Below are 57,671 nucleotides of genomic sequence, written 5' to 3'. Positions count from 1 at the left end.
TCGAAGACGTCCATGATCCAGCCCGAGAGAGGGTTGCCGAAGATGCCCGCCACGGGGATGGCCGACATGAACAGCGCGATCACCCGGGCCCGCCGCGCGGACGGGAACCAGTACGTGCAGTAGAGGATCACGCCCGGGTAGAACCCGGCCTCGGCGGCGCCGAGCAGGAACCGGAGCACGTAGAACGTCGCCTCGTTGTTGACGAAGACGAACAGCGCCGAGACCACGCCCCAGCTGATCATGATCCGGGCGATCCAGGTGCGGGCGCCGACCTTTTGCAGCATCAGGTTCGAGGGGACTTCGAACAGGAAGTAGCCGATGAAGAACAGGCCGGCGCCGAGGCCGTACGCAGCCTCGCTGAAGCCGAGGTCCTCGGACATCTGCAGCTTGGCGAAGCCGACGTTGACCCGGTCCAGGTACGAGACGACGTAGCAGAGAATCAGGAAGGGGACGATGCGCCGGATGACCTTGCGGAACACGGCGTTCTCGCGGGTCAGTTCGGGGCTTTCGGCCGTGGGGACGGTCGTAGGCATGAGGGGCACTTCCTTGTGCGGCTCAGGGGATTTCGAGCGGATGGGGACGGGACGGGGTGTTACCAGGAGGCGCCGAAGGCGGTCCTCAGTTCGTCGATGGCGTCGTCGGGGAGCGGCTCCGGCCTGCGGCCGGTCGTCAGCCAGAGGCGTGCGGTCTCCTCCAGTTCCTCCAGTACGGCCAGTGCGGACGCGGCGTCCGGGCCCCAGACGACGGGGCCGAGCCGGTCGAGGAGCACGGCCCGGATCGGAGTCCCGTTCGCCGCACGGGAGTTGATGCGGTCCGTGACCAGGCCGGCGACGCGCGGGTCGCCGGGACGGTGGTACGGGACGAGCGGGACGTGGCCCACCTTCATCACGTAGTACGGGGTGAGGGGCGGGAGCACGTCGTCCTGCTGCCACACGCCGGCCAGCGTCAGCGCGACCAGGTGCGTGGAGTGGGTGTGGATGACGAACCGGGCCGTGGGGTCGGCCGCGTAGATGCGCCGGTGCAGCGTGAGCGTCTTGCTGGCGCGGTCGCCCGCGATCTGCTCCCCGGCAGCGTCGACCTGCGCGAGCCGGTCGGCCTCGAGGAAGCCGAGGGCCGCGTCGGTCGGCGTGATCAGGTGGCCGTGGCCGTCGTCGAGCTTCGCGCTGATGTTGCCGGCGCTGGCGTGGACGTAGCCGCGGCCGAACAGGCTGGTGCCGACGCGGACGATCTCGGCGCGGGCGGCAGCCGCCTTGAGGTCCTGTGTCTTGAGGCCCTGAGTCACTTGGACTCCTCGTTCAGGAGGGCGAAGGCCGCGGTGAAGAAGTCCGGGCCGCCGAAGTTGCCCGACTTGAGGGTGATGTGGAGGGTGTCGCCGCCGGGCAGCGGCGCCGCGCACCACGGCACACCCGGGTCGATCTGCCCGCCGATGCGCAGGCCCGTGAGGCCGAGCGCCTGCACGACAGCGCCGGAGGTCTCGCCGCCCGCGACCACGAGTTGCCGTACGCCGCGCTGGATGAGTCCCTGGGCGACGCGGGCGAGCGTCTGCTCGACCAGCTCACCCGCCTCGGCGGCGCCGAGCTGACCCTGGACGGAGCGGACCGCGTCCGGCGACTCGGTCGAGTAGACGAGCACGGGCCCGTCGGCGAGGTGCTTGTCGGCGAAGGAGAGCGCCTCGGCGGCGATGTCCTCGCCGGCGGCGATCCGAAGGGGGTCGACGCTGAACGCGGGGCGGCCGGTGCTGAGGAACTCCCGTACCTGACCGTGCGTGGCGGCGGACACCGAACCGGCGACGACGGCCTGCCGGCCGGAGGCAGGGGGCAGCTGGGCGGCGGCCGGGGACGGTTCGAACCCCCAGTTCGCGGGCAGCCCGATGGCCAGGCCCGAACCGGCGGTCACCAGCGGCAGCTCCTTGACCGCCGCACCGAGCCGCAGGAGATCGTCATTGGACACGGCGTCGACGATCGCGGCGCCGACCCCGTCCGCCCGCAGTCGCGTGATCCGGGCCCGGACGGCGTCAGCGCCTTCCGCCACCACCTTGTGGTCGATGAGGCCGACCGGCCGGGTCGTCTGCGCGTCGAGCACGGACACCAGGTTGGAGTCGGTCATCGGCGTGAGCGGGTGGTGGCGCATGCCGGACTCGCCGAGCAGGACGTCGCCGACGAAGAGGTGGCCCTTGAAGACGGTGCGCCCGTTGTCGGGGAACGCGGGCGTCGCGACGGTGAAGTCGGTGCCGAGGGCCTCCATCAGGGCCTCGGTGACCTGGCCGATGTTGCCGGCCGGCGTCGAGTCGAAGGTGGAGCAGTACTTGAAGTAGATCTGCTCGGCGCCCGCGGCGCGCAGCCACTCAAGGGCGCGAAGGGACGCCTCGACGGCCTCGGCCGCCGGGACCGTACGCGACTTGAGGGCGATGACCACCGCGTCCGCGTCGAGCGTGGGATCAGTCGTGGGGTCGGCGCCTTCGGCCGGTACGTCGATCAGCTGGAGTACGCGCATGCCCGCGCGCACCAGGTTGTTGGCCAGGTCGGTGGCGCCGGTGAAGTCGTCGGCGATGCACCCGAGGCGGACGCTCACGTCAGTCCTCCTTCTTGGGCTGGTGGGTTGGCTGGGGCCGGTCCGCGGGCTGCGGCAGGTCGATGCCGGGGAAGATCTTGATGACCGCGCTGTCGTCCTCGCCGCCGAGCCCGGAGGCGGACGCCTGCAGGAACATCTGGTGGGCGGTGGCGGACAGCGGCAGCGGGAACTTCTGCGGCCGGGCCGAATCCAGTACGAGCCCCAGGTCCTTGACGAAGATGTCGACGGCGGACAGCGGCGTGTAGTCGCCCGCCAGCACATGTGCCATACGGTTTTCGAACATCCATGAGTTGCCGGCGCTGTGCGTGATGACCTCGTAGAGCGCCTCGGCCGGAACGCCGGCCTTGATCCCCAGAGCCATCGCCTCGGCTGCCGCGGCGATGTGCACGCCCGCGAGCAGCTGATTCACGATCTTGACCTTAGAGCCGAGACCGGCGTGGTCGCCGAGACGGTACACGGTGGAGCTCATGGCTTCGAGTGCCGGGTCGGCGACGGCGTACGCCGCGGCGCAGCCCGACGTCATCATCGTCAGCTCACCGGCTGCCGCGCGGACGGCCCCGCCGGAGATGGGCGCGTCCAGGTAGAGCACGCCGGACACGCCCAGGCGGCGCTCCAGATCGGCCGACCAGTCCGGGTCGACGGTGGAGCACATCACGTAGACGGATCCGGGGCGCAGCCGCTCGGCCGCCGCTCCGTCGCCGAAGAGGACCGACTCGACCTGCGCCGCGTTGACCACGACGCCGATCAGGACATCCACCTCGGCCGCCAGCTCGGCGGGTGAGGCGAACGCCGTCCCGCCGTCCCGGGCGAATTCGGCGGCCACCTCCGGCCGCAGGTCGTGGACCCCCACGTGGTGTCCGGCGGTGCGCAGGCTGCGGGCCATGCCCAGGCCCATGGCCCCGAGCCCCACCACGCCCACGCGCGGCCGTACGGGCCGCTGCTCGTCGTTCATGTCCGCCCTCGTCATCGTTGACTCGTCGACTCGTACGTGTCGTTGTGCTGCTGCAGTCACAAGCAGCGATCGGGTCATATGATGACCTGCGGACATCGAGGAGTACAGAGTGACGCCGGTCACATCCCAAGTGCCGTGCCTGCCGGTGCCGGGTTTGGCACCGGCAGGGGCGGCGTGGGCGGCGGACGGTGCGGCCGCCGCAGGAGGGCCCTGCCGTCAGCGCACCCCCGGTACGAACGCAGCAGTTCGGGCAGTGGGCGTCATGCGCTGCCGCCCAGTCCTGTGGCAGGGACGCGTCGGTGGGGTCAGGCTGGGAGCAAGGGGCCGAGTCGGACATGGGAGGCGCCGTGGGCAACCTGGTCGTCGTGGGGGTGGATGGTTCGCCGTCCGGCCTCGCAGCGGTGGAGGCGGCGGCTCGAGAAGCGCGATGGCGGCGTGCGGGGCTTCGAGTCGTGTATGCCCTCTGGCCGGTGATTACGCCCGGGCCCGTGCCGATGGCCGCGGCGCCCTTCGGCCCACCCGAGGGAGTGTTGCCCGACGAGGTCGAGAGCGCGCTGACCGCGGCGCTGCATCGAGCCGCCAGCGTGGCACCTCAGGTGGAGATCACCCATGACGTGGTGGCCGGCGAGGCGCTGACGGTGCTGGAGGCTCAGTCGCGTGACGCGGATCTGGTGGTCGTCGGATCCCGGGGCAGGGGAGGCTTCGTCGGGATGCTGCTGGGGTCGACCGCGGTCTACCTGACTGCCCACGGCCACTGTCCGGTGATGGTGGTGCGCGGGGAACCGGACGCCGCCGGGCCGATCGTGCTGGGCGTCGACGGGTCGCGGGCCGGCGAGGAAGCGGTCGATTTCGCGTTCGCCGAGGCCGCGCTCAGGGGTGCCGAAATCGTGGCCCTGCACGCGTGGACGCCGGACAACGTGCCCCTGCCGCTGGCTCCGCCGCAGTTGGCGGACGTGCCCCAGGCGGGCGCAGTCGCCGAGAACGAGGAACGTCTGCTGGCCCAGGCACTCGCGGGTCGTCAGGAGAAGTATCCGCAGGTCCCGGTCAAGCACGAACTGGTGCTCGGCGTGACCCACGAGGCGTTGATCGAGGCGAGCAGGACCGCCCAACTCGTGGTCGTCGGGGCCAGGGGGCGGGGTGGCTTCACCGGGCTGCTCCTGGGATCGGTCAGCCAGTCACTGCTGCAACAGGCTCACTGTCCTGTCACCGTCGTCCGCGGCAAGGAGTGACGAGCTCTCCCTGAATCGGCCCACGTCGTCGCCTTCGTCACCAGCGTCGTCACCCGACGCCCGACGCCCTGCGCGCCAAGGTCCACGAGGCGCTCGCCTTCTACAACCAGATCCCGTTCCACGCCCGTGTCATCGAGCTGTCAGGCCACAGTCACGCCGCCGGCCTGGCCGTCGTCGGCGATGAGAAGGACCTCACCGAGACGGTGCGCCGCTACCGCGACGCGGGCGCCACGGACGTCGTCGTCCCCGGCTCCCAACTCGACGGTGACGGGGCCCGGTTGCGCACCTGGGAGGTTCTGGGCGAACTGGCCTGAGAGATGCCTGCACGGCCACGCCACCCGGTCATTATCCTGTGCGGAGGACTCCGGGCAGTTCCGCAGCGTCGAAGCGCTTCGACAGCTTATGGACAGGCGACCGCCGATCCCCATAGGGTCGACTGGTCGAACGGTCACGGGCAAACCGTGCCTGTCGAAGCGCTTCACTTCGGCGTCCCCTCGTCACGGCTCAGGAGAACGACATGGTCACGCTCGCAGAGGTCGCCCGGCACGCCGGAGTCTCCGCCAGCACCGTGAGCTACGTCCTCAGCGGCAAGCGGTCCATTTCCGCGGCCACCCGCGAGCGCGTCGAGTGCAGCGTCCGCAAGCTGGGGTACCACCCGAACGCGGGCGCCCGGGCGCTGGCCAGCAGCAAGTCGAACATCATCGCCCTGATGGTGCCGCTGCGCACCGACATGTACGTGCCGGTGATGATGGAGATCGCGATGGCCGTCGCCACCGCCGCCCGCACTCACGGCTACGACATCCTGTTGCTCACCGGCGAGGAGGGCGCCGAGGCGGTGCGCCGCATAGAAGGCAGCGCGCTCGCCGACGCCATGATCGTGATGGACGTCGAGCTGGACGACGAGAGGCTGCCGCTGCTGCGTGCCGCGAACCGGCCCGCCGTCCTCATCGGTCTGCCGTCCGACACCGCCGGACTGAATTGTGTGGACCTCGACTTCGCCGCCGCCGGGGCAGTGTGCGCCGAGCACCTCGCCGGCCTCGGGCACCGTGAGATCGCCGTCATCGGCGAGGCCGCCGCCGTGTACGAGCGGCACACCGGATTCGCCGAGCGGACCCTGACGGGCCTGCGGGAGCGCAGCGCCGAGCTGGGCCTGCGGCTGCTCCACCGCCCCTGCGAAGGCAGCTACGCCTCGGTCTCGGCAACGTTGTCGCGAGTCTTCGACGAGCGCCCCGGCACGACCGCGTTCGTCGTGCAGAACGAGGCGGCCACGGACCCGCTGCTCGCCCTGCTTCGCCAGTCGGGCCGCGCCGTCCCCGAGGACGTCTCCGTCGTCGCTGTCTGCCCCGAGCAGGTCGCCGCGCACGCGTCGGTGCCGCTCACCTCGGTCGCGGTGCCCGCGCAGGAGATGGGGCGGCGCGCCGTGGAGCAGGTCATCGCGAAGATCGAGGGGCGCGGCTCGGACGAGGAAGTCGTGCTGCTGGCACCGGAGTTGACGGTGCGCGAGAGCGCGGCCCAGGCGCCCGCCGGAGCCTGAGCCGCGCGTCCCTCTGCGCGCGGGATCAGCTGCTGGAGACCTTGAAGCTGTTGGTGGTGAAGTCCAGACCGCCGGCGGACGACGTGATCTCGTAGCCGAACTGCACGTCACCGATGGTCTCGTCGCCCCACCAGCCCTTGGTGTCCTTGATCCACTTGAGGATCGGCAGGATGTTCACCGTGCCGGACGTCGAGTCCGAGGTGCGAAGGAACGAGTAGACCTCGTTGGCCCCGTTGTTGCCCTTGTAGACGGTCCAGGTGTGCCCGCCCAGGGTGACGTTGCCCTGCGAGGTGCCGAGCGGTCCGACGGCACCGTTGTAGTTGACCCAGAGCATGACCTCGTGGTCGTGGTCGCTGTCCCAGATGTCGTACGACGTGTTGTACGCGCCCGACGACGGCACCGTCACGTTGTAGCTGCTGGTGAGGGAGGACAGCGAACTGATCGACTTGTTCACGACCTTCTTCGCGTTCGGGTAGGACTTGATGCCGCCCGTGTTCGGGTGGTCCGCCCAAACGCCCCAGTTCGACGAGGAGTTGACCCAGATCGTCTGTGCGCCCGCGCCCGAGCCCCAGATGTTGTTGTAGAGGGTGTAGCCGTCCGAGGTGGTGTAGTTGCCCCACTGATCGGAGGAGGACCAGATGGCCGCCTGTGCGGGGGAGGTGGCGAGGGCGAGCAGTGCGCCGCCCGTGAGGACGGAGCCGAGGAGCGTGCGGCGGCGCAGGGAGCGTCTTGCGGTGGGTGCCATGGTGTCCCTTCCATGGTCGGAGGGGCCCGGTGGGCCCCGGTGGTGGGGGGAACTAGCGCGTCCTCATGCTGAGTTCGCGGTCCTCGCCGGCGGTCAGGCGCAGCAGCCCGTCACCGCCGGCCGGGGTCTTGAGATCGATGTGCGCGTCGTGCTCCGGGCGGACGACGGCCGTGCAGCCGCCGTCCGCCCACGTCAGGTCGACGCGGGCGCCGAACCGGGTGCGCAGGCCGCGCACGGCGCCGCGCCGCCAGGCCGGCGGCAGCGCGGGGAACAGCACAAGGCGGTCGGGGGTGGACTGCACGAGCGCCTCGGTGAGCAGCGCCGGCAAGGTGTGCGCGGCGTCGGCGTTGTAGACGTCGCGGTCCGGGTAGTGCGAGCTCATCAGGGAGTGGTGGAAGTAGTCGCCGGTCAGGACCTGGCGCAGCGCCGAGGCCACCCGGAGAGGGTCGCGCAGCCGGGCCGCGATGAGGGCATGGTGCAGATGGCCGTGTGCCGAGTGGTTCTCGGCGCCGCGCAGTTCGAGCGCGCGGTGCGCCGCCTTCGCCAGCTCCGGGGTGTCGTAGGGGGTGATGTCGTGGTGCGGCCAGACCGGGTAGAGGTGGCTGAGGTGCCGGTGATCGTAGGCGTCATCCAGGCCGGGCCAGACCCATTCGGCGAGCGCGCCGTCGGAGTTGACCCGGTAGGCGGGCAGCCGGTCCGCGAGCGCGTTCCAGCGGTCGCCGTCCGGCCCCGGTTGCCAGGCGGCGGCGGTGCGCAGGGCGTGCCGGGCCGCCGCGATGTCCATGGTGGCGTTGAGCGTGCCCCAGCTCGCGTTCGCGGGCCGGTTCTCCGGCGAGTAGGACGGTACGACCACGAGGCGGCCGTCCGGCCCTGTGCGGGTGAGGAAGTCCTCGTAGAACAAGGCGAGTTCGGTGAGGGCGGCAGCCAGCCACGCGGGCCGCACCCCGGTCGTCTCGGCCTGCTCGACGAGCGGGGTGAGCAGCCAGTCGGCGCCCGCCGTCCACAGGTGCATCGGCCACTCCCGCTGGAAGTGGTACGTGTGTCCCGACTCGCCGTCGGTGTGTGCGGGGGCGACGATGCCCCGCGCCCCGAAGATCTCCCGCGCGTTGTCCCGCCAGTCCGCCAACTGCCCCTGAATCAGGGCCCCTTGCGCATCGGACACCTCGGGCAGGTCGCAGGCCGCCGCGGACGCCGTCTGGAGATTGAGGTTGGCGTCCGTGGTGAACGCCCCCGACCAGGCCGTGCCCCACTCGCCGGTCCACAGCCCGGTGAGCCGCGGCGGCAGCGCGCCGGACGCGCTCAGCAGGTGGTAGCGGCCCGCCGCGAACAGCCGCTCAAGCAGGGCCGGGCTGTCGGTCCGTTCGAGCAACTCCGAGCCGGGCAGGCCGCGTTCGGAGCGTGGCGCGTCGAGGGTGAACGTGACCCGTTCATAAGCGGCGCGGTGCAGGGCCTCGTGCCGGGCGAGCAGGGTCTCGTAGGTCTCCTCCAGGTCCGGGCCCGCCAGTGAGGCGAGCGCCCCCGCCTCGGCGCCCGCGTCCAGCTCCCCGGGATGCCGCCGCACCCGAGTGAGCAGCAGCAGCCCGTTCGCGCCCTCGACGCGTAGCCCCGCGGTGCCCACCGAGCGCCGCCCGCCCTGCACCAGCGCGACCGTCACCCCGGTGTACGCCAGATCGCTGTCCGGGTAGCGGCAGCGCAGTGTCAACTGCGCGCCCTGGGGTGTCAGGACGACGCTGCGGCCGACCCCGAGCCTGCCCGGCACACCGGAGAGGCGGGGGTCCAGGGACACATCGCCGTCGAGCCCGGGCCCGGTGACGTACTGCACGACGACGTCGTCGGCCCGCGACACGAACACCCGCCCGCGCCAGCCGCTGCACTGTGCCTCGGCCACCCCCGTCGCGAAGGCGACCGCGCGCCGGTAGCCGCGCCACACCACGCTGTCCCGTACGAACCGCACCTGGAACGCCGGATGGAACGCCTGCACCCAGCGCAACGCACGGCCGTCCGTGAACTGCTCGGCCGCCGTGACGTCGCCGGCCAGCAAACTGTCCTGGATGTGCGGGAGATGGGCGGCGATCGCTGGTGGCCTTGGGCGAGGTCCGCCGTCAGGGCGGACCAGCGTGTGATGGGTGACGACCACCCGGTCGTCGTGCGGGTCACCGAACACAAGAGCGCCGTGGGTGCCGTTGCCGCTGAGGAAGGCGTCCTCCCAGCGCGTGGCCGGCGCCGGTTCCCAGGTGCCGTGCGGATGGTCAGCCGGCACTGTGCCCCCGCGTCGTCGTCCCCAGAGCGAGGACCGCGACACCGAACCGCCCGAGAGTCACCGCGTCGCAGTGCTCGGCTCCCGTCAGCAGGTCCCGAAACGTCGTGTCGTCCGGCAAGGCGACGGTCACGTCGTCCCGTCCATGGTGCAGCAGGAACAGCAGCTCGCCGCGGCGTACGGCCTCCACACCTGCGGGGAGGCCGGACAGCGGAGGCCGTACGCCCGCCTCGGCCGCCACGTCCGCGACCAGCGAGCGCAGCGCCGGGGGTTCGGGGAGCGTCGAGAGGTACAGGGCACGGTCGCGTCGCAGCACGGCCGGCAGCCCGTCGAGGTCGCCGCCGCGGTACACGGCACTGACCTCCGTGCCGGGTTCGGCCGTCAGCTCCTCCGACCACAGGGTGCCGGTGAACTGCCCGCAGTCCACGCTCTCGTCGGGGTCCAGCGGCCACCACTCGTGCACCGTACGGATCCCGAACAGCGCGCGCAGCCGCGCGTCCATGCCGCCGGGCCGCACCCGGTCGTCCGCGTCGGCGACCCCGGTGAAGAACCCGGACACGAGCGTGCCGCCGCCGCGCACATACGCCAGGAGATTCTCGATCGCCGCGTCCGTGAGCAGGTACAGGTGCGGCACGACCACCAACTTGTAGGAGGACAGGTCGTGCTCGGGGTGCGCGAAGTCGGTGGCGAGATGTGCCTCCCACAGGGCACGGTGCCAGGCCCGCACGACCTCCTCGTACGCGACGTGTGCCGACGGCCTGCCGTCCTGGCGGTCGGCCCACCAGGAGTGCCAGTCGTGCAGCACGGCGACATCGGCGGCGATACGAGTACCCGCGACCTGCGATCCCAGCTCCGCCAGTTCCGCGCCGATCTGCTTCACCTCGGCGAACGCGCGGCCCTCCTCGCCCGCGTGGCCGACCATCCCCGAGTGGAACTTCTCGGCGCCCTGCCGGGACTGCCGCCACTGGAAGTAGCAGACGGCGTCGGCGCCGCGCGCCACCGTCTGCAGCGACCAGAGCCGGTTCAGGCCGCGCGGCTTGGGGTGGTTCACGCCGCGCCAGTTGACCGGCCCCGCCGCCTGCTCCATCACCATCCAGGGGCCGCGTGCCTGGCTGCGCGTCATATCGGCGATCATCGCGTTGTACTGACCGCCCAGCGGGTCCCGCGGGTCCGGGTACACGTCGACCGACACCACGTCCTCCCGCTCCGCCCACGCCCACGCGTCCTGGCCGATCCAGAACGGCATGAAGTTGGTGGTGACCGGGACGCGGGCGGGGGAGTGCCGTCGCACGATGTCCCGCTCGGCCGTGTAGCACTCCAGCAGCGCGTCCGAGGTGAAGCGGCGGAAGTCGAGGACCTGCGCCGGATTGTGCAGGTACTGGGCGCGGCGCGGCGGGATCGCGTCCGCCCACGTCCCCACGTGCTGGCTCCAAAAGGCCGTGCCCCAGGCCTCGTTGAGGGCGTCCAGCGTGCCGTACTTCGCGCGCAGCCAGTCGCGGAAGGCGTGCGCCGCCTCGTCGCCGTAGTCGAAGGTGCAGTACTCGTTGTTGATGTGCCACATCCGCAGGGCGGGGTGGTGTCCGTAGCGGATCGCGAGGTCCTCGGTGATCGCGGCGGCATGGCGGCGGTACGTGCTGGAGGAGTGCGCGAACTGCTGGCGTGAGCCCCACCACACGGTCTGCCCGTTCTCGTCGCGCGGCAGGGTCTTTGGGTGCAGCCGCCCCAGCCACGGCGGCGGTGACGCGGTCGGCGTCGCCAGGACGACACCGATGCCGTGCGAGTGCATCAGGTCCATCAGCCGGTCCAGCCAGCCGAACTCCCGTGCCCCCGGCGTCGGTTCGAGCTTTGCCCAGGAGAAGACGCCGAGTGTCACCGAGGTGACGCATGCCTCCTTCATCAGCCGGACATCGTCGGCCCACACCTCCTCGGGCCACTGCTCGGGGTTGTAGTCGCCGCCGTACAGCAGGCGGCCTTCATGTGCGATGGTCACCCCTTCACCGCCCCCGTGAGCATGCCCTTCGGCAGCAGATCGCCACCGCGTTCAAGGACGAACCGCGCACGCTGCGCGGTCGCGGCGCAGCCGGACCCGCCAGGGGACCTTGCCGGCCGCGCGCTAGCAGGAGCGGGGCGGGTGGCCGCCACGGCCCCGGTCAGGGAGGTGCCGGCGATGGCGAGTAAGGCCGGGAAGAGGCCCGCCACCCGTCCGGCGCGGCGTCTGCGGCTCCGTGCTTGTCTCATACGGGTCCCTTTCAGCGGCTGAGGTCGGTGGTCCCGGTCAGCGGTCGGGTTCAGATGGAGAGCTGCTCGTAGCGGAACCAGTCGAAGTGGACGGTGCCGGTCGCGGCGTACATGCCGATGACGCGGCCGGTGAACCCGCCGGCCACCTCGGTCGACAGATAGCGGCCGTCGAGGGCCGCGAGTGCGGTGAACGTGCCGTCCGGCTCCTCGACGCCGAAGGCGAGCGTGTCCGGGCCGGTGCGCGCGTCGCGCGGGCTGTCCGTGGGGGTCACGTCGACGCCGAGCACGAGCGGTCCGTCGGACGTCGCCCGGGGCGCGGAGGCCACCACGGTACGCAGTGGTCCGACACGGGCGATCACCCGTACTTCGGCGGCGTCGGCCTCGATCTCGTAGTGGTGCCCCTCGTCGAGCCGGACCGCAAGGCCGCCGGTGCCGTCCGCGGGGTCGAGGTGGGCGCGGACGCGGCAGGAGAGGTGCTGCTGCCGGTGACCCACGAAGGTGAGGTCGGTGGCGTCGGGGCCGCCCCCGAGGGCATGGAGCGTCAGCCGGCCCGGCCGTTCCTTCGTGGTGCAGTGCCGCGGGGAGCGGTGGCGGAGCGAGATCCAGGAGGGCCGCAGATCGGCGTCGTCGAAGTCGTCCGTGAAGGGTTCGGCCCAGGCGGGCGCGGGTCCGGCCGTCGCCGGCGGGCCGACGACCGGCCAGCCGTCCTCCCAGGTGACCGGCGCGAGGAAGGTCTCGCGGCCGAGCACGTGCCAGCCGGGGGTGCCGCCGCGCGGCCGCACCCCGAGGAACACCATCCACCACGTGCCGTCGGGCGCTTGCACCAGATCGGCGTGCCCGGTGTTCTGGACGGGTTCGTCGGTGCTGCGGTGGGTCAGGACCGGATTGGCCGGGCAGGGTTCGAAGGGGCCGGTGGGCGCGGGGCCGCGGGCCACGGAGACGGCATGCCCGCGCTCGGTGCCGCCCTCGGCGATCAGCAGGTACCAGTAGTCGCCCACGTGGTACAGGTGCGGCGCCTCCGGGGCCTTGGCGCCCGGCGTGCCGGACCACAGAGGGCGCGGCTCGCCGAACGTCTCGCCGGTGTACGGGTCGATGCGGACCTGGGAGATCCCGGCGACCGTGACCCAGCACGCGCCGTCCTCGTCCCAGGCGAGATCCGGGTCGATGCCGGGGACGCCGGGCAGCGGGACCGGGTCCGACCAGGGGCCCGCCGGGTCGGTCGCGGAGACGAGCAGATTGCCGCCGCCCAGGCTCACATTGGTGACGACCAGCCAGAAGCGGCCGTCGTGGTGGCGCAGCGTCGGCGCGTAGATCCCGGCGGAGGAGGGTGTGTCCCAGGGCAGCCGCAACTGGCCGGGCCGGTCGAGGACGTTGCCGATCTGCCGCCAGCGCACCAGGTCGCGACTGTGGAAGAGCGGAACCCCGGGGACGTACTCGAAGCTCGAGCACGCGAGGTAGTAGTCGTCGCCGACGCGGCAGACGCTGGGGTCCGGGTGGAACCCGGGGATGACCGGGTGTGGGTCTGCCATGCTGTCTCTCTCCATCGTGTCGAAGCGCTTCGATTCGCGGGGAGGATATGCACGGGGGTGTTGGCGCGCAAGGGGTTGGACAGGACGTAAAACGGCCCTGAAGTCCCGTCATGCTTACGGGACTTCAGGGCCACGGCATCATCGATGTGCTTCATCTGGCAGACGTCGGGCTTCCGTTCGGACGGAGTGGACCGCGGCGTCCTCCGAGCTGGAGCCGACTGTCAGTACGCGCCGTTCACGTTGTCGATCGAGCCGTACTTGTCGGCCGCGTAGTTGCAGGCGGCGGTGATGTTGGCGACCGGGTCGTAGCTGTTCATCGACGTGCCGGGCACGTGGTACGCGGTGAACGTGGGGTCGATGACCTGCAGGAGCCCCTTGGACGGGGTTCCAGCGACAGCGTTGGAGTCCCAATTGTTGATGGCCAGCGGGTTGCCGGAGGACTCGCGCATGATGTTGCGGTGGATGCCCTCGTAGGAGCCGGGAATGTTGTGCTTGGCCATGATGTCGAGCGACTCCTTGATCCAGCCGTCGAGGTCGTTGGTGTACGACTTCTTGGCCGGGGCAGCGGCGAGCGTGGTCCGCTGCTCGGAGCGGTCGGCCCGCTCGGCGGACGCCCTGGTGGCTGCGGGCTCGGCCGGGCTCTTCTTGCCGAGCGTGAGCTTGACACCGGGGTGGATCAGAGCCGGGTCGTCACCGATCGTGGCCCGGTTGTCCTGGTACAGCTTCTTCCAGCCGCCGCTCAGAGAGTGCTCTCGAGCGATCTTGACGAGGGAGTCGCCCGCGGTGACGACGTACGTCGTGGGGGCCGCGGCGCTCTTTGCGGCCGGGGCGGCCTGCGCCGCGCCGGCGCTGGTCGCGCCGAGCACCGGAAGAACGAGCACAGCCGCGCCCGTGCCTGCGGCGGCTATGCCCCGGGTGAGCGAGATGGACTTGGTGCGGCGGTGCTTTCCCTTTGAGGGCATGACGAGTTCCTCTCCGTCGCCTGCGAGGTGAGCTGTCGGGTTCGGACGGGAGATGTCCGGTCGCACGGCGAATGCGACTTCACCCCGAGCCGTTCCGGAAACCGGATCGGCGGCTTACCTGGGTCCCCCGCTCCTGCCGTGCGTAACCGAGTGGGTGGGAGGGAATCCGGATAGCGGCAGGATTCGGCGTTCCATCCGGATTGACGGTGACATTAGGCGAGAAAGAGCGCACAGAACAAGGCCAGAATTCCGAGAACGGAATGTGAGAGCCCTGTCTCGGCCGACCGGAACCTGCCGCTCTCTTTGATCAAAAAGCCCAACCTTCTTTGTGCAGAAGGGAAGTGGGCTCAGCAGGGCTCGGGGCGCGCGTCCGTCCGTGTGACACGGTTCACTGAATGGGACGCGGGCTGGAATGCCGCTCGATTGCGTGTCAGAGTGCCATATTTCGCGTGAATGACGAGCGATATGTGTGTAGCGTCGCGTACGCGGCTAATGATGCGAAAATATGCTTCTTTTCTCAAAAGCGGACATAATGTCGTGTCCTGTTTGTTACGATATGGGATGTATTGCCATCAATGCTGGCTCGGTCGCGCGGACCGATGGACGCCCCCGCCGCACGGTTCATGGGTGGATGTCGATAGGGATGGAGCCTGAACGTGGCCTTGTGCGGTTCGGCTGCGGGATCGACTGACGTGCGGCCGGGCTCCCTTCATCATCGGAATGCACTTCCCGCCGGCCTGATGGGCTCGCGGGATGCCCGGGGTCGGGACAGGTGAGGGCTCCTATGCCGCACCCGGGATCCTCTGCGACTGCGGTTTTCCGGGCAGGTATCTCTCTGCGTGGGAGGCCTGGTCGATCCCAGGACTCAGTGGTCGACGCAGCGAGAAATGGGAACTTCGCACGCCCCCGCGCCGGGTCGGACTCGAACCGAAGATCGGCCGCGAAGGAGCGCAGGAATAGGGGCAGTTGCTCGGTCGCATGGAACATGACGGCAACGTCGGAGTTGCGGCGCCGGCGCAGACTGAGGAGGAACTCGGCTGGGCGCGCGACTAAAGGCTGTTGAGCAGGGCGCAGTGCGCACTTTCACCATTGATTCGCCAGTCACACGGGCTATTTCAGCCCTTCATCCGAGCGAAGGCGTGCTGGACGCGAGCTCGAACGCGGTCATGGGAGCGGCGCTTTCCTGTTTTCCCGGCAGGAAGCGCCGCGTTGTGGTGAGCCGTGGGACGGGCCGCTTCCTGGGGTCCGAGTGTGCGGTGGGCAGACGGGACGAGGGCGGCTGGTGCCGGGGTGTGCGGGCGTTCATGGCGGGCACGGCATCTGACCGACGCCGGGGCGAGATGGTCCGTCTCCCTGCGGGTGCCGCTACCGGTGTTCCGGGTTTTCGTAGTCGTGGCGGCAGCCGGCGTCCCAGGCGGCGCGCTGGTTGCCGTAAGCGGGGATGCCACCGAGATCTTTCAATGCCCGGGCCAGGTGCAGCAGGTTCCAGGTCATGAACGTGGTGTTGCGGTTGGTGAAGTCGTTTTCGGGGCCGCCGGAGCCCGGGTCTAGGTAGGACGGGCCGGGGCCGGCCTCACCGATCCATCCGGCGTCGGCCTGGGGAGGGATGGTGTAACCCAGGTGTTGCAGGCTGTAGAGGACATTCATCGCGCAGTGTTTGACGCCGTCTTCATTGCCAGTGATCAGGCAGCCTCCGACACGGCCGTAATAGGCGTACTGTCCTGCATCGTTGAGGAGACTGGAACAGGCGTAGAGGCGTTCGATCACCTGCTTCGTCACGGAGCTGTTGTCGCCCAGCCAGATCGGTCCGGCCAGCACGAGGATGTCGGCGGCCATGACCTGACGGTAGAGGTCCGGCCAGGCGTCGGTCTCCCAGCCGTGCTCCGTCATGTCGGGCCACACGCCCGTGGCGATGTCGTGGTCGACGGCCCGGACGACGTCGACGTGGACTCCCTGGGCTTCCATGATTGCGGTGCTGCGGTCGATCAGGCCCTGGGTGTTACTCGTCTCCGGTGAGCGTTTGAGGGTGCAGTTGATCACCAGCGCCCGCAGGTCGTCGTACCGGGCCGGAGGTGTGTCGGTGGCGGGTGACGAAGCGGTCATACGGTCCTCCCAGAGCCCTGTCGCCACGGGGCGTGCGGTGACATGTCCACTTTGCCCGGCGTGGGGCAGGCCGACGGCAGCCGCCACAGCAGAGGCCTCCGAATGGCCCTGGTGGTCTGCGCATGCGGTCGGCCCGAGCAGGCGCTGTGCGGCCTGCTGCTCCCGGTCCCGCTGGTGACCGCGACGGCGGTTCTGGCACTGGGCCCCGCCGGCCCGCCCCCCGGCAGACGGGGAGCGATGGCCCTCGCGGCTGCCTTGTCGCGGCGACGGGGACGGTGATGGGGAGCGGACGGCGTCCGGTGCAGCCGTGGTCGTGGCGGCTGTGGTCGTGGCGTTGCTCGTACTGCGGGGCGCTGGGGTCTGGTGATCGTTGGGCGGCCTTCGCCGGGACCGGTTCTGAGGGGAAGGGCATCATGCGCCCATGGATCATGGGTCAGCGCGGGCGTTCGTCGATTCCTGGGTGACGGCGTGGAACGCGCACGACTTGGACGCTCTGCTGTCGCACTTCGCTGACGACGTGACGTTCCGGTCGCCGGTGGCCGCTCAACTGCTCGGCAATGACGGGGTCATTCGCGGCAAGGACGCGCTGCGCGCCTACTGGGCGGAGGGCCTGCGGCGCATCCCGGACCTGCAGTTCGAGGTGGTCGGATCTTACGTCGGCGTGGACTGCCTGGTCATCAACTACCGTAACCAGAAGGGCGGACTGGTCAACGAGGTGCTGATCTTCGAGGGCCCGCTCGTCGCCGAGGGATACGGAACCTACCTGGGCGAGGACGCCAACCCCGCTGGGGCACGCTGAGCTTGCCACATCGAGCGGAGGTGCCGGCCGGGCGGGTGAGGCCGGTCGCCCTGGCCGGGGCGGGCAGGACGTCGGCGCCGCGCGGACATCCGCGCCGCACGCGCGTCTGCCCGCCGCTCGCGGCGGGAGGGGCGCGCGCTCCCCGGGCTCCCGCCCGAGAGCAAGAAGGCGAGGGACTTTTCTACTCCCTGAGCCGCCGGTGCCGATCGACTTCAACTCCCGGCTGATCGACGTGCGGGGCCCAACTGCCCGGTGGTGGACTGACTGCCACCTCGATGATTGATTCTGCTTGGAGTCGCACGCTTGCGAGCATGTATTGACACCCCTTGGGCGGGGCGCCATAGTCTTCCGCAGGCAATTGGGCTGCAAGTTCTGTCGGACGAAGAACGTGCCCACTGGTGATGCGGCTGTCGCTGCAGTGCCCCTTCGGGGGCAAGCGGCAGCACGCGCGACTGGATCGACCTTGTCAGGTGCACGCCGATTCATGGTCGGTGGTGGCCTTCTGCTCGTCACCCCTCCAGCACTCATGCGAGAAGGCGGTGCCCAGACGTGCACGGCCCCGCTCACCTTCAACACCCCCTTGAGGAGCATCAGATGAAACGAGCGTCGACACGCATTGCGGTAGCAGCCATCGCCGCACTCGTCCCGTTCATCGCGGCACCTGGCGCACAGGCGCAGACCTTCGGCGGGAACGAACTACTGTCGTGGACGGTGAGCGGGGCTCCCAGTGAGGGACTGACGTCCCTCAACTTCCCGATCACCGTGAACACCGGCACCGCCCATGTATCCGGGACCTACTTCGCGATGCAGTACGGGTTCACCGGACAGAGCGACATCGGGTACGCAGGACTGCAGCCTCGGCCGGATGCGAACGGGCACCAGCGCCTGCGCGGGGTGTTCTCCTCCTTCATCAGCGGCACGACAAGTACCCACGCCAACTGTTCGGACGGGGCCGACGGCGGCGCCGGCGTCAGCTGCGGAGTGGACTTCGACGCCGTGTACGGACACACCTTCCGCGTCGAGATCGCCCAGGTCGGCACGGATACCTGGTCGGGCACCGTCGTCGACACCAACAATGGACAGCGGATCCCCGTCGGCACCTACAAGTTGCCCGCCGGCTCCGGCAACCTGAAGGCCTCCCAGGCGGGTTTCATCGAGTACTACAACGTGCCCAGCTGTGACCAGCAGCCGCGGTACGACGTCACGTTCGGCGGACCGTCCTCCGGATCGCTGTCCGGTTCAACCAAGTGGGTCAAGGAATACGGAGAGTGCGCCGGCTACGGCAGCACCCAAGTGGCCACGGTCGGCGCAGGTGTGCACGTGACCCGCGGAAGCGCGGGTTAGCCCGCGAGGGGCGGCCTCCCTGAGCCCGCCCCTCGATCGGGACCCGGCGCAGTCCGGTCACGCTCACCGATGGACCCGCCGGCGCTCGTCGGCGAGCCGGGCCCAGGTCAAGGAGGAGGCCGGGTATTTCGCGGCTGCACCAGCGGGCGCGGTGCCGACGCGCGAGCAGCTCGCGCGGCTCCGGGCCGTCGGGCAGGTGGGGCGGGGGAGGGGGCGGTGAGGGCGATCCAGCGCCCGGCCCTGGAAGCGCGGCACGGATCTCGCGGCCGGTGTTTCGCCCATGGGATCAGCGTCCCGCTCCCCGTGTCCGCAGCGGCGGTCCGACGCCGGCGGGACGAGCCATCGCCGGCCCGATTCCGACGGGCCGGCGATCCCCCGTGCTCGGGTTGGTGGTGTCACCACTCGTCGTGGTCGCCGATCACCCGGAAACTGCCCACGACCGCGTCCTCGACGAAGACGCCTCCGAGGCCGCTCCCGTGGTCTGTCCGGGGAGCGACACCATAAGTCCTGCCGTAGGGGCCGACCGTGGCCACCGGTGAACCGTTGTCGCAGTTGAACCCGCGGTAGACCTCAACGGTCCTGTCGCTGTCGTTGTCGATGCTGAAGCTGGTTGAGCCCAGCCCACTGGCAGCGGGGATGCAGCCCTCCGTGCTGGCGGAGTACGTCCGTTCGTTGAAGTGGATTTTCCCCCACCGCTTGCCGCCGTGACCACGGTCCTCGTGGCCACGGCCCTCGTCCCCCCTGCCCTGAGTGCTGTCAGTACCGGCGGGAGCCTCCGCGGGGGCGGCCTGCTTGACGGGCGGGGCGGCCCGCTTTGCCGGCGGTGCGGCTTGTTTGGCCGGCAGCGCGGCTTGTTTGGCCGGCGGCGCGGCCTGGGTCGATTCGGATTGCGCGGCATAGGTGATGCCGGCGGTGGCAAGGACCGCTGCGCCTACCATGGCGGCGGACACGGCAAAGGTTCGCGTGGGCATGTCAATCCTCCCTGTCTCAGAGACGCCAGCTAAACAGCCGACATTCAACGAACGTAATAATCGGCTCATCAGCTGTCATTTCGGGACAACTCAAGGTGTGACATCAGGCTGCTGATCGAGTGGAATCGCTGCGTTTCGTGCATGTCTCGGAGTTTCTGACGTAGCGCCAGAATTCGGTTTCAGGTGAGACCGCAGTGCGGCCGGGGATGCAGCGGTACGGCCCGGCTGCGGCACATCTGACGGCAGCGGGCCACGCGGGGGCCGGGATGCCGGCCGGACCGGCCGGCCGCGTGATCTGTGGTGAGCCGTGGCCGCGTCTGCATGACCGAAGGGCTGGGGCTCGTGCTCCAGTTCGCCTTCGGCCAGGTGTGGTCACCGCGCATCGGCTCCAGTCGGCCGCCGGGTTGCCGGCCGCAGAGCGGTCGGTCACGTGCGGGGTCGGCTGGTGATGCCGTCCAGGACGGTGATCAGGTTGTGGTTGAAGGTTTCCTCGGCGTTGAGGTGGGCCCCCTCGATGACGAGCCGGGCGACGGTGGGGTACCTGCCGGTTTTCAGCATGCGTGTGAGGTAGGGGCCGAGGCTGGCCTGAAAGGCGGCTTCATCGGTGCCGGTGGAGCGGGTGGTGCGCCGCTCGGTGACCTCTCTGCGGACCGCTCCGATGATGAAGGCGTTGAGGGCGCCCAAAGCCCGCTGGAGATCGTCGATGCCGCGCACGCCGGGGGCCTGGCTCAGCGCCGCCGCGGTCGCTTCGCCCACGGCGAGCGCGTGAGGTCCCAAGTGCGGCCTTCCGCCGAGCAGGTCGGAAAACCACTCGTGATCAAGGGCGGCATCGCGGGTCGCGTGGGCGATGGCCAGTACCGTGGCGCGCCACGCGGACTGCTGGCCTACCTCCGCGATCCGGGCATAGACGACGTCGACCATCAGATCGAGGAGTTCGGACCTGTTGATCACATAGTCGTAGAGCCGCATAGGGCCGACGCCGAGTTCTTTGGCGATCTTGCGAACCGACAGGCCATCGAGGCCGTGCGCGTCGGCAAGCCGGATCGCCGCAGCGGCGATCTTCTCGCGGCTCAACGGCACCGGCGCCGCCCGGGGCTGAGGTTCGGGCCGTTCCCAAACAGGCAACGCTTCGCTACCGTACGGTGTATCCATGAGGACAGTGTACGGTAACGGGGGAGTGGGCATGCGAATTGCGATCGCTGGTGGCGGCCTTGGCGGGCTGACGCTGGCACGGATCCTGCATCAGCACGGCATCGATGCGGTCGTGTACGAGCGCGAGGAAAGCCGGTCCGCGCGGCCGCAGGGCGGCGCGCTCGACCTGCACCCGGAGTCCGGGCAACGGGCCCTGGCCGAGGCGGGTCTCGCCGGCCGGTTCCGGTCGGAGGCGCGGCCCGACGGCGAGGAACATCGCATCGTCGACCCGGCCGGACGGACCCTGGTACACCATGAGCCGCAACCTGGCTCATTCTCCGGACGTCCCGAGATTGACCGGAGCACACTGCGTGATCTTCTGCTCGATTCCCTGCCCGGCGACGCCGTTGTCTGGGGACGCCGGCTTGTCGCGGCAACCCCGCGAGCTGACGGGGGCTGGGAACTGACGTTCCATGGCGGCCACCGAACCGGCTGCGACATCCTCATCGGCGCGGACGGCGCGCGCTCGATCGTCCGGTCGCTGCTGACCGACGTCCCGTTGTCCTATGTGGCCACCCTCGTAGAGCTGAACATCGAAGACGTGAACCGGCGTCGTCCGGATCTCGCCGAGCTGGTCGGCCCCGGGAACCTGTGGTGCGTCGGCGTGAATCAGATCCTGGCAGCGCAACGCCTGGGGGACGGCAGCCTACGTGTCGGGATCTCGCTGCACGCGGAGGATCGACCCATCGACACATACCGCAGTAAGCGCGCTCTGCTGGACATGTTCGGTGGCTGGGACCCACGCCTCACCGCACTCATCGAGGCCGGCGACAGCGCGCCGACGGCGCGCTCGATCGAAACGATGCCCATCGGTACGCGCTGGTCCAGCCGGCCGGGCGTCACCCTCATCGGCGACGCCGCGCACCTCATGCCGCCGGTCGGCGAGGGCGCCAACCAGGCCATGCTCGACGCCGCCGAACTCGCCGGCCAACTCGCCGCCAACCCTGCCGACCCGGACGCGGCGATCCGTACGTACGAGGAGGTGATGTTCACCAGGATTCACCCGATCGCCGAAATGTCCGCACGGGTCCAGGCGATGATGCTGTCCCCAACCGCGGCGGAAGACATCGTCCGCTTCTTCACGGCCCGGCCCGCCGAACCGGCACCCGCAGACTGAGAACGCCTGTGCAGCCGATCGGGGCCGAAACGCGCCAGCCCTGCCTTCTGCAGACACCCGCATCTGTTCACATCGCCGCGTCGTGGAGCGGGATCGTCAGACTGCTTGTTCCCTTGCTGGGGTAGAGGAGTTGGAGCCAGTCCGGCGCGTGTGCCTCGCGACCGGGGCCGTGTGCGCTCGGGCTGCCGCATCAGCTGTCCGCAGTCGGACACGCGCGCGGGAGCCGGCTTCTCCGGGTGCTCGTACCGGTGGAACAGCAGCCTGACGGCCACCTCGAGGGCGTCGTCGCCCGGCAACACCGAGTGCACCGAGCCGAACGCCTGCCACGGCCGCTGCCCGGCGGGGATCCCCGGCGCATTGCTCCCGCGCCGCAGCCGGGGTTCGACCCCGCGGTCCATCGTGGTCAGGGTGCCTTGAAGAGAGCCGGGAAGCGCGGAGCGAGCCAGGGCTTGCGCCCCCCGACCAGGATGCGGCCCTGAGCGAGGGCGCCCCACTGGCCACGGCGCCCGAGCGCCATCAGGAGAAAGGTGACCGGCTCGATGAGGATGGTGCAGTCCGCGCGCCCCGGCAGTCGCTCGCCGACCGATACCGCGCCCCCGGCCACCCGCACGTCGAACCGGCCGCCACCCCACAGGCGGATCGCGTAGCGGACGCTCAGCCCGGCCGTGCCGGACGCGTCGGTCACCCGTGGCATCGCCGTCAGCATGAAGGGCAGCGTCAGCCGCACCCGCTGTCGGTCGATCATGTGCGCATGTCCCAGCGCGCGGGCGAGATCGTATCCGTGTCCCAGCATGTGCGTGAGCAGATACGAGCCCAGCACATCCGGCCCCATCGGACCCAGCGGACTGACCACAGTCCCTTCCGTGGCCTGCTCCTCCAGCGCCCTCAGACATGCGGCGGCCTGCTCCACGATCATCCCGGCCAGCGGCTCGGCCTGCCGCTCACCGAACGCGGCGAGGGCCTGCTCGTTGGCGGTGGCAAGACTCTGCGGTGTGCCGTCTCCGTAACTGCGCGCATGTCCCGCCGCGATGTCCGCCATCAGCTCGTTGGCCAGCGCCAGATGTGCGGCCGCCTCCCCGACGCTCCACCGCGACCCCGGCACCCGAAGCCCCATGTCGGCGCCCGCGCGCAGCAGTGTGGCTATCTCCTCGGCCGTATCTCGTATCGCCGCACCGAGCCCCTCGGGCACCGCGCTCCGCGTGTCCGGCCGCTCCGCTGGTTCCATGCCGTCCCGTCCTCATTTGCGTTCCCGCACCCGGTGTTTCGCCCGCAGACTCTCATGGATCACCCGGCGCACCGACGGCCCCGAGCCCTGTGCGGCCCTTGCCGAGTTGTGGCGGGACCGGCGTCGGGAATTGGGGGAGAGCCTCCAAGGGGACGGTTCGGTGAGCGCTGTGCTGGTACAGGCGTACTTTCTGTTCCTCGAAGGGGACATGGACGACGCGGTGATGGCCCTTGGCGCGGTCACGGGCGCGCGGTCCGGCGTGGCATGGGGCGCTGCACCCTGGTCCAGCGATGCGCGCCTTCTCGGCGCGGTGAGTGCCGAGGCGCGGGACGAGGCGTGGCTGCGGACGTTGGACACGGGCACGACCTGGACACCGACGAGAGGCGTAAGCGGTTCGCGGCCCTGGTTCGATGCCATCGAGGTGGTGTCCGCACGCAGCCCCGTCCCGGAGTCGCCGGACTCCAGGGCCCGGCAGCCCGGTCCTGCGGCCACTACGAGCTGTCCTTCGCCCTGGGCGACCGCGCCGATGCCCCAGCGGCGCGACCCCAGGCTCGACATCCGGTATACCGCCTGCGACGGACGGCGCAGCGAGCGCGTGCCGACCCAGTACGGGCTGGTCGCCCATTCCCTCTGGCGGTACGTGACGGGCACGGATCCCGCGATCGGCGAGGACCGGACGTTCCGGTTGGACCGCATCACCGACGCGCGGGCCCTGCCCGGCTCGTTCGAACCGCCCGCCGATCACGACCCGGCCCGGCGCGTCCTGTCGGGGCTCGCGACGGCTCCGTGCCGCGCCACGAGGTGACCCTGCGCGTCCAGGGAACGGCCGAGCACATCCGCTCGCGACTACCGCCGGCGTCGCGACGGTGGCAGAGCTCCCCCTCCTCGCACCGCGGAGGGGGATCCGGGACCTCGAGCCCTGGATCCGCGTTGAGCTGCACGTGGAGCGGCTCGACAGGTTGCCCGCCGTGCTCGCGCCGCTCGACCGGCCGGTCGTCATCGAACGGCCGCAAAAACCGCGGGGACCCGCCGAGTCGCTCGCCACCCGGCTGGCCGCTTCGGCCCGCCGGAGACCGCCTCGCGTGTGATCGGACTCCCGCGCCCGAGACAGGCTGTCAGAGGCCGGGTCCGTCCCCGCCGCGCATCCCGCGATTCCATGCCCTGGGAGGTGCGGCCTGTGGCCGCTCAGGATGGCCAGTGCTAAAAAGGTCACATGGCGAATCGTTTCGCCGACTTGAGAAGCCTTTCGTTCAAGTCCCTGGTCAGCAGAAGCCCGCGAAGCGTAGCCGGGCAGGTGTTCGTCCTCCAGGTGGCGCTGGTCGTGCTGCTCGTGGTCGCTGGCGTCTTCGCCCTGGTCCTCCAGTCGGACCGGGACACCAACACCGAGGCCAAGCGCCGCTCCGTCGCCGTGGCACAGACGTTCGCGCACTCTCCCGGCGTCGTGGCCGCACTGGAGAGCCCCGACCCGAGCAAGATTCTCCAGCCGCTCACGGAGGCGGCGCGCAAGGCCTCGGGCGTCGACTTCATCGTGGTCCTGGACACCAAAGGCGTCCGCTACACCCACCCCCTGCCGAACCTGATCGGAAAGCAGTTCGTGGGCACCATCGGGCCGTCGCTCGCGGGGAAGGTGTACACGGAGAGTGTGAAGGGCCCACTCGGCCGGGAGGTCCAGGCCACCGTCCCCATCGACAACGCCGACGGCAAGGTCGTGGGGCTCGTCTCAGCGGGGATGAAGGTCAAGAACGTGGCCAGTCAGGTGACCCGGCAACTGCCGATCATCCTGGGCGCCGGCGCCGGGGCGCTCGCGGTGGCCACCGCGGGCACGGCACTGGTGGGCCGACGGCTGCGACGGCAGACCCACAGCCTGGCCCCGGACGAGATGACCCGCATGTACGACCACCACGACACGGTGCTGCACTCCGTGCGCGAAGGGGTGCTGATCGTCGACGGCGGCGGGCGGCTGCTGCTGGCGAACGACGAGGCCAGACGGCTCCTGGAGCTGCCCCCTGATGCCGAGGGACAGCTCGTGTCGGAGCTGTCGAGCCTCGACCCCGAGACGGCGGCGCTGCTCGCCTCCGGGCGCGAGGTCACCGACGAGGTGCACTTCGCCGGAGAACGGCTGCTGGCGGTCAACCAGCGGCACACGGAGCCCGGCGGCGGGCCTGTGGGGACCGTGGTGACGCTGCGCGACTCCACCGAGCTGCGGGCGGTGACCGGCAGGGCGGAGACCGCGCGGGAGCGGCTCAAGCTGCTGTACGACGCGGGGCTGGGCATCGGCACCACCCTGGACGTCCTGCGCACCGCCGACGAGCTGGCGCAGGTCGCCGTCCCGCGTTTCGCCGACTTCGTCACCGTGGACCTGGCCGACGCCGTACTGCACGGTGAGGAACCGGCCCGCACCGCGACAGACATGCGGCGTACGGCCGTGTACGGCATCCGGGACGACCACCCGCTCTACGAGGCGGGCAGGCTGATCGACTTCCTGCCGTCCACCCCCCAGGCCCGCGGCTACGGGAGCGGCCACGCCGAGCTGGTGACCGACCTGTCGACCGCCACGGGCTGGCACGCGCAGGACCCGGAGCGCACCAAGAGGATCATGGACTACGGCATTCACACCCTCATCGCCGCCCCGATCCAGGCCCGCGGCGTCGTGCTGGGCATGGCCAACTTCTGGCGCTCCAAGCAGCACGAGCCCTTCGACGAGGAGGAGGTGTCGCTCGCCGAGGAACTGGTGGCCCGAGCAGCGGTCAGCATCGACAACGCCCGCCGCTACACCCGCGAGCACGCCCTCGCGGTGACCCTCCAGCGCAGCCTGCTGCCGCGAGCCCTGCCGGAACAGAGCGCCCTCGACGTCGGCTACCGCTACCTCCCCGCTCAGTCGGGCGTGGGCGGCGACTGGTTCGACGTGATTCCGCTGTCGGGCAGCCGGGTCGCGCTGGCCGTCGGCGACGTGGTCGGGCACGGCCTGCACGCCGCCGCCACCATGGGCCGGCTGCGGACCGCGGTGCACAACTTCTCCTCGCTCGATCTGCCGCCCGGCGAGTTGCTGAGCCACGTGGACGACCTCGTCGGCCGTATCGACCAGGACGAGTCGGATGCGGAGAGCGCCACGGGCATCGTGGGCGCCACCTGTCTGTATGCGATCTACGATCCGGTGACGCGCAGCTGTGTCGTGGCGCGTGCCGGGCACCTGGCGCCGGCGCTTGTTCTCCCCGACGGCACTGTCACCTTCCTGGATCTGCCGACCGGGCCGCCCCTGGGTCTGGGCGGACTGCCGTTCCAGACCGCCGAGCTGGACCTTCCGGAGGGCGCCCAGCTCGTCCTGTACACCGACGGCCTCATCGAGGACCGCAGGCGCGATCTGGACGTGGGCATGGAGCTGCTGCGTCAAGCGCTGTCGGGTCACCCCGACAGGTCACCCGAGGAGAGCTGCCAGGCAGTGCTCGACGAGCTGCTGCCCGAGCGTCCCAAGGACGACGTCGCCCTGCTGATCGCCCGCACCCGGGGGCTGCCGCGCGACCGGATCGCCGACTGGGACGTGCCGCTGGACCCGGCCGCCGTGGCGGGGATGCGCGACGCGGTGGCCCGCAAGCTCGACGAGTGGGGCCTGTCCGAGCTGGCCTTCAGCGTGGAGCTGGTCCTGAGCGAGCTGATCACCAACGCCATCCGTTACGCCTCCGAGCCGATCCACGTACGGCTGATCCGCGACCGTACGCTGATCGTCGAGGTCGCCGACGGCAGCAGCACCTCTCCGCACCTGCGGTATGCCGCGACGATGGACGAGGGCGGCCGCGGCCTGTTCCTCGTGTCGCAGATCGCCGAGCGCTGGGGCACCCGGTACACGCCCCAGGGCAAGGTGATCTGGGCCGAACAGGCTCTTCCCGAGGTCTCCGAGGAGTCCGGCCCGGCGGCGGCGTTCATGGAGGAAGAGGCGCCCGACCGGGATGGGGATCATGGCGAGGGCGCTCAGGATGGCGGGGCCTAGAGGACGGATGAAGACCTTGCAGTGGGGACCCGGCTTGAGGCCGGGCGGCCCCACTGTTCATGTGCCGGCCGGGGTGAGTGTCCAGGCGTTGTCGGTTCGGGTGAGTCCGATGTGCGCTGAGCAGGTCCTCATCTCTTGTGATCCGTCGAAACCAGCCACCGCCAGCGCGGACGTTCCGTGACGAGGCTCGCAGCAACCAGCAGCGAAACGAGTACTGCTGCCCACACGGGCCATGCCAGCCATGCGGAAATGACGGCCGCGGCAAACTGAAGCAGTACCAGCAGGATCGTGACCGAGCCGGGCACCGGGACGAGCACCTGCGCCTTGTCACCAGGGGTTGAGAAGACAGTGGGAAGGCTGATCAGAATGATCACGGCCAGGACGGCGAGCAGCCATGACTGTCCCCACAGCGCCCATGGGGTGGCGACCCAGGCGATGAGTTCCGTGGAAAAGCGCAGGGCTGACGCGATGCGGTCGTCCGGTCGTTCCACAATTCCCCCCCAAGCAGCGATGACAGCCACCGTAGGACGATGTCATGGCGCTGTGATCGATCGGTACTGATTCGGCGAGCTGGATGCCCGGACCGGCCGACGGAAGCGCTCAGCCACAACGCCCCACACGCCTGCCGGAGAACGCGGCGTACGGCACGGCTCGCGTGAGAGGTCGTTTCTCCCGTTCCTCATCCCGGAATCCGTGGGGGTGGAGCCTCACGGGGTTGTGCCAGGAGGTGGTGTTCTCGCCGGTGAGGCGGCGGCCCATGAGGTCGGTCATGGCCAGAGGCACGGAGAACCGCGCCCGGTTCGCCCCGCGTCCCTACCGGGAACGGCCCCCGGAACGTACAGAAGGCTCGCCCCATGATGCGCACCACAGAGCACCACCGCACGCCGCCGCCGGCCGGCGCGGATCCGCAACGCGGAGTCACCGCCACGGCGTTCGCCGTCCTGCGGCGGCACCGGGGGACTCTGGCGGGTGCGACGGCACGCGTCATCGGCCTGTCAGGCCTGACCGGGCTGCTGACGACGGCCGCCATCTTCGCGTTCTCCTGGCCTGTCTTCACCCGGATGCGGAACCAACGCATCTGGTACCACCACGTCGAGGACCCCTACCTGCACGACCACACCGGTCTGGCCCTGGTCGCCCTCGGCACGCTCCCGCTCTTCCTGCTCCTCCTCGGCACCGGCAGCGCGGCCCTGCAGAGTGTGTGCTCCCGGGCCGTCAAAGCGGGGACTCAAGTGCCCTCGGAGGGAGACGGGTCGCGTGCCGCGCTCGCCACGCGGCTGCGACCGGTGCTCGCCGTGTACATGCTGCGCGGCCTGGTCGTATGGCCCCTGCCGGTGCTCGCTGTCTTCGTGGCACAGAGCCTCACCGGCGGACAACTCGACACCCCGCGGCCCCTGGCACCCGGATCCTGGCCCCACACGCTCGTCGCCAACTCCCCGATGGCGGCCGCGTTCGCCGCCGTGCTGCTGCGCCTCGCCCTCGCTCTCGCTCCGGCCGCCGCGGCCGACGGCCTCGGCCCCCGCGCGGCCCTGCGCCGTTCCTGGTCGCTGACGTGGACGCGCGCCGGAGCGCCCCGCGTCCTCGCCCTCGCACTGCCGCTGGCCGCGCTCACCGCCGGGACGCTCCGGTTGGTGGTGCAGCTCGCCCTGCCACTGCGCCCCCTCGTGCGCAACGTCCTCGAACAGGCCACGGGAAACTTCTTCGCCGCCTACTACGCCGGCATCCTCGCCCCCGTCATCGTCGGCATCCTGGTCACCGCGGCACTGACCCTCCCCCTCACGTGCACAGCCTTCGCGGTCCTCCACGACCGCCTGGGTCGCCCGCGTACCCCCGGCGTGCCGGGAACGGCGGATTCCACCATCTGACGTCTCCAGCCCGCCCGGAACCGGGATGAGCCGGTGCCGCCGATCGCGAGGGTGGCGCTCGGGGTGTTGAGTGCAGCGAAGTCCTCGGTGACCCATGTCGCGGGCACCCCTGTGGCCTTCTCGTAGAACTCGACGAGGCGCGCGATGTCGCCGGGGGATCCCGCGACATGAGGGGGCGTCTCTCATCGGTGAGTCGGGATGTGCCCTCCCGCTACGGGCGGCGGCGCCGTGCTCTGCCTCACCACGAGCCGTGTGGGCACGAGCGTCGTGCCGCGCTCGGTCCCGCTCTGGCGGACCTGCCGCAACACCCCTTCCACGCAGAGGCGTCCCACCTCGGCGAAGTCCTGGTGGACGGTGGTCAGGGGCGGCAGGAACGAGCCGGACTCCGGGATGTCGTCGAAGCCGATGACGGACACGTCGCCCGGCACCTTGCGGCCCCGCTCCTGAAGTGCCCTCAGCAGGCCGAGGGCCATCTGGTCGTTGGCGACGAACACGGCCGTGCAGTCGTCCTGTTCGGCGAGTCGGAGGCCGGCGCGGTAGCCGGAATCCGCCGACCAGTCGCCGCGAACGAGCGGTGGCGTCTCGCGTCCCGCGTCGGTCAGGGCCGCGCGCCAGGCGTCGGTCCTGCGCTGTGCGGCATACGACTCCTCGGGTCCCGCGAGGTGCCACACCGTGCGGTGGCCGAGGCCGAGCAGGTGTTCCACGGCGTCGCGTGATCCGCCCGCCTGGTCGGTGTCGACGACGGTGTAGCGGTCCCCGGCGTCCGAGTCCGCCACGACGACGTTGATGTGCGGCGGCAGAGGCAGGCGGGCCGCGTCGAGGAGGTGGACCTCCATGATGACGATGACGGCGTCGACGGCGAGTTCCCCGAGCCGCGAGAAGGCGCCGCGCACCTCGTCCTGCGTGGGTACGGCGACGGGGAGCAGTGTGACCGCGTACCCCTCCTGCGCCGCCGAGGTGGCGATGGCCTCCAGCGTGCGGATGTTGCCCGTCGTGGAGAGCGTGAACGTGATGACGCCGATGGTGCGGAACTCGCCGCGCTTGAGGGCGCGTGCGGCGCTGTTGGGCCGGTAGCCGAGTTCCTTCATGGCGGCGAGCACCTGCTCCCGGGTCTCCTCGTTCACGCCGGGAAAGCCGTTCGAGACGCGGGACACGGTCTGCGACGAGACTCCGGCGACACGGGCGACGTCCGCCATGGACACGCTCTGCTTCCGGCGGGCAGCCCGGTCCGTCGTCCTTGCCCCGGATTCCGCCACGCCCTGCGGCGAGGTGCTGTCCCCTGCTGCCACCGTCTCCCTCTCCCACCGTGTCGTACGGGCCGACTCTTGACCGTCGCCTTGGGGGCAGTGTAGACATTCCGCCACCCGATGTTTACGTAAACATAACATCCAGAGGGCTTCGTGCCGTCCGTGATGTTTACGCAAACATCTCGACCCTGCGCGGCGCACGGCGCCGGTTTCGCGATGGACGAGCGAGGAACGACATGACGACGCTTCACCCGCCGGCGGCCGCCCGGCGGCGCCCGGCACAGCCGCCGGCGAGGCGGCAACGCCGGACCTGGACCGGCTGGGGCTTCATCGGCCCGTTCGCGGTGGTGTTCGCCCTGGTGTTCCTGGCCCCCCTCGCGTACTCCGTCTACCTCAGTCTCTTCCGGACCCAGCTCATCGGCGGCACTCACTTCGTGGGCCTCGACAATTACCAACAGGCCCTGCACGACGGTCAGTTCTGGGACGGTGTGGCACGCGTCGGCCTGTTCCTGCTCGTCCAGGTGCCGGTCATGCTCGGCATCGCCCTGCTCGTCGCGCTCGCTTTGGACAGCGGGCGCCTCTACGGCAAGGACTTCTTCCGGATATCCGTCTTCCTGCCGTACGCCGTGCCTGCCGTCGTCGCCTCCCTGATGTGGGGGTTCATGTACGGCACCCGCTTCGGCCTCGTCGGCGACATCAACGACGCGCTCGGCATCTCACTGCCCGACCCGCTCTCGTCCGGCCTGATCCTCGCGTCGATCGGCAACATCGTCACCTGGGAGTTCGTCGGCTACAACATGCTGATCTTCTACTCCGCGCTGCGCGTCGTCCCGCACTCCCTCTACGAGGCGGCGGAGATCGACGGTGCGGGCCAGTGGCGCGTCATATCGGCGATCAAGCTGCCGGCGATACGCGGCGCACTCGTCATCGCCACGATCTTCTCGATCATCGGCAGCTTCCAGCTGTTCAACGAGCCCGCGATCCTCCAGAAGCTCGCGCCCAACGACATCACCACCGACTACACCCCGAACTACTACACGTACTCGCTGTCCTTCTCCGGCCAGCAGCACAACTACTCCGCGACTGTCGCCATCGTCATGGGCGCGATCACCATGGCCGTCGCCTACGTCGTCCAGCTGCGCGGTATGCGCAAGGGAGCGTGACCCCCGATGACGGAGCTGACCGGAGCGACCACCACCGCCTCCCGCCCCGCGACGCCACTGAAGACCAGTGCCCCGCGACTGCGCACCACCCGCCACCTCCACACACCAAGGCGCCCCAAGCGCAGTGTCCTGCTGACGGTGCTCACCGCCGTCGTCCTGCTCTACAGCCTCCTCCCACTGGTGTGGCTGCTCATCAGCGCCACCAAGACCCAGAACGGCCTCGCCCGGTCCTTCGGCCTGTGGTTCGACGGGGATTTCGCCCTGTGGGACAACATCAGCCAGACGCTGACGTACCACGACGGCGTCTTCCTCCGCTGGCTCCTCAACACCCTGCTGTACGTGGTGGCGGGCGCGGGGGGTGCCACCCTCCTGGCGGTCCTAGGCGGCTATGCGCTCGCCAAGTTCGCCTTCCCCGGCAAGCGTGCCGTGTTCGCGGTCGTCATCGGTGCCGTCGCCGTGCCGGGCACGGCCCTCGCCGTTCCGACCTTCCTGATGTTCAGCAAGCTGGGTCTGACCGACACCCCGTGGGCGGTCATCATTCCGTCCCTCATCTCGCCGTTCAGTCTCTACCTGATGTGGGTGTTCGCCACCGAGGCGATCCCCACCGAACTCATGGAGGCCGCCCGTATCGACGGTGCGGGCGAGCTGCGCACCTTCTTCCAGGTCGCGCTGCCGCTCCTCGCACCCGGCACGGTCACCGTCCTGCTGTTCACAACGGTCGCCACCTGGAACAACTACTTCCTCCCGCTGATCATGCTGAAGGACCCCGACTGGTACCCGCTCACCCTCGGTCTCGACAGCTGGAACAAGCAGGCGTCCACGGCCGGCGGTGACGCCGTCTTCAACCTGGTCGTCACCGGGTCGCTGCTCACCATCGTGCCGCTGGTCGCGGCCTTCCTCCTGCTCCAGAAGTACTGGCAGTCCGGGCTCGCCGCCGGAAGCGTCAAGGAGTAGCCGCCGTGGGGCAGTTCCCGCGTCACCCCTGAGAAATCCCTCCGTAGGACCACGTAGAAGTGGACACATCGCCATGCCCAAGCACACCCGCCGCCTGCTGCGCGGCACCGGAATTGTCTGCGCCCTCGTCCTCGGCGCGACCGCCTGCGGCGGCTCCGACGACGACAGCTCCAGCGGGAAACATGTCTCCTCGGCCGGCCTCCGGGCGGCCCTGAAGAAGGGCGGCACCGTCACCGTGTGGGCGTGGGAGCCCACCCTGAAGCAGGTCGCCGCCGACTTCGAGAAGAAGTACCCGAAGGTCGACATCAAACTGGTCAACGCCGGCACCAACAACGACCAGTACAAGGCCCTGCAGAACGCCATCTCCGCGAAAAAGGGCGTTCCGGACGTCGCGCAGCTCGAGTACTACGCGCTCAGCCAGTACGCCCTGACCAAGTCCGTCACCGACCTGAAGCCCTACGGCGCCGACAAGCTCGCCGGCTCGTACTCGCCCGGGCCCTGGAACTCCGTGAAGTCCGGGGACGGCATCTACGGCCTGCCGATGGACTCGGGCCCGATGGCGCTCTTCTACAACAAGAAGGTCTTCGACAAGTACAAGATCGCTGTGCCGACGACGTGGGACGAGTACGTCGAAGCTGCCCGCAAGCTCCACAAGGCCGACCCGAAGGCGTACATCACGAGCGACCTGGGTGACGCCGGCCTGACCACCAGCCTTCTGTGGCAGGCCGGTTCGCACCCCTACAAGGTCGACGGCACCAAGGTCGGCATCGACTTCGCCGACGCCGGTGCGAAGAAGTACACCGAGACCTGGCAGAAGCTCATAGACGAGAAGCTCGTCGCGCCCGTCGTCGGCTGGAGCGACGACTGGTACAAGGGCCTCGGCGACGGCACCATCGCCACCCTGCCCACCGGCGCATGGATGCCTGCCAACTTCGCGTCCGGTGTGAAGGGCGCCGCCGGCGACTGGCGCGCCGCCCCGCTGCCCCAGTGGACGAAGGGCGCGAACAGCAGCGCCGAGAACGGCGGCAGCTCGCTCGCCCTGCCTCAGCTCGGCAAGAACAAGGAACTCGCCTACGCCTTCGTCGAGTACGCGAACTCCGGCGCGGGCGTGCAGACCCGCATCAAGAACGGCGCGTTCCCCGCCACGACCAAGGACCTGAACTCTCCGGCGTTCCAGAACACCGAGTTCCCGTACTTCGGCGGCCAGAAGGCCAACCAGGTCTTCGCCGAGTCCGCGAAGAACGTCCCTGCCGACTGGAAGTACCTCCCCTACCAGGTGTACGCCAACTCGATCTTCAACGACACCGTCGGCAAGGCGTACATCTCCGGCACGAAGCTGTCGCAGGGCCTCACAGTGTGGCAGGACGCCTCCGTCAAGTACGGCACGGAACAGGGCTTCACCGTCCAGAAGTAGTACCCGTCCCGCCCGCCGCACCCGCTCCACGGAAGGACCCGCATGACCGCCCCCCGTCCGTCCCGCTTCCCGTACGCACCGGGCAGCGACGGCATCCCCCACCTCGTGTACGGCGCCGACTACAACCCCGAGCAGTGGCCGCGCGAGGTGTGGGAGGAGGACGTCCGGCTGATGCGCGAGGCCGGCGTGAACACCGTCTCCCTGGCGATCTTTTCCTGGGCGCGCCTCCAACCCGCCGAGGACGCCTGGGACTTCGCGTGGCTCGACGAGGTCATGGACCTCCTGCACGCGGGCGGCATCGGTGTCGACCTGGCCACCGCCACCGCGTCCCCGCCGCCATGGCTCACCTCCGCACACCCGGAGATCCTCCCGGTGACCGCGTCCGGTGAGACGGTGTGGCCGGGGGCGCGTCAGCACTGGCGCCCCACCTCGCCCGTCTTCCGCGCCCATGCGCTGCGCCTCGTACGCGAAATGGCGACGCGCTACGCGACCCACCCGGCGCTGGTGGCATGGCATGTCAACAACGAGCTGGGCTGCCACAACATCTACGACTACTCCGACGACGCGGCCCGCGCCTTCCGCATGTGGCTCCGCCGGCGCTACACCACCCTCGATGCCCTCAACCACGCCTGGGGCACGGCCTTCTGGTCGCAGCGCTACAGCGACTGGGAGCAGATCCTGCCTCCACGGCTGGCGGCGTCGCACCCCAACCCCACCCAGCAGCTGGACTTCAAGCGGTTCTCGTCCGACGCGCTCAAGGAGCACTTGTGCGCGGAGCGGGACGTGCTGCGCGGGATCACCCCGGACATCCCGGTCACCAGCAACTTCATGGTGATGGGCGGCACCAAGGGCATGAACTACGGCGACTGGGCGGACGAGGTCGACTTCGTCTCCAACGACCACTACACACAGCCCGGTTCCCAGGACCGCGACGAGCTGTCGTTCTCCGCGAACCTCACCAGTGGTGTCGCCGGACACCGGCCGTGGTTTCTCATGGAGCACTCCACCGGCGCCGTCAACTGGCAACCGGTCAACCTCGCCAAGAAACCAGGGGAGTTGGCGCGCGACTCACTGCTGCACGTCGCGCACGGCGCCGACGCCGTGTGCTTCTTCCAGTGGCGCCAGTCGGCCGCCGGGGCCGAGAAGTACCACTCCGCGATGGTCCCGCACGCCGGTCCCGACAGTGAGGTGTTCCGCGCGGTCACGAGCCTCGGGCGGACGCTGACATCGCTGGCCCCCCTCGCGGGCGCCGCGCGCGAGCCGGCCCGGGTCGGCATCCTCTTCGACTGGGACTCGTGGTGGGCGAGCGAACAGGACTCGCACCCCACCTCCCGTCTTGACTACCGTCAGGAGGCGCTCGACTGGTACTCCGCCCTGCTCGGCCTCGGCATCCGGGCCGACGTCGTCACGCCGAAGGCCGGCCTCGGCACATACGACCTGCTGATCGCGCCTGTCCTGCACGTGGTTCCAGCGACCCTCGCCAAGGAGCTCACACGCTACGTCGAGACCGGCGGCCACCTCGTCACGACGTACTTCTCCGGTGTCGTCGACGAGAACGACCACGTCTGGCTCGGGGGTTACCCGGGCGCCCTGCGCGAACTGCTGGGCATTCGCATCGAAGAGTTCGGCCCGCTGCTGGACGGCGACACCGTCGACCTCGACAACTCCACCACCGGCAGTCTGTGGACCGACCGGATCACCGTCGACGGCCCCGACGTGGAGATCCTCGCCGGCTACCGCACCGGCACGTACGCGCTCCGCCCCGCCGTCACCCGCCGGACGGTGTGCCAGGGCTCGGCGACGTACGTCTCCACCCGCCTCGGGACCGACGGTCTCGCCACGCTGCTGCCCGAACTCCTCGCCGCGGCCGGCGTGGAGAGCGAACTTCCGGAACCTGCCCGAGGACGTGTCGAACTGGCCGTCCGGCACGACGCCGGGAGCCGCTACCTGTTCCTGGTCAACCGGACGGACGAACCCGTGCCGCTGCCCGGCCTCACCGGGGACCTCCTGGCGGGCGGAGCGGAGCGGGACGCCGGGGGAGCGCTGCTGCTCCCACCGAGGGACGTCACGGTGCTGCGCACCCCCACGTGTACGTCGAGCTGAACCGGAGCGGGCGCCGGCACCGAAAGAGGGCAGTGGCAGACGTGTCGGCGCGTCATGAAGGAGCCGGTAGGGCCTGCGGGGAAGATCGGGTCATGGTCGACGCGATGAAAGCAGTTCTCGAGGGCGGTCCTGACGATCTTCCTGAGCGGATCGTCTCCGTCTCCGAGCCCGGGCTCGACATCAAAATCCCCTTGCGCGGGGGTTACGAGCACTTCAAGGTCACAACACGTCAGGAGGAGACCTCCCAGGGCCTGTTGCCCGTGTACGAGTGGTGGGAGCGCACGGAACTGCCTGGGTAGGTTTCCGCTCGCAGCGTGCGGCCCCTGTGTGGAGGGGCCGCAGCCGACAGCGTCAGTTCTGGTTGATGGCGGGCGGGGCGGTGCTGACGCCCCAGGTCGTGGGCTTGCCGGAAAGGTCGATCTTGATCGTGCCGGAGCTGAGCAGATCCTTGTGGGAGAGCCAGCTCTGGTGCAACGTGCCCTTGCCCGTGTTCACGGAGGACACATACTGCAGCTTCGACGCGTCGGCGCCCGGTGCCTCGATGTTGATCTCGCGTCCGTGTTCGGGCCGGATCTCGACCTTTTCGAACATGGGCGCAGTGACGATGTAGTTGGCGGAGCCGGGCTGCGCCTCGAACACGCCGGCCATGGCGAAGACGAGCAACGACGACGTGGCGCCGAGGTCGTCGTTGCCGGGCATGCCGTACGCGTCGTCGGTGAAGAGCGTCCGCATCGCACGCAGCACCGCGGACGTCTTCCACGGGGCGCCGGTCCACGCGTACATCCACGGAGTGTGGAAGTCGGGCTCGTTGTTGGGGTTGAAGGCGAAGTTGTTGTGGTAGTCGTACGCGCCGCTCACCCACGACTCCGAGGCGGCCTTCGCCGGGTCGGTGAGAACGGTCGGCATGTCGAAGAACTTGTCCAGCCGCTGCTCCGCAGCCGACCGGCCGCCCATGAGACCGAAGAGGGTCTGCGGGTCCTGCTGGGCGAGCCACTGGTACTGCCATGCGGTGCCCTCGTGGAACGCGCCGGCCTGGGTGGGGTCGGGATCACCGGCGACGGTGCCGTCCTCGTTCCTGGCGACGGGGAACCCTGAGAAACCCTGCGACGTGACGCTCGGGTTCCACAGCTTGGCGAAGTTGTCGCAACGCGAGGCGAGTGTCGCGGCCTTGTCCTGGTGGCCCAGGTCGCCGGCCATCGTGGACAGCGCACAGTCGCCGAGTGCGTACTCGAGCGTGGCCGAGCCCGACTGGCGGCTGTCGCCGTACAGGTAGCCGGGCAGGTTCCGGTAGCCGACCCAGCCGTTCTTGACGTACGACGGATTGCCGTCACGGCCACGGAAGATCGACTGGTCGGCGGGGACCTCGTTGGCGTTCTTCCACAGGGCGTCGAAGAGCTGGTGCGAGGTGTGCTTGTCGAGCAGCCCGCGCTGGTAGATGTCGACGATCCACGGGGTGATGGGATCGCCGCTCATCACGTTGGTCTCGCCCCCGCCGAGCCCCCAGCGCGGCAGCCAGCCACCGTCCTGGTAGATGTGCAGCACGGACTTGGCCATGTCCGCGGCCCTGTCCGGGTTGAGCAGGGCCACCAGCTGGTTCTGCGAGCGGTAGGTGTCCCAGAGCGAGAACATTTGGTAGTACGTGGAATCAGCTCGGTGCACCTTGTCGTCGAAGCCGCGGTAGCGGTTGTCGACGTCGGAGCCGATCGAGGGGTGCAGCAGCGAGTGGTAGAGCGCGCTGTAGTACGTGCGCTGGTCGGCGGTGCTGCCGCCGGCCACGCGCATCCGGTTCAGCTCGCCCCGCCAGGCGTCGTGCGCGCCGGCGCGGGCCTTGTCGAACGACTTGGGCTGCTCGGCCCCGCGGTTGAGGCGCGCGCCGTCGACCGAGGTGTAGGACAGGCCCACCGACGTACCGACCTGCTCGCCCTTGGCCGGGTCGAACGTCAGCCAGGCACCGGCGCGCTTGGTGCCGCGCGACGCTTCACGCTGGTTCGGCGTGAGGGTGCCGTCGGTCCAGGTGCCGAACTTCGAGAACGTCCGGTCGAACTTGGCGCTGAAATAGACCCGGTAGCGCTCCTTGCCGGTCTCGCCGCAGAAGTTGCCGCCCTGGACCCAGCCTTCCACGATGTCGTTGCCGACCACCTTGACATCGCCGGCGTAGGTGCTGCCGTTGCTCTCGCCGGCCTCGATGAGCACGTTCTCGGAGCCTGATCCGCCGGGGTAGGTGTAGCGGTGCTGGCCGGTCCGCTGCGTGGCGGAGAGCTCGGCCTTGATGCCGTTGTCGAACTTCACGCCGTAGTAGCCGGGCGCGCGGGTCTCGTTGTCATGACGGAACTTCGCACCGTACTGCGCCGGGTCGGACGAGGTGACCGCACCGGTGGTCGGCATGAACCGGATGTTGCCCATCGTCTGGCAGCCGACGCCCGACAAATGCGTGTGACTGAAGCCGAGGATGGTGTCCTGCGCGTAGTCGTACGAGGCGTACTTGTTCAGCTGCGTGTCAGGGCTCAGCTGCACCATGCCGAACGGCGCGGCCGCGCCCGGGAAGGTGGTCCCGTCACCGTTGTTGCCGATCGATGTGTCGACCAGCGTGGTGGGGTCATCAGCGAACTTCGCTCCCTGCCCCTCGGCGTTCGCGACGCCGGCGGGGGCCGTGGCCATAGTGGTGACGATCAACAAGGCGGTGAACACGCGTCTCAGCGCTCTCATCGCGATCCTCTCGTACGACAACGTTGTCAATTCAGTACCTGTCGATCTTTGCCCTTCCGGTGTCGTTCCGTCAATCCATCGTCTTGCGCGGCCGGTTGGGCGTGGTGAGGGTTCAGATGGCGTCCAGCGCCAGCCCCTTCGTCTTGGGGCCGAGGAGCCCCACGTTGAGGCACAGCAGCACCATGAGTGCGGCGGAGCCGGCGAACACCGCGGTCGCGCCGAGGTCGTCGAGGACACTCAGTGCGACGAACGGCAGGATCACGGAGACCAGCCGCGACAGTGAGTAGGCGATGCCGATGGCGCTGCTGCGCAGGTTGGTGGGGAAGATTTCGGCCTGGTAGACGTGAAACGCGTTGGAGAAGACGTTGCTGCAGAGTGTCAGCAGGAAGCCGCTTCCTACGATCAGCCAGGCCGCGTCGGCGAACCCGAACAGGACGCCGAAGAAGGCCTGGCCGAGGGCGGCGACGACGATGAGGGTGCGGCGCTCGAACCGCTCGATGAGCGGAATCGACAGAGCGGAACCCAGCGGGTAGCCGCAGAAGCTGAGCGCCGCGTACCCGAGCGAGGCGGTCGTCGAGTGGCCCTTGGCGGCGAGGACGACGGGGGCCAGAGAGCCGAAACCGTAGTAGCCGACGGTCTGCAGGACCTGGAAGATCCACCACATGACGGTGCGGCGGCGGTAGGGCGGCTGGAACATCCGGCGCAGTGGAACCCGCACGGTGGGGACCGCATCGGTCTCGGCTTCGGCCTTTCGTGGCGCGGGGCGTGTACCAGCAGTTCCCGGTTCGTTGACGGTCTCGATGTGCGCGACGATGGCCTCGGCCTCCGCGCGCCGTCCCTTTGCCTCCAGCCATCGCGGGGACTCGGGGAGAGTGCGCCGCATCCATTGGATGCAGAAGGCGCCGAACGCGCCCGCCACCAGCAGCCAGCGCCATCCGGAGACCCCGGCGATCTCGTGCTCGGCCACCAGGCGCGCGCCGAGGAGCGCCGCCAGTGGCACACCGAGGAACCCGACGGTGTAGGCCCAGGCGATGTAGCGTCCGCGCACGGCCGTCGGCAGCAGCTCGGAGAGGTACGTGTCGACGAGCACGAGTTCGGCGCCGAGCCCGAGTCCGGCGAGGAACCGGGCCGCGATGAGCCAGTTCACGTCGGGCGCGGCGGCGCACAGCAGGGAGAACGCGGAGTACGTGGCGAGGTTGACCAGGAACATCCGGCGTCGGCCGAAACGGTCGGCGAGGAGTGACATGACGTTGGCGCCGACGAACATCCCCAGGAATCCGGCGGCGATGATCCACGACTTCTGGGTCTGGGTCAGATGCCAGGGCTCGGTGAGCGCGGCGGCGAGTACACCGCCGAGGAACACCTCGTAGAGGTCGAAGAAGGCACCGATGCCGACGATCGCCGTGAGCCGTCGGTGCCAGGGGCCGGGCCGCAGGCCCTCGAGGCGGCGGGACACCGGTGAGGGAGAGCCGGTGGTGGAGGGGGTGGTTTGCGTCATGCGCCTGTCAGCTCCTTTCAAATGTCTGCAAGGTACATGCATACGATGCGACGTGACCATGGTCGTGAGGTGGCCGGATGCCGGACCCGCGGCCGTCGCGACGGGCTGTCCGGCGGGGTGTGTGAAGCGCGGGCGATGCGGCGCGGGCCGAAGGGTCTTACGGATCACGGGAGTTGTCGCCGTCTCGGTGCTGCCGCGCGGCTGCTCGGCGAGCGATCCGGACCGGACGAAGGCGTGGCGGCGGAACCTGCCAGGACGTGAGGGCCGCAGGCAGTGCGACGGATGACCGTCGGCTGGGCGTGCCTGCCGCGGGTGAACTCGTCGAGGCCCTTTGTCCATGTTCCGCAAGCCGACAGGATCGACCGTCTGATCCGGGATCAGCTCGGCGAGGACATGTTCCGCTCCATCTCCCTTCCCGGTGCCGGGACCTGAGCGCTGTGCCGTAAACGATCTAGAGGTCCGCGGACCCTCCGGGCGGATCGGCGCAGCGCCTCGCCCAGTCGCCCCAGGCTCTCGTCAAGTGGCCCTGTGCTGCTGGTTCTCAGTGGGATGACCGCCCGGCCGCGAAGTTTGAGCAGGAGGGCTTGTTTTCACCATCGTGAAGGTCTTCAATATGTCGCAGGCGAGCATCCCCCAGGGACAGGCGGAGACCGTGCACGAAACCGACACACCGATGCCGGGCGGCCGGCCGGACCTCGATGTGATGGCCGCGACGGTTGGCCTGCAGATCAAGGCCCTGCGCAAGCAGGCCGGTCTGACTCTGGACGAGCTCAGCCGCCGGTCCGGTATCAGTACCGGTCTGATCAGTCAGGTCGAGCGGGGAAAGGGAAATCCCTCCTTCGCAAGCCTGGTGCAGATCGCGCACGGCCTGGACGTCGCGATCGGGCGGCTGTTCCATCTCGCCGAGCAGGTCAGCCCGGTGGTCCGTGCCCATGAGCGCCGCAGCCTCGTCTTCCATGGCTCGGACGCGGCGGACGGCGACCGCTTCGAACTGCTCAGCCCTTCACTCAACGGTGCGCTGGAAGTCCTGTGGGTGGTCACCCAGCCGGGCCACGACACCAGCGCCACCCCCTTCCGTCACAACGGCGAGGAGTTCGGCATCGTGCTCTCGGGGGTGAAGGACGTCTATCTCGACGGCGTCCGTCACCGGCTCGAGGCGGGCGACTCCATCACCTACTCGTGCAGCACGCCTCACTGGTACGTCAACCCCGGTGACGAGCCCGCCACTTCGATCTGGGTGATCACTCCGCCCAGCTGGTAGGAACGGGCCCCGCCCGGTCCCCGTCCCCAACGCCCCGGCCGCAGGCCCGGGCGCCGGTACCGCACGGCCTCGTTCCGTGCGCCTCCTCCAACGCCCCGGCCGCAGGCCCGGGTGCCGGTACCGCACGGCGTCAGTCCGTGCGCCTTCCCCATGAGGTGCCCCGCTATGGCATCGCTCATCGGCAGAACCCCTGTCGCCACCGGAAACCCCTCCCTCTCCCACCGTCGCGCTCTCCTGGCACTAGGCGGCGGCAACGCCGTCGAGTGGTACGACTGGATGGTCTACGGGCTGCTGGCCTCCTACATAGGTCCGCTCTACTTCCCGTCCGGCAGCTCCGTGTCCGAGACCATGTCCGCCCTGGCCGTCTTCGCGGTCGGGTTCGCCGCCCGGCCGCTCGGTGCGATCGTCTTCGGCACCCTGGCCGACCGGATCGGCCGGCGCGCGGTCATGCTCTTCTCCATCGGCTCCATGGTGGTGTCCAGCCTGGTCATCGCGCTCCTTCCCAGCCATGCGAGCATCGGCGTCTGGGCCGGTGTCATCCTGCTGGCCAGCCGCATCCTGCAGGGGCTGTCCACCGGCATCGAGGCGCCGCTCAACTCCGCTTACATCGTGGAACTGGCACCCGAGGGCAGGACCGCCCGGTTCGGCACCACCATCAGCATCTACGTCCAAGTCGGCATCGTCGGTGCGTCGCTGGTCTGCTTCCTGACCAGCTCGGTGATCGCGCCCGACGCCATGGCCTCCTGGGGCTGGCGCATCCCGTTCGCGGTCGGCGCCGTCGGCGGCCTGGTCTTCCTGTGGCTGCGCCGCGCTCTTCCAGAGACGCTGCACACCGCGGGCGAGAAGCAGGCCGAGCCGGCCCGGGTGGGCCAGGTCTGGGCCGAGGTCTGGCGGCACCGCCTTGCGCTCCTGACGATCATCTTCGTCGTGGCCGCCGCCCAGGCGATCCAGTACACCTGGACCACCGGACTGCCCAACCTGGCCCGCTCGGCCCATCACGAGAACGCGGACCACGTCTTCCTGGTCTCCACTCTCGCCGGGATCTGCGTCGCCGTGCTCTATCCGCTGGTCGGCCGGCTCGCCGACAGCAAGCGGATCTCCCGTACCTTCATCGCGTCCCGGCTCGCCGTGGTGCCGGTGATCTTCATCGTGCTCGCCTACCAGCGGCCCGGCATGGCGATGTTCACCGTGGTGATGCTCGTCGGCGCTCCGGTGCTGGCCTTCACCATGGGCCTCTACAACACCGTCGCCGCCACGTTGATGCCGACCGGTTGCCGGGTCACCGGCGTCGGCCTCGGCTACGCGATCGGCGTGGCCGGCTTCGGCGGCACCGCCCCCTACCTCCTGCTGTGGCTCCAGGACCACGGCGCCGGCTGGGCGTTCCCCGTCTACGGCGCGGTCCTGTGCCTGCTCAGCGTCCTGCTCTACGTGCTCGTCCTCCGCCGCGGCGCCGTCCGCGTCGGGAACTGAAAGGAAGCCAGATGCCCCAGACCGTCTCTCTCGACGCCGTCGAGGCACCAGTGGTCCAGCGGTCCGACGTGATCGTGGTCGGCGGCGGACCGGCCGGCGTCAGCGCGGCCGTGGCCGCCGCCCGCACCGGGGCAAGCGTGACCCTGCTGGAGCGCTACTCGGCCCTCGGCGGCCTGGCCTCAGGCGGCATGGTCCTGGTCCTCGACGACATGATCAACGGGAACGAGATCACCGTCACCGGCATCGTCGACGAGTACGTCGAGCGGATGGCCAAGCTCGGCCTCGCCGTCTACCCGCCCGCGGAGGAGCGCTACTCCTCACCCGAGATGTGGGCCAAGTGGGGGCGCTGGGGTGCCTTCGACTTCCACTCCCACACCAACCCCAAGCCGATCTGTTACGCCGTTGCCTTCGACCCGGACGGCTGGAAGCGGGTGTCCAACGACCTGGTCCGCGAGAGCGGGGTCAATCTGCGGCTGCACAGCTGGTTCTCCCGGCCGGTGGTCCAGGACGGCGCGGTCAAGGGTGTGGTCTGCGAGACCAAGTCCGGCCCGCAGGCGGTGATGGGCGACGTGGTCATCGACACCACCGGCGACATCGACGTGGCCTCCCGGGCCGGCGCCTCCTACGCCCAGGACAACTACCTCGTCACCCTCGTCTTCCGGCTCGGCGGAGTGGACACCGCGACCGCCGAGCGCTTCGAGCAGGAGAACCCGCGCGAAGCCCGCGCCATCAATCGCAAGATCAAGCGGATGCTCGGCGGAGCCTGGGAGCTGTGGTGGCTCAAGACCCCCGTCCCCGGCGTCGTCTGGTGCAACTGCCCGCATCTGACCGGCTTCGACGGCACCGACCCGGTCTCCCTCACCGAGGCCGAGTTCGAGGCCCGGGCCCGGATCGGCGCGGTCCTCGACTCCATCAAGTCCGACCTGCCCGGCTTCGGGAACGCCTATCTGCTCGACGTCGCCGAGCAGATGGGGGTCCGTCAGACCCGGTTGCTGCAGGGCGAGTACGTGGTCACCAAGGACGACGTCACCTCCCGCCGCCACTTCGCGGACAGCGTCGCGCGCGGCCGCGACTACTACACCCCCTACCGCGCTCTGCTGCCGCGCGGCGTCGACCAGTTGCTGGTCGCCGGACGGCACTACTCGGCCACGCCCGAGGCGCAGCGGATGTCCCGGGAGATACCGCCCTGCATGGCCATGGGCCAGGCGGCCGGCATCGCCGCCGCCACCGCGGTGGAGCAGGGCGTCGTGGTCCGGAACGTGGACCCGGCCGTCATCCAGCGCCGGATGCGCGAGCAGGGCGCCGACCCCGGTGACGTACCCGCGCGGAACGCGACCCTCGACGAGAACACGACGGTCGACCAGACCGAGGAGGCCGTGGCATGACCGCCGCCGCACAGCCGCTGAGCGGCATCACCGTCATCGACTTCACCCAGGTCTTCATGGGCCCGTCCTGCACCCAGCTGCTCGGCGACTACGGCGCCGACGTGATCAAGGTGGAGCGTCCCGGCACCGGCGACATCTCCCGGACCTCGATCCCGGACGAGGCCGGCCTGGACAACCCCATCTTCCTGTCCATCAACCGCAACAAGCGCAGCATCGCCATCGACACCCGCACCGAGGAGGGCCGCCAGGCGGTGCAGGAGTTGGTGCGCTCCGCCGACGTCGTGGTGAGCAACTTCCGGGCCGGAGTGATGGAGCGCCTCGGCCTGGGCTACGAGGCGCTGCGTGCGGTCAACCCCGCGATCATCTGGGCCTCCGGCACAGGGTTCGGCACCGAGGGCCCGTACGCCCACAAGGGCGGGCAGGACGCGATCGCCCAGGCATACAGCGGAGTGATGTGGCGCCGGGTGTCCGAGGACGACCCGGTCACCCTCTACCCGACCACGCTCTGCGACTACACCACCGGCATGCATCTGCTCCAGGGCATCCTGCTGGCCCTGCTGCACCGCGACCGAACCGGTGAGGGGCAGAAGGTGGAGGTGTCGATGTACGACTCGATGCTCCACATGCAGATGCAGGAGGCCTGCCAGCAACTCAACCGCGGCTCCGAGATCAACTGGGCCGCGATGCCGCTCACCGGGGTGTTCCGCACCACTGACGGCGCGCTGATCATGGTGGGTGGATTCAGGGCCGACCCGCTGCACCACATCAGCCGCGCCCTTGAACTCGACGAGGACCTGGGCGAACGCCCCGAGTTCGCCACCCTCGACCTGCAGTTCGCTCACCGCCCCGAACTGCAACGGATCTTCGCCGAGGCCGTGGCCGACAACTCCACCGATTACTGGGTCAAGCGACTCGAGGACGAGGACATCCTCTGTGCCCCCGTGCGCAGTCTCGAGGAGACCCTCGACGACGAGCAGACCACGGTCAACAACATGATCGTCGAGATGGACCACCCGGTCGCCGGCCGGATCCGCGCCCTCAACGCCCCGCTCCACCTCTCCGCCGCCCCCGCCACAGTCCGCCGCGTCCCGCCGCGGCTCGGCGAGCACGGCGCCGAGGTACTCGGCGAACTCGGCTACACCGCCGCGCAGATCGAACTGCTCCGCCAGAAGAAGGTGCTGCGATGACCGACGAGGTCCGCTACATCCGCGACGGGCACATCGCCCGGGTCACCATCGACCGCCCCGCCGTGCTCAACGCGGTGGACATCAAGACCAACACCCGTCTTGGCGAGATCTGGGCCGAGATCGAGGCCGATCCCGAGGTCCGGGTGGTCGTCGTCACCGGTGCGGGGGAGCGGTCGTTCTGCGTGGGCGCCGACATGTCCGCCGACGCGGTGGAGAAGACCGGTCTGGAGTACTGGGCCGGCCTCGACCCCAACGGCTTCGGCGGTCTTGGCCTGCGCACCACCCTCGACGTCCCGGTGATCGCCCGCGTCAACGGCTATGCCCTGGGCGGCGGCATGGAGATGGTCCTCGGCTGTGACATCGTCATCGCCGCCGACCACGCCCGGTTCGGCCTCACCGAGCCGAGGGTCGGCCGGATCCCGCTGGACGGCGGGGTCTTCCAGCTGGTCCGCCGGCTGTCGCACACCCAGGCGATGGGGCTGCTGCTCACCGGCCGTCGCGCCTCCGCCGAAGAGTTGCACCGGATGGGCCTGGTCAACGAGGTCGTCCCGGCCGGGCAGTTGGACGAGGCCGTCGACCGCTGGGTAGCCGACATCCTCGCCTGTGCCCCCACTTCGTTGCGGGCCATCAAGCAGATGGTCCAGCGGGGGAGCGGGCTCTCGCCGCAGGACGCCCACAAGCTGCGTACCCCGGCGCTGATGGCGGCGCTCGACAGCGAGGACGGCAAGGAGGGCGTGCTCGCCTTCCAGCAGAAGCGGCCGCCGGTCTGGCCGGGACGATGAGGGGAGCGGGGAACCCACTGATGCCCGAGAAGCTCGCATCCGGCGTGTGGGGCGTGGTCGCCACGCCCTTCGCCGGCCCCGATCTTCAGGTCGACGAGCCGAGCCTGGCCCGGCTGGTGGAACACTACGAACGGATCGGTACCACCGGTCTGACCGTGCTCGGAGTCTTCGGCGAGGCCGCCCGGCTCTCCGCCGGGGAGCGCCGCACGGTGCTGGAGACGGTGGTCGACACGGTCGGCCTGCCGCTGGTCGTCGGTGTCACCGGACTCGCCACCGCACCGGTGCTCGAGGAGGCCCGGCTGGTTCGCGAGGTGGTCGGAGACCGTCTCGCCGGACTGATGGTGCAGGTCAACTCGCCCGATCCGCAGGTGGCCGCGGCCCACCTCAACGCGGTCCACGACGCCACCGGCGCCGGGATCGTGGTCCAGGACTACCCGGAGACCAGCCGGGTCGCCATCCGCGCCACCGACCTGGTGCGCGCCGTCCACGCGGTCCCGTCGGCGGTGGCGGTGAAGGCCGAGGCGCCGCCCACCCCGGCGGCCGTCGCCTGGCTCACCGCCGAACTCGACGTGCCGGTCTTCGGCGGCCTGGGCGGCCTTGGCCTGCTCGACGAACTGGCGGCCGGCGCCGCCGGGGCGATGACCGGCTTCTCCTGCCCCGAGGGCCTGATCGCCTGCGTCGAGGCCTGGCGCGGCGGCGGCCACGACGCGGCCCGGGAGGCCTACCTGCCGTATCTGCCGCTCGTCAACTTCGAGGCCCAGGCCGGGATCGGGCTTGCGCTGCGCAAGGAGGCCGTCCGGCGGCGCGGCCTGATCACGGAGGCGGCGGTGCGGCCGCCCGCCCCGCCGCTGCCCGAGGCCCTGGTCCCGCAGCTGGAACGGCACCTCGCCGCGCTGCCCGAGGAGGTGCGCTGATGGACCTCGGCATCCGCGGCCGTGTCGCACTGGTCGCCGCCTCCACCGGCGGCCTGGGCCGGGCGGTCGCCGAAGCGCTGGCCGCCGAAGGAGCCTCGGTCGTGGTGGCCGGGCGACGCGGCGAGCTCGCCGAGGAGATCGCCGCCCGGCTGCCCGAAGCGGTCGCAGTCCAGGCCGACCTCTGCGCCCCGGGCGGGCCGCAGACGCTGGTCGAGGCGGCACGCGAAGCCTATGGCGACCCGGACATCCTGATCCTCAACGGACCTGGCCCCCGGCCAGGCACCGCCGCGGGCCTGGACACAGGCGACCTCGCCACTGCGGTGGACTCGCTGCTGCTGGCCCAACAGCGGCTGGTGGCACTGACCTTGCCCGCGATGCGGCGCCGAGGCTGGGGCCGCCTCCTGGCGATCGGCTCCAGCGGGATCGCCGAGCCACTGCCCGGGCTCGCCCTCTCCAACGCCGGGCGGGCCGCCCTGGCCGCGTACCTGAAAACCCTCGCCACCGAGGTGGCGGCGGACGGAGTCACCGTCAACCTGCTGCTGCCCGGGCGGATCGCCACCGACCGGGTGGCGGCGCTGGACGCCGCACGGGCCGAACGCGAGCAGCGTCCCGTCACCGAGGTCGAGGCCGCCTCCAAGGCCACGATCCCCGCGGGCCGGTACGGCACCCCCGCCGAGTTCGGAGCGTCAGCGGCCTTTCTGTGCGGCGCCCCTGCTTCGTACATCACCGGGACCGCACTGCGCTGCGACGGCGGACTGGTCCGCAGTCTGTGAACCGAACCGGCCGGGGTACGGGCCGAGGGGCTCGGCGGCATGCAGAGCGGCTGGGCCGTGCTCCTCCTGGTTGAGGCGCGGCATTCGGACGACCACGGTTCCTGCGTCCAGATTCACCGTTGTCCTGTTCGGCGGTGCTCCATCGTCTTCGTCATCCGGCATGACAAGTGCCGACTGCCGTTCCCTCAGCTCAATCTGCTTGCCCGGCGAAAGACTCGCGTGCGGCTGCTCGAACCCCGTCGCGGATATCTGCCCCTGACGCGCGCTCTTCCGCCAGGGCAATATGCCGGCCCGGCCTGCGCGCGACAGCAGCTGGTCGGCGAAGGCCACCGCCACGTCCAACACCTTTGCCGGACCTCTAAGACCCTTCCAAGGAAGGGTCCTTCGAAGACGCGTCCTTCGGGTACCGGACGAAGAGGATGCCCTGCACGTCGCCGTCCGGTGCGCTGTAGAAGTGCGGGGCGTCGGCCGGCCAGTGGGCGTGGCCGCCAGGTCCGGCCGTCTGCGGCGCGTCCGGCGGGCCGACGACCGCCGTTCCGGAGAGCACCATCAGGCTCTCCGTGGTGTGCGGGACATGCGCGGCCGACTTCTGCGTCGCGCCGGCGGCGATGGTGACGCGGAAGACGTCGGTGGCCGCGCCCTCGTCCTCGTACCGCTCCAGGAGGACCGCGGTGACGGCGCTGCCGGAGACTCCGCCCGCGCCCGCCGCGACGCCGGGCGGCGGGTCGTCGAGGACGGCGCTGACCGGGCGGCCGAGGGCGGTGGTCAGGGCGTAGAGCGTTTCCAGGGTGGGGTTGCGCCGGCCCGTCTCGAGTTCCGAGAGCGTGCCCTTGCCGACGCCCGAGCGGCGCGCGAGCTCCGACAGGGACAGGCCGGCGTCCTGCCGCAGCCGCTTCAGTCTGCGGCCCACCTCGTCGTTCAGTCCCATCCGCCCGGTTCCGTCCGTTTCTGTGCCGCCGGCGCTTTGACGTGCCGCCACCTGCGTCCTTAGTGTTCCATAAACGGAACGTTCTGTTTATGGAACCCTCCGAACCCGCTCTCCCGCACCCCTTTCCGGAAGTGATGCCCGCATGTCCCCGCTCGCCCGCATACGCGCCACCGCACCGCCCTCGGCCGTGGCGGCGGGGCTCATCGCGGTCACCGTCGGCGTGACCAGTGCCGCTGCCATCGTGTTCACCGCGGCCCGGGCCGCCGGGGCGGACGCGCGCGAGGTGTCCTCGTGGATGCTGGCGCTCGGCGTCGGGATCGCCGTGACCTGCGTGGGCCTGTCGCTGCGGCACAAGGTCCCGATCGTCACCTCCTGGTCGACACCGGGAGCCGCGCTCCTCGCCACGAGCCTGAGCGGGGTGTCGATGGAGAAGGCCGTGGGCGCGTTCGTGTTCAGCGCCGTGCTGATCATGGTGAGCGGTCTGACGGGGTGGTTCGCGCGGATCATGGACCGGATCCCGGTGCCGCTGGCATCGGCGCTGCTCGCCGGAGTACTGCTCGAGTTCGGGACGGGGCTCTTCTCCCAGATGGGCGGCAGTTTCGCCATCGCGTTCCCGGTGTTCGTGCTGTATCTCCTCGGGCGTCGACTGCTGCCGCGTCACGCGGTCCTCATCGCGCTCGGCGGCGGAGTCGTCGCCTCCGTCCTCACCGGGGGCTGGCATCTGGAACGGGTCCGGCTGTCGCTCGCGCAGCCGGTGTTCACGGCTCCCGAGTTCGACTGGAAGGTGCTGATCAGCGTCGGCGTGCCGCTGTTCGTCGTCACCATGGCTTCGCAGAATCTGCCGGGGGTCGCCGTGCTGCGCGGGTCCGGCTACGAGGTGCCCGTCTCGCCGGTCCTGACGTGGACGGGTGCGGTGCAGGCGGTGCTCGCGCCGTTCGGGGCGTTCGGTATCAATCTTGCGGCGATGACCGCCGCGATCTGCACCGGCGACGGGGCCCACCCCGACCGGCGGCGGCGCTACCTCGCGGCCGTGTGGGCGGGCGTCTTCTACCTGTGCGTCGGACTGCTCGGCGCGACGGTCGCCTCGCTGCTCACCGCGATGCCGCACGCCCTCGTCCTGGCCGTCGCGGGGGTCGGCATGCTCGCCACGATCGAGGCTTCCCTGGCAAGTGCCCTGTCGGACCCCCGATCCAGGGAGGCGGCCGTCGTCACGTTCCTCGCCACGGCCTCCGGCGTGACGCTGCTCGGCATCGGATCCGCGTTCTGGGGGCTGCTCGCGGGCGTGCTCACCAGCGTCATCGTGTCGGTGGGACGGCGGCGCGGGGCCGCCGCGTCCGCACCCGCTCCGACGCCGGTCACGGCAGCCTCGCGCACACCTGAGCGAACCTCCGCGTGAACACCGACCACGCCGACACCGCCGCGCCCTCGTCGGCCACGGCCTGGGCGTGCAGCCGGTCCCTGTCGAAGCCCTGCCGGGCCAGCAGCTCCCGGTCCCACCAGGCGATCCGGTCGGCCTCCGCCTCGGGGTGAAACTGCACACCCCAGGCCCGCGCCCCGACTCGGAACGCCTGGTGGGGGCAGGCCGCGCTGGACGCCAACCAGGTGGCGCCCGCCGGGAGTTCGGTGATCGCGTCGACGTGCCGTTCGATCGCGGGCGCCGTCGCGCCGAGCCCGTACAGCAGCGGATCGCCGGCGGCTTCGGGGCGCAGCCGGATCTGTGTGCTGCCGAACTCGGGCCGGCCGTGATTCGCCCGTACGCTGCCGCCCGCGACCTGTGCGAGCAACTGGCCACCGAGGCAGATGCCGAGCACGGGCGAGCCGTCGTCCAGTGCCTGCGCGACGAGCCGGCGCGTGGCGGGGAGCCAGGGCGCGCGCTCGTCGTCGTCCGGCAGGAAGCCGCCGCCGAGCACGAGGAGCGGCCTGCCGTCGAGCGACTCGGGCAGAGCCTCGCCCTCATAGGGACGCAGCACTTCGAGACCCAGTCCAGCATCGCGCAGCCAGGCCCCGACCCGGCCGGGACCGCCGCTCCTGGTGTTCTGTACGACCACGGCGGTCTGTGGGTCTGGACCCTGTGCGTGCGAGGGCGTCATCGCCTCGGCTCCCCTGCTCGGCATCTGCGTTCGCTGCGCTGCTCTCTACGTCGATCAAGGCAGCAGATCAGGGCACGACGTATGACGTCAACGGTCCGTCGGCCGCCCTGCTCCGAGGGGCATGTACCACCTCGCAGCGTCGTTGTTGCCGCTCTGGTGGGGTTGGCGCGTCGCGTTCGTCGCCGGGGCACGGCAGTCGCCGCAGCCCTGGCATCCTGGGAGGAGGCGTACCGCGTGACCGCCCACGAGTCTCACTTAGGGCGTCGACCCGTGGCCTGACCAGGCAGAGGAGTGCCTCGGCGTGCCTTGGCCCTGGCCGGCCTTCTTGTCGGAGCCGGCGCGGGAGACCGGGGCGCTGAGGCAGGCGAACGCGGCCGGTAAGGACGAGGCGAGACGGCGGTCGGGAAGCATATTTGGAAAGGCCCTTGACTAATACCGGCCCGAGGCCGAAAGAATCAGTCCGCTCAAGTTGCTTTCTGGTGAGTCGTGTTGGCTTCGAGGGGACCCGTTCATGCATGTCACCCGTAGAACCGTGCTGGCCGCGAGCGCGGCCGGCTCCATGGCCGGGACGTTCACGGTGCCCGCACCCGGCGCGGCCGCCGCCGACCGGACCGGACCGGTCGGCCGCCGCACCGTGGACCTGGCCGACGGCTGGCGCTTCGCGCTCGTCAGCCCCGACGGCATCACCGACCCGACGGGCGCCTACGCCGGCGCCGAGCAGCCCGGGTTCGACGACGCGGCCTGGCGGATGGTCGCCGTCCCGCACGACTGGAGCATCGAGCAGACCCCCACGACGGAGCACAACACGACCAGCGGCACCGGCTTCCTGCCCGGCGGACTCGGCTGGTACCGCAAGAAGTTCACCGTCCCCGCCGCCTACGCCGGCAAGCGGATCTCCGTCGAGTTCGACGGCGTCTACATGGACGCGAACGTCTACGTCAACGGCGAGCTCGTCGGCAACCACCCCTACGGTTACACGGGTTTCGCCTACGACATCACCGACCTGCTGCACTCGGACGGCGCCACCGCCAACGTCCTCGCGGTCGAGGTCCGCAACCGCCTGCCCAGCAGCCGCTGGTACTCGGGCAGCGGCATCTATCGCCGCGCCCGCCTGGTGATCACCGAACCGGTGCACGTCCAGCGCTGGGGCACCTTCGTGACGACGCCCGACCTCGCCGCCACCCTCGACAAGGGATACGCGACGGTCGACGTCCGCACGGCCGTCGTCAACGAATCCGGTGAGACCGCGCCGGCCGTGACCGTCGTGTCCACCGTCCGCGACGCCAAGGGCCGCCGCGTCGCCCGCACCGAATCCGTACTGAAGGACGTCGGGTCCGACCCGGTCACGGCGCACGGCCAAATGACCCTCCACGAGCCGCAGTTGTGGTCCATCGAAACCCCCGGCCACCGCTACACCCTCGTCACCGACCTGCGTGTGGACGGCCGCACAGTCGACACCTACCGCACCCGGTTCGGCGTGCGGCACGCGACCTTCGACCCGGACCGCGGCTTCTCGCTCAACGGAACCCACGCCAAGCTCAAGGGCGTCGACCTCCACCACGACCTCGGCGCCCTCGGTGCCGCCGTCCAGCCGGACGCCGTCCGCCGTCAGCTGACGATCATGAAGTCCATGGGCGTGAACGCGCTGCGCACGTCCCACAACCCGCCCGCCCCCGAGGTGATCGAGGCCTGCGAGGACCTCGGCCTCGTCATGCTCGTGGAGGCCTTCGACTGCTGGCGCACCGGAAAGAACCCGTACGACTACGGCCGGTTCTTCGACGCGCACAGTGACGCCGACATCGCCGAAATGGTGCGCGCAGCCCGCAACTCGCCCGCCGTCCTGATGTGGTCTATCGGCAACGAGATCCCCGACTCGACCCGCGCCGAAGGCGTGGACATGGCGCGGCGGCTCGTCACCGACATCAAGGCCCTCGACACGACCCGGCCGATCGTCATCGGCTCCGACAAGTACCGCTCGCTGCCCGCCGCCGGGTCTCCCGCGGACCTGATCCTGGCCGATCTTGACGGCCTCGGCCTCAACTACAACACCGCCGCGTCCGTCGACGCGCTGCACGCCCGCTACCCGCACCTGTTCCTCTTCGAGTCCGAGTCGTCGTCGGAGACGTCCACCCGTGGCGCGTACCAGGAGCCCGAGCACCTCAACACCGGGGAGAACCACACCCCGGGCCGGCGCGCCACGTCCAGCTACGACAACAACCTCGCCTCGTGGACGATGAGCGGCGAGTACGGCCTGAAGAAGGACCGCGACCGGCGCTTCTTCGCGGGCGAGTTCCTGTGGTCCGGCATCGACTACATCGGCGAGCCGACCCCGTACGACGTGTTCCCCGTGAAGGCGTCGTTCTTCGGTGCGGTCGACACGGCCGGATTTCCCAAGGACATGTACCACCTCTTCCGCAGCCAGTGGACCGATGAGCCGATGGTGCACCTGCTGCCCATGGACTGGACGACGCACCAGCCCGGCCAGGAGGTGCAAGTGTGGGCGTACACGAACGTCGCCGAGGTCGAACTCTTCCTCAACGGCCGTTCCATGGGCGTGCGTTCCTTCGACGCGAAGAAGACCGTCGACGGCCGCGCCTACCTGGAGACCACGGAGGCGACGCACGACGACAAGACGGTCACGTCCGGCCCCTACCCCGGCAGCTACACCTCGCCGAACGGGAGCGCCGGCAGGCTGCACCTGTCGTGGAAGGTCCCGTACGCGGCAGGCGAGTTGAAGGCCGTGGCCCGCGCGGGCGGGAAGACGGTGGCGACGGACGTGCTGCGCACCGCCGGGACGCCGCACGGCGTGCGCCTCACCGCCGACCGCGGGTCCGCCGCCGCCGACGGGCGTTCGCTGGTCTTCGTCACGGCCGAGATCGTCGACGCGCGCGGCGTGGTCGTTCCCGACGCCGAACACCTCCTGGAATTCGCCGTGAAGGGCGGTGGGCTGGCGGGTCTGGACAACGGGCGGCAGGAGAGCGCCGAGCGGTACCAGGCCAGTACGCGCACCGCCTTCCACGGCCTCGCGCTCGCCATGGTGCGGGCGGGCACCGAGCCGGGCGCGCTGACCGTCACGGCCACTGCCGACGGGCTGCGCACCGGCAAACTCTCCGTGCGGCTGGCGGGGCCGGCGGGCGGGCCCGTCACGCGGACCGAACCCTTCGCCCCCGACCCCGGTCCTGGAGCATCCAAGTACCCACTCGCCGACGCGAGTTACTCCGGCGCAACCGGTACTCTCCCCGCCGCGATGCTCGACGGGGACCCCGCGACCCAGTGGTCCAATTCCTTCCATAAGGCGGCCACCGTCCTGCTGCCCGCTTTCGATGGCGCCCGGCCCGGCGACTGGGTGTCGTTGGCCTGGGCACAGGAGCGCGAGATCGGCCGGGTCGAAGTCTCTTTCACCGTCGACGCGAAACACTCCCTGCCCGCCTCGGTCGACGTGTCGGTCTGGGACGGCAAGGGCTATGCCGCCGTGCGTGACGCCGACATCGACTGGGCGGCGGCGTCCGGCGAGCCGACCGTCATCACCTTCGACGCGGTACACGGCAACCGTCTCCGCCTGGACCTCACCAGCCGCAGGCCCGGCGAACCCGCCGGGGCGATCGGGATCGTCGCGCTCGATGTGGCGGCGTCATGACCGGCCCGAGCGTGATCGACCACGCCTGGCTGCCCGACGAGGCGCTGCGTGGCATCGGATCACGGCGCGTCTCGATCGAGGGCGACGGGCCCCTCGTCGACACGCTGCGCGCCGAAGTCGCGTACGCCCAGGGCAACGTCGGCGCTGTGCAGGGTGACGGAGACGTCGTGTTCCGACTCGACGGCGATGCCGACACCGGCCCCGAGGGATTCACTCTGACGCGGTCCGGCGGGCGCACCACCGTCACGGCCGCCGCTCCGGCCGGCCTCCTGTACGGCTTCTTCCACGTCGTGCGCCTCGGCGCCGCCGCGTTCACCGACGCCCCCGAGCAGACCCACCGCCCCGCCCTCTCCAGGCGCATGCTCAACCACTGGGACAACGTCGACGTGCATCCCGTGATGGGCCAGGTCGAGCGCGGCTACGCGGGCGGCTCGCTGTTCTGGGAGGAAGGACGGGCGCGCGGGGACCTCGACCGGGTCCGCGCCTACGCACGGCTCCTCGCGGCCTGCGGGATCAACGCCGTCTGCGTCAACAACGTCAACGTCCATGAGACCGAGGCCCGCCTCCTCACCGACCGCATCGGTGAAGTGGCCGCGATCGCCGGGAAGTTGCGGGCGTTCGGCATCCGCACCCACCTCTCCGTGAGCTTCGCCGCGCCCGTCGTCCTGGGCGGGCTCGACACCGCCGACCCGCGCGACGACGGCGTACGGGACTGGTGGCGGACGGCCGCCGACCATGTGTACACGCACATCCCTGACTTCGGCGGCTTCGTCGTCAAGGCCGACTCCGAAGGTCAGCCGGGGCCGTTCGCATACGGTCGCAGCCACGCCGACGGCGCGAACCTGATCGCCGACGCACTCGCCCCGCACGGCGGCACCGTCCACTGGCGGGCCTTCGTCTACAACCACACGCAGGACTGGCGCGACCGCACCACGGACCGGGCGCGCGCCGCATACGACCACTTCGCCCCGCTCGACGGTCAGTTCAGGGACAACGCGGTGCTCCAGATCAAGCACGGACCGATGGACTTCCAGGCCCGCGAGCCCGTCTCCCCGGTCATCGGCGCCCTGCCCCGCACCCGGGTCGCGGTCGAGCTGCAGGCCACCCAGGAGTACACCGGGCAGCAGCGGCACGTGTGCGCGCTCGCCCCGATGTGGACCGGGGTGCTCGGCTTCCGGCCCGAGGGCGAGGACGGCCCCTCCGTCGGCCAACTCGCAGGCGGTGGCGGCCTGGTGGCCGTCTCGAACGCCGGAGCCGACCCCTACTGGACCGGGCACCCGCTCGCCCAGTTCAACCTGTACGCGTTCGGCCGCCTGGCATGGCAGCCGGATGCCGATCCGCATCAACTCCTCCACGAGTGGACCGAGTTGACGTTCACGCCGGAGGGGACCGCCGACCCCGAGCGGCTGCGCTCCGGCCTCCGTGAGGTACTGCGCGGCTCCTGGGCGACGTACGAGAAGTACACGGCGCCGCTCGGCGTCGGCTTCATGGTGCAGCCCGGACACCACTACGGGCCCAGCGTCGACGGATACGAGTACAGCCCCTGGGGCACCTACCACTTCGCCGACCGCGACGGCATCGGCGTCGACCGCAGCCGCGCCACCGGCACCGGGTACGCGGCCCAGTACGCCAAACCCTGGTCACAGACGTACGAGACGCCCGAGAGCTGCCCCGACGAGCTGCTCCTGTTCTTCCACCACGTCCCGTACGGGCACGTCCTGCACAGCGGAAAGACGGTGATCCAGCACATCTACGACACCCACTTCGAAGGCGTCGAGGAGGCCCAGGCAGCACAGCGGGTGTGGGCGACGCTGGCCGATCTGGTGGCGCCCGCGCGGCACGCCCGGGTGGCCGAGCTGTACGAGGAGCAACTGCGCAGCGCCCGCGAGTGGCGCGACCACATGAACAGCTACTTCCTGCGCAAGTCCGGGATCCCGGACGCGGGCGGGCGCCGTATCTACTGACGGCTCATGCGAGGCGGAGGACGCACACGCCCAGCGGGTCGAGCGCGAGGGGCTCGCCGGGCGCGTACACCTTCCCCGTCAGGAGGTCCGTCGCCGCCTCGTGGACCGGCAGCTCCACGTCCGATGAAGTGTGGTTGAGGAGGAACAGCAGGCACGTCCCGTCGGGAGTGACACGGGTCGCCGTCTCCACGCCGGCCACCTCGGCGTACGGACCGACGAGACCGTGCCGGGACAGCACCTGGCGCACCACCCGGTCCGTACCCGCATCGTCGAGCTGCGTCGCCACGTACCAGCCCTCGCCGCCGCGCTCCCCGAAACGGTTCCGGGTGACGGCGGGCGTTCCGGCGTAGAAGTCGGTGGTGTAGGTGGCGACAGGCTCGGCGCCCTGCGGCACGACGAGCTCGAAGACCAGCCGGGCCGGTGAGCGCAGGTCGCCGAAGTCGACCGGGTTCGTCACCTCCGCCGCCCGGGAGTCCCACTCGTCGACCCGGACGCCCATCAGCGGCCCGAGCGGGCCTGGCACATCCGTGAGGAAGGCGCGGTCGTGCTCGTCGCCGCGCCCGGACAGGAAAGTCGTCACCACGGTGCCGCCTCGCTCCGCCACCGCCTCCAGACGTGCGGCCAGGTCCCCCTTCACCAGGTGCAGCAGGGGTGCGAGGACCACGTCGTACGCCGACAGGTCCGCTGTCACGGGGATCACGTCGACGTCCGCGCCCGCCGCGCGCGCGGCCCGGTAGTAGGAGTGCACGACATCCTGGTAGCGCACCAGCCGCGACGGGCCGTCCGACATCTCCAGCGCCCACCAGCTGTCCCAGTCGAAGAGCAGAGCGGTCCGGGCGGGCGTCCGGGCGCCCAGCGTCACCCCGCCCGCCCGGCCCAACTCCTGTCCCAGTTCAGCCACTTCCCGGAAAACGCGTGTGTCGTCGCGGCCCGCGTGGCCGATGACCGCCCCGTGGTACTTCTCGCACGCCCCGCGCGAGGCCCGCATCTGGAAGTACAGGACCGCGTCCGCGCCGTGCGCCACCGCCTGCCAGCTCGCGAGCCGCAACTCGCCGGGCCTGCGCAGCGGATTGACGTCGCGGCAGGCTGTGGTGGACGGCGTCTGCTCCATCAGCCAGAACGGGGCGCCGCCCTTCAGGCCGCGCATCAGGTCGTGCGCGAGGGCCGGCCAGGTCGCCGGAGCGTCCAGCGGCGGATAGCTGTCCCACGACGCGAAGTCGAGATGCGGGGCCCAGCGGTGATAGTCCAACGGCCGGTACATCCCCATGAAGTTGGTGGTCACGGGGGTGTGCGGACTGTGGGCGCGCACGGCCTCCTTCTCGGCGACGAAGCAGCCGAGCAGCGCGTCCGTGGTGAACCGGTGGTAGTCGAGCGTGATGCCCTGAAAGGCGGTGTGGTCCGGGCCGCGCCAGTGCTCGGTGAGGGCGCTGGGCGGCTCGATCTCGGACCAGTCCGTGTAGCGGTGCGACCAGAAGGCCGTCCACCACGCGTCGTTCAGGGCGTCCAGCGAGCCGTACTTCTCGCGCAGCCAGGCGCGGAACACCTCCGCGCACAGGCCGCAGTAACAGGCGCCGCCGT

The 57,671-nt window shown here is 70.1% G+C and carries 43 protein-coding genes, 2 pseudogenes and 1 riboswitch (2 of these 46 cut by a window edge); of the genes and pseudogenes, 23 read left to right on the top strand and 22 right to left on the bottom strand.

What is annotated here, in order from left to right:
- The 4 genes in view from ACWIGU_RS24615 to ltnD are tightly spaced (at most 59 nt apart) and all read right to left on the bottom strand, a layout consistent with a single transcriptional unit that may run on beyond the window.
- A protein-coding gene (locus tag ACWIGU_RS24615; RefSeq protein ID WP_454403856.1) for an MFS transporter crosses the window boundary here: on the bottom strand, positions 1-533 show its start. 775 nt of this gene lie to the left of the window's left edge; 533 of the gene's 1,308 nt are visible here — the first part of the coding sequence; the start codon lies at positions 531-533; the stop codon falls past the left edge of the window.
- A gap of 59 nt (positions 534-592) precedes the next feature.
- Positions 593-1,282 (bottom strand): class II aldolase/adducin family protein, encoded by a 690-nt coding sequence (locus ACWIGU_RS24610; RefSeq protein WP_454403855.1) that lies wholly within the window; start codon positions 1,280-1,282, stop codon positions 593-595.
- Positions 1,279-2,571 (bottom strand): 3-oxo-tetronate kinase, encoded by a 1,293-nt coding sequence (otnK, locus tag ACWIGU_RS24605; protein ID WP_454403854.1) that lies wholly within the window; start codon positions 2,569-2,571, stop codon positions 1,279-1,281. The genes ACWIGU_RS24610 and otnK overlap by 4 nt, the downstream gene beginning before the upstream one ends.
- A gap of 1 nt (position 2,572) precedes the next feature.
- Positions 2,573-3,601 carry an L-threonate dehydrogenase gene (gene ltnD, locus ACWIGU_RS24600; RefSeq protein ID WP_454403853.1) on the bottom strand — a complete coding sequence of 343 codons (1,029 nt, stop codon included), beginning with the start codon at positions 3,599-3,601 and terminating at the stop codon, positions 2,573-2,575.
- Between the two features lie 269 nt (positions 3,602-3,870).
- On the opposite strand from ltnD, the gene ACWIGU_RS24595 reads away from it, so the two are divergent.
- Together ACWIGU_RS24595 and ACWIGU_RS24590 are read left to right on the top strand one after the other, a co-directional pair.
- The gene (locus ACWIGU_RS24595) at positions 3,871-4,752 is read left to right on the top strand and encodes a universal stress protein (RefSeq protein ID WP_454403852.1); all 882 of its coding nucleotides are present in this window, start codon (positions 3,871-3,873) and stop codon (positions 4,750-4,752) included.
- A 517-nt stretch (positions 4,753-5,269) separates the two neighbouring features.
- Complete coding sequence (locus tag ACWIGU_RS24590) at positions 5,270-6,286, top strand: LacI family DNA-binding transcriptional regulator (RefSeq protein ID WP_454403851.1); 1,017 nt, start codon at positions 5,270-5,272, stop codon at positions 6,284-6,286.
- A 25-nt stretch (positions 6,287-6,311) separates the two neighbouring features.
- Here ACWIGU_RS24590 and ACWIGU_RS24585 read toward each other — a convergent pair whose 3' ends face one another.
- The 6 genes from ACWIGU_RS24585 to ACWIGU_RS24560 form a co-directional block, all read right to left on the bottom strand.
- A complete protein-coding gene (locus ACWIGU_RS24585) occupies positions 6,312-7,031 on the bottom strand; it encodes a glycoside hydrolase family 12 protein (protein WP_454403850.1) in 720 nt (239 codons plus the stop codon).
- A 52-nt stretch (positions 7,032-7,083) separates the two neighbouring features.
- Positions 7,084-9,291 (bottom strand): glycosyl hydrolase family 95 catalytic domain-containing protein, encoded by a 2,208-nt coding sequence (locus ACWIGU_RS24580; protein ID WP_454403849.1) that lies wholly within the window; start codon positions 9,289-9,291, stop codon positions 7,084-7,086.
- Positions 9,281-11,278 (bottom strand): beta-galactosidase, encoded by a 1,998-nt coding sequence (locus ACWIGU_RS24575; protein ID WP_454403848.1) that lies wholly within the window; start codon positions 11,276-11,278, stop codon positions 9,281-9,283. The genes ACWIGU_RS24580 and ACWIGU_RS24575 overlap by 11 nt, the downstream gene beginning before the upstream one ends.
- 298 nt (positions 11,279-11,576) lie before the next feature.
- A complete protein-coding gene (locus ACWIGU_RS24570) occupies positions 11,577-13,055 on the bottom strand; it encodes a glycoside hydrolase family 43 protein (protein WP_454403847.1) in 1,479 nt (492 codons plus the stop codon).
- 221 nt (positions 13,056-13,276) lie between these two features.
- On the bottom strand, positions 13,277-14,017 hold the full coding sequence (locus tag ACWIGU_RS24565; protein ID WP_454403846.1) for a transglycosylase SLT domain-containing protein: 741 nt from the start codon (positions 14,015-14,017) through the stop codon (positions 13,277-13,279).
- A gap of 2 nt (positions 14,018-14,019) precedes the next feature.
- A riboswitch (cyclic di-AMP (ydaO/yuaA leader) is annotated at positions 14,020-14,184 on the bottom strand.
- Positions 14,185-15,382: 1,198 nt separating this feature from the next.
- Positions 15,383-16,120: a flavodoxin family protein gene (locus tag ACWIGU_RS24560; RefSeq protein WP_454403845.1), complete on the bottom strand. Its 738-nt coding sequence runs from the start codon at positions 16,118-16,120 to the stop codon at positions 15,383-15,385.
- Between the two features lie 421 nt (positions 16,121-16,541).
- Here ACWIGU_RS24560 and ACWIGU_RS24555 point away from each other — a divergent pair, with 421 nt between their 5' ends.
- Together ACWIGU_RS24555 and ACWIGU_RS24550 are read left to right on the top strand one after the other, a co-directional pair.
- Entirely contained in the window at positions 16,542-16,919 is a 378-nt protein-coding gene (locus ACWIGU_RS24555) for a YybH family protein (RefSeq protein WP_454403844.1), read from the top strand.
- 594 nt (positions 16,920-17,513) lie between these two features.
- Positions 17,514-18,263 (top strand): hypothetical protein, encoded by a 750-nt coding sequence (locus tag ACWIGU_RS24550; protein ID WP_454403843.1) that lies wholly within the window; start codon positions 17,514-17,516, stop codon positions 18,261-18,263.
- Between the two features lie 395 nt (positions 18,264-18,658).
- On the opposite strand, the gene ACWIGU_RS24545 is transcribed toward ACWIGU_RS24550, so the two are convergent.
- Positions 18,659-19,234, bottom strand: a complete 576-nt coding sequence (locus ACWIGU_RS24545) for a hypothetical protein (RefSeq protein WP_454403842.1) — start codon at positions 19,232-19,234, stop codon at positions 18,659-18,661.
- A gap of 426 nt (positions 19,235-19,660) precedes the next feature.
- On the bottom strand, positions 19,661-20,386 hold the full coding sequence (locus tag ACWIGU_RS24540) for a TetR/AcrR family transcriptional regulator C-terminal domain-containing protein (protein ID WP_454403841.1): 726 nt from the start codon (positions 20,384-20,386) through the stop codon (positions 19,661-19,663).
- On the opposite strand from ACWIGU_RS24540, the gene ACWIGU_RS24535 reads away from it, so the two are divergent.
- Positions 20,385-21,542 carry an FAD-dependent oxidoreductase gene (locus ACWIGU_RS24535; RefSeq protein WP_454403840.1) on the top strand — a complete coding sequence of 386 codons (1,158 nt, stop codon included), beginning with the start codon at positions 20,385-20,387 and terminating at the stop codon, positions 21,540-21,542. The genes ACWIGU_RS24540 and ACWIGU_RS24535 overlap by 2 nt on opposite strands.
- Positions 21,543-21,945: 403 nt before the next feature.
- Here ACWIGU_RS24535 and ACWIGU_RS24530 read toward each other — a convergent pair whose 3' ends face one another.
- Positions 21,946-22,767, bottom strand: a complete 822-nt coding sequence (locus ACWIGU_RS24530) for a maleylpyruvate isomerase family mycothiol-dependent enzyme (protein WP_454403839.1) — start codon at positions 22,765-22,767, stop codon at positions 21,946-21,948.
- Between the two features lie 160 nt (positions 22,768-22,927).
- Between ACWIGU_RS24530 and ACWIGU_RS24525 the strand changes: the two genes are divergently transcribed.
- Positions 22,928-23,572 carry a WYL domain-containing protein gene (locus tag ACWIGU_RS24525; RefSeq protein WP_454403838.1) on the top strand — a complete coding sequence of 215 codons (645 nt, stop codon included), beginning with the start codon at positions 22,928-22,930 and terminating at the stop codon, positions 23,570-23,572.
- 408 nt (positions 23,573-23,980) lie between these two features.
- The gene (locus tag ACWIGU_RS24520) at positions 23,981-26,752 is read left to right on the top strand and encodes a SpoIIE family protein phosphatase (protein WP_454403837.1); all 2,772 of its coding nucleotides are present in this window, start codon (positions 23,981-23,983) and stop codon (positions 26,750-26,752) included.
- A 128-nt stretch (positions 26,753-26,880) separates the two neighbouring features.
- Here ACWIGU_RS24520 and ACWIGU_RS24515 read toward each other — a convergent pair whose 3' ends face one another.
- Entirely contained in the window at positions 26,881-27,243 is a 363-nt protein-coding gene (locus ACWIGU_RS24515) for a hypothetical protein (protein WP_454404018.1), read from the bottom strand.
- Positions 27,244-27,606: 363 nt separating this feature from the next.
- On the opposite strand from ACWIGU_RS24515, the gene ACWIGU_RS24510 reads away from it, so the two are divergent.
- Entirely contained in the window at positions 27,607-28,617 is a 1,011-nt protein-coding gene (locus tag ACWIGU_RS24510) for a hypothetical protein (protein ID WP_454403836.1), read from the top strand.
- 32 nt (positions 28,618-28,649) lie between these two features.
- On the opposite strand, the pseudogene ACWIGU_RS24505 reads toward ACWIGU_RS24510, so the two are convergent.
- Positions 28,650-28,763 (bottom strand): annotated as a pseudogene (locus ACWIGU_RS24505) (VOC family protein); the annotation flags it as partial.
- 36 nt (positions 28,764-28,799) lie between these two features.
- Complete coding sequence (locus ACWIGU_RS24500) at positions 28,800-29,813, bottom strand: LacI family DNA-binding transcriptional regulator (protein WP_454403835.1); 1,014 nt, start codon at positions 29,811-29,813, stop codon at positions 28,800-28,802.
- Positions 29,814-30,100: 287 nt separating this feature from the next.
- On the opposite strand from ACWIGU_RS24500, the gene ACWIGU_RS24495 reads away from it, so the two are divergent.
- From ACWIGU_RS24495 to ACWIGU_RS24475, 5 genes are all read left to right on the top strand, one after another.
- Positions 30,101-31,027, top strand: a complete 927-nt coding sequence (locus ACWIGU_RS24495) for a carbohydrate ABC transporter permease (protein WP_454403834.1) — start codon at positions 30,101-30,103, stop codon at positions 31,025-31,027.
- Between the two features lie 6 nt (positions 31,028-31,033).
- On the top strand, positions 31,034-31,981 hold the full coding sequence (locus ACWIGU_RS24490; RefSeq protein ID WP_454403833.1) for a carbohydrate ABC transporter permease: 948 nt from the start codon (positions 31,034-31,036) through the stop codon (positions 31,979-31,981).
- Between the two features lie 73 nt (positions 31,982-32,054).
- Positions 32,055-33,395 (top strand): ABC transporter substrate-binding protein, encoded by a 1,341-nt coding sequence (locus ACWIGU_RS24485; RefSeq protein ID WP_454403832.1) that lies wholly within the window; start codon positions 32,055-32,057, stop codon positions 33,393-33,395.
- Positions 33,396-33,437: 42 nt separating this feature from the next.
- The gene (locus ACWIGU_RS24480; RefSeq protein WP_454403831.1) at positions 33,438-35,498 is read left to right on the top strand and encodes a beta-galactosidase; all 2,061 of its coding nucleotides are present in this window, start codon (positions 33,438-33,440) and stop codon (positions 35,496-35,498) included.
- A 92-nt stretch (positions 35,499-35,590) separates the two neighbouring features.
- A complete protein-coding gene (locus ACWIGU_RS24475) occupies positions 35,591-35,797 on the top strand; it encodes a DUF5988 family protein (RefSeq protein WP_454403830.1) in 207 nt (68 codons plus the stop codon).
- Between the two features lie 52 nt (positions 35,798-35,849).
- Here the strand turns inward: ACWIGU_RS24475 and ACWIGU_RS24470 are convergent, their stop codons facing one another.
- Both ACWIGU_RS24470 and ACWIGU_RS24465 read right to left on the bottom strand, forming a co-directional pair.
- Positions 35,850-38,204 (bottom strand): GH92 family glycosyl hydrolase, encoded by a 2,355-nt coding sequence (locus ACWIGU_RS24470; RefSeq protein WP_454403829.1) that lies wholly within the window; start codon positions 38,202-38,204, stop codon positions 35,850-35,852.
- Positions 38,205-38,316: 112 nt separating this feature from the next.
- Positions 38,317-39,702 carry an MFS transporter gene (locus ACWIGU_RS24465; RefSeq protein ID WP_454403828.1) on the bottom strand — a complete coding sequence of 462 codons (1,386 nt, stop codon included), beginning with the start codon at positions 39,700-39,702 and terminating at the stop codon, positions 38,317-38,319.
- A 613-nt stretch (positions 39,703-40,315) separates the two neighbouring features.
- On the opposite strand from ACWIGU_RS24465, the gene ACWIGU_RS24460 reads away from it, so the two are divergent.
- The 7 genes from ACWIGU_RS24460 to ACWIGU_RS24430 all read left to right on the top strand — a co-directional run bounded on the left by ACWIGU_RS24460 (position 40,316) and on the right by ACWIGU_RS24430 (position 47,474).
- Positions 40,316-40,963: a helix-turn-helix domain-containing protein gene (locus ACWIGU_RS24460; protein ID WP_454403827.1), complete on the top strand. Its 648-nt coding sequence runs from the start codon at positions 40,316-40,318 to the stop codon at positions 40,961-40,963.
- Positions 40,964-41,128: 165 nt separating this feature from the next.
- Positions 41,129-42,433 carry an MFS transporter gene (locus ACWIGU_RS24455; protein ID WP_454403826.1) on the top strand — a complete coding sequence of 435 codons (1,305 nt, stop codon included), beginning with the start codon at positions 41,129-41,131 and terminating at the stop codon, positions 42,431-42,433.
- 11 nt (positions 42,434-42,444) lie between these two features.
- On the top strand, positions 42,445-43,818 hold the full coding sequence (locus tag ACWIGU_RS24450; RefSeq protein WP_454403825.1) for an FAD-dependent oxidoreductase: 1,374 nt from the start codon (positions 42,445-42,447) through the stop codon (positions 43,816-43,818).
- Complete coding sequence (locus ACWIGU_RS24445) at positions 43,815-45,005, top strand: CaiB/BaiF CoA transferase family protein (protein ID WP_454403824.1); 1,191 nt, start codon at positions 43,815-43,817, stop codon at positions 45,003-45,005. The genes ACWIGU_RS24450 and ACWIGU_RS24445 overlap by 4 nt, the downstream gene beginning before the upstream one ends.
- A complete protein-coding gene (locus tag ACWIGU_RS24440) occupies positions 45,002-45,787 on the top strand; it encodes an enoyl-CoA hydratase-related protein (RefSeq protein WP_454403823.1) in 786 nt (261 codons plus the stop codon). Before ACWIGU_RS24445 ends, ACWIGU_RS24440 begins: the two co-directional genes overlap by 4 nt.
- 20 nt (positions 45,788-45,807) lie before the next feature.
- Positions 45,808-46,701, top strand: a complete 894-nt coding sequence (locus ACWIGU_RS24435) for a dihydrodipicolinate synthase family protein (protein ID WP_454403822.1) — start codon at positions 45,808-45,810, stop codon at positions 46,699-46,701.
- On the top strand, positions 46,701-47,474 hold the full coding sequence (locus ACWIGU_RS24430; RefSeq protein ID WP_454403821.1) for an SDR family oxidoreductase: 774 nt from the start codon (positions 46,701-46,703) through the stop codon (positions 47,472-47,474). Before ACWIGU_RS24435 ends, ACWIGU_RS24430 begins: the two co-directional genes overlap by 1 nt.
- A gap of 75 nt (positions 47,475-47,549) precedes the next feature.
- Here ACWIGU_RS24430 and ACWIGU_RS24425 read toward each other — a convergent pair.
- Both ACWIGU_RS24425 and ACWIGU_RS24420 read right to left on the bottom strand, forming a co-directional pair.
- Positions 47,550-47,819: pseudogene (locus ACWIGU_RS24425) on the bottom strand (DUF6191 domain-containing protein); the annotation flags it as partial.
- Positions 47,820-47,832: 13 nt separating this feature from the next.
- Positions 47,833-48,402: a helix-turn-helix domain-containing protein gene (locus tag ACWIGU_RS24420; RefSeq protein ID WP_454403820.1), complete on the bottom strand. Its 570-nt coding sequence runs from the start codon at positions 48,400-48,402 to the stop codon at positions 47,833-47,835.
- 142 nt (positions 48,403-48,544) lie between these two features.
- Between ACWIGU_RS24420 and ACWIGU_RS24415 the strand changes: the two genes are divergently transcribed.
- Positions 48,545-49,798, top strand: a complete 1,254-nt coding sequence (locus ACWIGU_RS24415; protein WP_454403819.1) for a benzoate/H(+) symporter BenE family transporter — start codon at positions 48,545-48,547, stop codon at positions 49,796-49,798.
- Here the strand turns inward: ACWIGU_RS24415 and ACWIGU_RS24410 are convergent.
- Complete coding sequence (locus tag ACWIGU_RS24410; RefSeq protein ID WP_454403818.1) at positions 49,758-50,492, bottom strand: type 1 glutamine amidotransferase; 735 nt, start codon at positions 50,490-50,492, stop codon at positions 49,758-49,760. The genes ACWIGU_RS24415 and ACWIGU_RS24410 overlap by 41 nt on opposite strands.
- Before the next feature lie 511 nt (positions 50,493-51,003).
- On the opposite strand from ACWIGU_RS24410, the gene ACWIGU_RS24405 reads away from it, so the two are divergent.
- Entirely contained in the window at positions 51,004-54,129 is a 3,126-nt protein-coding gene (locus ACWIGU_RS24405; RefSeq protein WP_454403817.1) for a glycoside hydrolase family 2 TIM barrel-domain containing protein, read from the top strand.
- Complete coding sequence (locus tag ACWIGU_RS24400; protein WP_454403816.1) at positions 54,126-56,093, top strand: alpha-glucuronidase; 1,968 nt, start codon at positions 54,126-54,128, stop codon at positions 56,091-56,093. The genes ACWIGU_RS24405 and ACWIGU_RS24400 overlap by 4 nt, the downstream gene beginning before the upstream one ends.
- 4 nt (positions 56,094-56,097) lie before the next feature.
- Here the strand turns inward: ACWIGU_RS24400 and ACWIGU_RS24395 are convergent, their stop codons facing one another.
- Positions 56,098-57,671 carry the 3' portion of a beta-galactosidase gene (locus ACWIGU_RS24395; protein WP_454403815.1) on the bottom strand. 454 nt of this gene lie beyond the right edge of the window, so 1,574 of the gene's 2,028 nt are visible here — the last part of the coding sequence; the start codon falls outside the window, past its right edge — the gene reads right to left on this strand; the stop codon is at positions 56,098-56,100.

The sequence above is a fragment of the Streptomyces sp. NPDC055400 genome (assembly GCF_053644375.1).
Note: the sequence above shows the minus strand (reverse complement) of the source record. Positions and strands in the feature narration are given on the sequence as shown.

What these genes read in the sequence shown, in the direction of transcription:
- ltnD (WP_454403853.1), bottom strand. Translation starts at nt 3,601, where the DNA reads ATGACCCGATCGCTGCTTGTGACTGCAGCAGCACAACGACACGTACGA.
- ACWIGU_RS24590 (WP_454403851.1), top strand. Translation starts at nt 5,270, where the DNA reads ATGGTCACGCTCGCAGAGGTCGCCCGGCACGCCGGAGTCTCCGCCAGC.
- ACWIGU_RS24585 (WP_454403850.1), bottom strand. Translation starts at nt 7,031, where the DNA reads ATGGCACCCACCGCAAGACGCTCCCTGCGCCGCCGCACGCTCCTCGGC.
- ACWIGU_RS24570 (WP_454403847.1), bottom strand. Translation starts at nt 13,055, where the DNA reads ATGGCAGACCCACACCCGGTCATCCCCGGGTTCCACCCGGACCCCAGC.
- ACWIGU_RS24565 (WP_454403846.1), bottom strand. Translation starts at nt 14,017, where the DNA reads ATGCCCTCAAAGGGAAAGCACCGCCGCACCAAGTCCATCTCGCTCACC.
- ACWIGU_RS24560 (WP_454403845.1), bottom strand. Translation starts at nt 16,120, where the DNA reads ATGACCGCTTCGTCACCCGCCACCGACACACCTCCGGCCCGGTACGAC.
- ACWIGU_RS24555 (WP_454403844.1), top strand. Translation starts at nt 16,542, where the DNA reads ATGGATCATGGGTCAGCGCGGGCGTTCGTCGATTCCTGGGTGACGGCG.
- ACWIGU_RS24550 (WP_454403843.1), top strand. Translation starts at nt 17,514, where the DNA reads ATGAAACGAGCGTCGACACGCATTGCGGTAGCAGCCATCGCCGCACTC.
- ACWIGU_RS24545 (WP_454403842.1), bottom strand. Translation starts at nt 19,234, where the DNA reads ATGCCCACGCGAACCTTTGCCGTGTCCGCCGCCATGGTAGGCGCAGCG.
- ACWIGU_RS24535 (WP_454403840.1), top strand. Translation starts at nt 20,385, where the DNA reads ATGAGGACAGTGTACGGTAACGGGGGAGTGGGCATGCGAATTGCGATC.
- ACWIGU_RS24540 (WP_454403841.1), bottom strand. Translation starts at nt 20,386, where the DNA reads ATGGATACACCGTACGGTAGCGAAGCGTTGCCTGTTTGGGAACGGCCC.
- ACWIGU_RS24530 (WP_454403839.1), bottom strand. Translation starts at nt 22,767, where the DNA reads ATGGAACCAGCGGAGCGGCCGGACACGCGGAGCGCGGTGCCCGAGGGG.
- ACWIGU_RS24520 (WP_454403837.1), top strand. Translation starts at nt 23,981, where the DNA reads ATGGCGAATCGTTTCGCCGACTTGAGAAGCCTTTCGTTCAAGTCCCTG.
- ACWIGU_RS24510 (WP_454403836.1), top strand. Translation starts at nt 27,607, where the DNA reads ATGATGCGCACCACAGAGCACCACCGCACGCCGCCGCCGGCCGGCGCG.
- ACWIGU_RS24500 (WP_454403835.1), bottom strand. Translation starts at nt 29,813, where the DNA reads ATGGCGGACGTCGCCCGTGTCGCCGGAGTCTCGTCGCAGACCGTGTCC.
- ACWIGU_RS24495 (WP_454403834.1), top strand. Translation starts at nt 30,101, where the DNA reads ATGACGACGCTTCACCCGCCGGCGGCCGCCCGGCGGCGCCCGGCACAG.
- ACWIGU_RS24490 (WP_454403833.1), top strand. Translation starts at nt 31,034, where the DNA reads ATGACGGAGCTGACCGGAGCGACCACCACCGCCTCCCGCCCCGCGACG.
- ACWIGU_RS24485 (WP_454403832.1), top strand. Translation starts at nt 32,055, where the DNA reads ATGCCCAAGCACACCCGCCGCCTGCTGCGCGGCACCGGAATTGTCTGC.
- ACWIGU_RS24480 (WP_454403831.1), top strand. Translation starts at nt 33,438, where the DNA reads ATGACCGCCCCCCGTCCGTCCCGCTTCCCGTACGCACCGGGCAGCGAC.
- ACWIGU_RS24475 (WP_454403830.1), top strand. Translation starts at nt 35,591, where the DNA reads ATGGTCGACGCGATGAAAGCAGTTCTCGAGGGCGGTCCTGACGATCTT.
- ACWIGU_RS24470 (WP_454403829.1), bottom strand. Translation starts at nt 38,204, where the DNA reads ATGAGAGCGCTGAGACGCGTGTTCACCGCCTTGTTGATCGTCACCACT.
- ACWIGU_RS24465 (WP_454403828.1), bottom strand. Translation starts at nt 39,702, where the DNA reads ATGACGCAAACCACCCCCTCCACCACCGGCTCTCCCTCACCGGTGTCC.
- ACWIGU_RS24460 (WP_454403827.1), top strand. Translation starts at nt 40,316, where the DNA reads ATGTCGCAGGCGAGCATCCCCCAGGGACAGGCGGAGACCGTGCACGAA.
- ACWIGU_RS24455 (WP_454403826.1), top strand. Translation starts at nt 41,129, where the DNA reads ATGGCATCGCTCATCGGCAGAACCCCTGTCGCCACCGGAAACCCCTCC.
- ACWIGU_RS24450 (WP_454403825.1), top strand. Translation starts at nt 42,445, where the DNA reads ATGCCCCAGACCGTCTCTCTCGACGCCGTCGAGGCACCAGTGGTCCAG.
- ACWIGU_RS24445 (WP_454403824.1), top strand. Translation starts at nt 43,815, where the DNA reads ATGACCGCCGCCGCACAGCCGCTGAGCGGCATCACCGTCATCGACTTC.
- ACWIGU_RS24440 (WP_454403823.1), top strand. Translation starts at nt 45,002, where the DNA reads ATGACCGACGAGGTCCGCTACATCCGCGACGGGCACATCGCCCGGGTC.
- ACWIGU_RS24435 (WP_454403822.1), top strand. Translation starts at nt 45,808, where the DNA reads ATGCCCGAGAAGCTCGCATCCGGCGTGTGGGGCGTGGTCGCCACGCCC.
- ACWIGU_RS24430 (WP_454403821.1), top strand. Translation starts at nt 46,701, where the DNA reads ATGGACCTCGGCATCCGCGGCCGTGTCGCACTGGTCGCCGCCTCCACC.
- ACWIGU_RS24420 (WP_454403820.1), bottom strand. Translation starts at nt 48,402, where the DNA reads ATGGGACTGAACGACGAGGTGGGCCGCAGACTGAAGCGGCTGCGGCAG.
- ACWIGU_RS24415 (WP_454403819.1), top strand. Translation starts at nt 48,545, where the DNA reads ATGTCCCCGCTCGCCCGCATACGCGCCACCGCACCGCCCTCGGCCGTG.
- ACWIGU_RS24410 (WP_454403818.1), bottom strand. Translation starts at nt 50,492, where the DNA reads ATGACGCCCTCGCACGCACAGGGTCCAGACCCACAGACCGCCGTGGTC.
- ACWIGU_RS24405 (WP_454403817.1), top strand. Translation starts at nt 51,004, where the DNA reads ATGCATGTCACCCGTAGAACCGTGCTGGCCGCGAGCGCGGCCGGCTCC.
- ACWIGU_RS24400 (WP_454403816.1), top strand. Translation starts at nt 54,126, where the DNA reads ATGACCGGCCCGAGCGTGATCGACCACGCCTGGCTGCCCGACGAGGCG.